This is a genomic window from Streptomyces sp. NPDC036764, assembly GCF_055609385.1.
Genome location: NZ_JBVJPT010000007.1, coordinates 352,244 through 409,914, shown reverse-complemented (window position 1 = coordinate 409,914; position 57,671 = coordinate 352,244). Strand labels below are relative to the sequence as shown.

The 57,671-nt window shown below is 71.1% G+C and carries 42 protein-coding genes and 1 other RNA gene (2 of these 43 running past the window's edge); 24 read left to right on the top strand and 19 right to left on the bottom strand.

Annotation, left to right across the window (positions count from 1 at the left end):
• From mtrB to ACZ69Q_RS26725, 5 genes are all read left to right on the top strand, one after another.
• Window positions 1-1,493: the 3' portion of an MtrAB system histidine kinase MtrB gene (gene mtrB, locus ACZ69Q_RS26745; protein ID WP_471046320.1), read on the top strand. 586 nt of this gene lie to the left of the window's left edge; the window shows 1,493 of its 2,079 coding nt (coding positions 587-2,079); its start codon lies off the left edge, out of view; it ends in the stop codon at window positions 1,491-1,493.
• The gene (locus ACZ69Q_RS26740) at window positions 1,483-3,321 is read left to right on the top strand and encodes an LpqB family beta-propeller domain-containing protein (RefSeq protein WP_471046363.1); all 1,839 of its coding nucleotides are present in this window, start codon (window positions 1,483-1,485) and stop codon (window positions 3,319-3,321) included. The genes mtrB and ACZ69Q_RS26740 overlap by 11 nt, the downstream gene beginning before the upstream one ends.
• A gap of 309 nt (window positions 3,322-3,630) precedes the next feature.
• The gene (locus tag ACZ69Q_RS26735) at window positions 3,631-4,692 is read left to right on the top strand and encodes a ComF family protein (RefSeq protein WP_471046318.1); all 1,062 of its coding nucleotides are present in this window, start codon (window positions 3,631-3,633) and stop codon (window positions 4,690-4,692) included.
• 315 nt (window positions 4,693-5,007) lie between these two features.
• Window positions 5,008-5,700 carry a ribosome hibernation-promoting factor, HPF/YfiA family gene (gene hpf, locus ACZ69Q_RS26730; protein WP_471046316.1) on the top strand — a complete coding sequence of 231 codons (693 nt, stop codon included), beginning with the start codon at window positions 5,008-5,010 and terminating at the stop codon, window positions 5,698-5,700.
• Window positions 5,701-5,901: 201 nt separating this feature from the next.
• Window positions 5,902-6,648 (top strand): response regulator, encoded by a 747-nt coding sequence (locus tag ACZ69Q_RS26725; RefSeq protein WP_062156068.1) that lies wholly within the window; start codon window positions 5,902-5,904, stop codon window positions 6,646-6,648.
• A gap of 43 nt (window positions 6,649-6,691) precedes the next feature.
• Here ACZ69Q_RS26725 and ACZ69Q_RS26720 read toward each other — a convergent pair whose 3' ends face one another.
• Entirely contained in the window at window positions 6,692-7,891 is a 1,200-nt protein-coding gene (locus ACZ69Q_RS26720; protein WP_471046313.1) for a winged helix-turn-helix domain-containing protein, read from the bottom strand.
• A 66-nt stretch (window positions 7,892-7,957) separates the two neighbouring features.
• Window positions 7,958-8,560: a GNAT family N-acetyltransferase gene (locus ACZ69Q_RS26715; RefSeq protein WP_471046311.1), complete on the bottom strand. Its 603-nt coding sequence runs from the start codon at window positions 8,558-8,560 to the stop codon at window positions 7,958-7,960.
• A gap of 271 nt (window positions 8,561-8,831) precedes the next feature.
• On the opposite strand from ACZ69Q_RS26715, the gene secA reads away from it, so the two are divergent.
• Window positions 8,832-11,681, top strand: a complete 2,850-nt coding sequence (secA, locus tag ACZ69Q_RS26710; RefSeq protein ID WP_471046309.1) for a preprotein translocase subunit SecA — start codon at window positions 8,832-8,834, stop codon at window positions 11,679-11,681.
• Window positions 11,682-11,910: 229 nt separating this feature from the next.
• Here the strand turns inward: secA and ACZ69Q_RS26705 are convergent, their stop codons facing one another.
• Complete coding sequence (locus ACZ69Q_RS26705; RefSeq protein WP_471046308.1) at window positions 11,911-12,573, bottom strand: Rv3235 family protein; 663 nt, start codon at window positions 12,571-12,573, stop codon at window positions 11,911-11,913.
• 327 nt (window positions 12,574-12,900) lie between these two features.
• Between ACZ69Q_RS26705 and ACZ69Q_RS26700 the strand changes: the two genes are divergently transcribed.
• Both ACZ69Q_RS26700 and ACZ69Q_RS26695 read left to right on the top strand, forming a co-directional pair.
• Window positions 12,901-13,416 (top strand): DUF6912 family protein, encoded by a 516-nt coding sequence (locus ACZ69Q_RS26700; protein WP_471046306.1) that lies wholly within the window; start codon window positions 12,901-12,903, stop codon window positions 13,414-13,416.
• A gap of 88 nt (window positions 13,417-13,504) precedes the next feature.
• Complete coding sequence (locus ACZ69Q_RS26695) at window positions 13,505-14,170, top strand: HAD family hydrolase (RefSeq protein WP_471046304.1); 666 nt, start codon at window positions 13,505-13,507, stop codon at window positions 14,168-14,170.
• A gap of 192 nt (window positions 14,171-14,362) precedes the next feature.
• On the opposite strand, the gene ACZ69Q_RS26690 is transcribed toward ACZ69Q_RS26695, so the two are convergent.
• Entirely contained in the window at window positions 14,363-14,929 is a 567-nt protein-coding gene (locus tag ACZ69Q_RS26690) for a DJ-1/PfpI family protein (protein WP_030947549.1), read from the bottom strand.
• An 846-nt stretch (window positions 14,930-15,775) separates the two neighbouring features.
• Here ACZ69Q_RS26690 and ACZ69Q_RS26685 point away from each other — a divergent pair.
• Window positions 15,776-20,707, top strand: a complete 4,932-nt coding sequence (locus ACZ69Q_RS26685) for an NAD-glutamate dehydrogenase (RefSeq protein WP_471046302.1) — start codon at window positions 15,776-15,778, stop codon at window positions 20,705-20,707.
• Between the two features lie 103 nt (window positions 20,708-20,810).
• Here ACZ69Q_RS26685 and ACZ69Q_RS26680 read toward each other — a convergent pair whose 3' ends face one another.
• Both ACZ69Q_RS26680 and ACZ69Q_RS26675 read right to left on the bottom strand, forming a co-directional pair.
• A complete protein-coding gene (locus ACZ69Q_RS26680; RefSeq protein WP_471046300.1) occupies window positions 20,811-21,644 on the bottom strand; it encodes an ABC transporter ATP-binding protein in 834 nt (277 codons plus the stop codon).
• Window positions 21,637-22,557 carry an ABC transporter permease gene (locus ACZ69Q_RS26675; protein WP_471046299.1) on the bottom strand — a complete coding sequence of 307 codons (921 nt, stop codon included), beginning with the start codon at window positions 22,555-22,557 and terminating at the stop codon, window positions 21,637-21,639. The genes ACZ69Q_RS26680 and ACZ69Q_RS26675 overlap by 8 nt, the downstream gene beginning before the upstream one ends.
• Before the next feature lie 243 nt (window positions 22,558-22,800).
• On the opposite strand from ACZ69Q_RS26675, the gene ACZ69Q_RS26670 reads away from it, so the two are divergent.
• Together ACZ69Q_RS26670 and ACZ69Q_RS26665 are read left to right on the top strand one after the other, a co-directional pair.
• Complete coding sequence (locus tag ACZ69Q_RS26670) at window positions 22,801-23,439, top strand: TetR/AcrR family transcriptional regulator (protein ID WP_471046297.1); 639 nt, start codon at window positions 22,801-22,803, stop codon at window positions 23,437-23,439.
• A gap of 95 nt (window positions 23,440-23,534) precedes the next feature.
• Entirely contained in the window at window positions 23,535-24,179 is a 645-nt protein-coding gene (locus ACZ69Q_RS26665) for a response regulator transcription factor (RefSeq protein ID WP_471046295.1), read from the top strand.
• 38 nt (window positions 24,180-24,217) lie between these two features.
• Here ACZ69Q_RS26665 and galE read toward each other — a convergent pair whose 3' ends face one another.
• The 4 genes from galE to ACZ69Q_RS26645 form a co-directional block, all read right to left on the bottom strand.
• The gene (gene galE, locus ACZ69Q_RS26660; RefSeq protein ID WP_471046294.1) at window positions 24,218-25,198 is read right to left on the bottom strand and encodes a UDP-glucose 4-epimerase GalE; all 981 of its coding nucleotides are present in this window, start codon (window positions 25,196-25,198) and stop codon (window positions 24,218-24,220) included.
• A 17-nt stretch (window positions 25,199-25,215) separates the two neighbouring features.
• Entirely contained in the window at window positions 25,216-26,883 is a 1,668-nt protein-coding gene (locus ACZ69Q_RS26655; RefSeq protein WP_471046293.1) for a glycosyltransferase family 2 protein, read from the bottom strand.
• A 201-nt stretch (window positions 26,884-27,084) separates the two neighbouring features.
• Window positions 27,085-27,516: a hypothetical protein gene (locus ACZ69Q_RS26650; protein ID WP_471046291.1), complete on the bottom strand. Its 432-nt coding sequence runs from the start codon at window positions 27,514-27,516 to the stop codon at window positions 27,085-27,087.
• A gap of 18 nt (window positions 27,517-27,534) precedes the next feature.
• Complete coding sequence (locus tag ACZ69Q_RS26645) at window positions 27,535-28,008, bottom strand: MarR family winged helix-turn-helix transcriptional regulator (RefSeq protein ID WP_471046289.1); 474 nt, start codon at window positions 28,006-28,008, stop codon at window positions 27,535-27,537.
• A 120-nt stretch (window positions 28,009-28,128) separates the two neighbouring features.
• Here ACZ69Q_RS26645 and ACZ69Q_RS26640 point away from each other — a divergent pair, with 120 nt between their 5' ends.
• Window positions 28,129-28,542 carry an organic hydroperoxide resistance protein gene (locus ACZ69Q_RS26640; protein WP_471046288.1) on the top strand — a complete coding sequence of 138 codons (414 nt, stop codon included), beginning with the start codon at window positions 28,129-28,131 and terminating at the stop codon, window positions 28,540-28,542.
• A 22-nt stretch (window positions 28,543-28,564) separates the two neighbouring features.
• On the opposite strand, the gene ACZ69Q_RS26635 is transcribed toward ACZ69Q_RS26640, so the two are convergent.
• The 8 genes from ACZ69Q_RS26635 to ACZ69Q_RS26600 form a co-directional block, all read right to left on the bottom strand.
• Window positions 28,565-30,157 (bottom strand): hypothetical protein, encoded by a 1,593-nt coding sequence (locus ACZ69Q_RS26635; protein ID WP_471046286.1) that lies wholly within the window; start codon window positions 30,155-30,157, stop codon window positions 28,565-28,567.
• A 62-nt stretch (window positions 30,158-30,219) separates the two neighbouring features.
• Complete coding sequence (locus ACZ69Q_RS26630) at window positions 30,220-32,451, bottom strand: bifunctional glycosyltransferase/CDP-glycerol:glycerophosphate glycerophosphotransferase (protein ID WP_471046284.1); 2,232 nt, start codon at window positions 32,449-32,451, stop codon at window positions 30,220-30,222.
• Window position 32,452: 1 nt separating this feature from the next.
• Window positions 32,453-34,654, bottom strand: coding sequence for a bifunctional glycosyltransferase/CDP-glycerol:glycerophosphate glycerophosphotransferase (locus tag ACZ69Q_RS26625; RefSeq protein WP_471046282.1), 2,202 nt, complete (start codon window positions 34,652-34,654; stop codon window positions 32,453-32,455).
• A gap of 179 nt (window positions 34,655-34,833) precedes the next feature.
• Entirely contained in the window at window positions 34,834-37,101 is a 2,268-nt protein-coding gene (locus ACZ69Q_RS26620; protein ID WP_471046280.1) for a bifunctional glycosyltransferase/CDP-glycerol:glycerophosphate glycerophosphotransferase, read from the bottom strand.
• A gap of 153 nt (window positions 37,102-37,254) precedes the next feature.
• Window positions 37,255-38,112: a carbohydrate ABC transporter permease gene (locus tag ACZ69Q_RS26615; RefSeq protein WP_471046279.1), complete on the bottom strand. Its 858-nt coding sequence runs from the start codon at window positions 38,110-38,112 to the stop codon at window positions 37,255-37,257.
• Window positions 38,109-39,392, bottom strand: a complete 1,284-nt coding sequence (locus ACZ69Q_RS26610) for a carbohydrate ABC transporter permease (protein ID WP_471046362.1) — start codon at window positions 39,390-39,392, stop codon at window positions 38,109-38,111. The genes ACZ69Q_RS26615 and ACZ69Q_RS26610 overlap by 4 nt, the downstream gene beginning before the upstream one ends.
• Window positions 39,393-39,459: 67 nt before the next feature.
• Window positions 39,460-40,839: an ABC transporter substrate-binding protein gene (locus tag ACZ69Q_RS26605; RefSeq protein WP_471046277.1), complete on the bottom strand. Its 1,380-nt coding sequence runs from the start codon at window positions 40,837-40,839 to the stop codon at window positions 39,460-39,462.
• Window positions 40,840-41,024: 185 nt separating this feature from the next.
• On the bottom strand, window positions 41,025-44,576 hold the full coding sequence (locus ACZ69Q_RS26600; RefSeq protein WP_471046275.1) for an FHA domain-containing protein: 3,552 nt from the start codon (window positions 44,574-44,576) through the stop codon (window positions 41,025-41,027).
• A gap of 369 nt (window positions 44,577-44,945) precedes the next feature.
• Here ACZ69Q_RS26600 and ACZ69Q_RS26595 point away from each other — a divergent pair, with 369 nt between their 5' ends.
• The 4 genes from ACZ69Q_RS26595 (at window position 44,946) to ACZ69Q_RS26580 (ending at window position 50,089) form a co-directional block, all read left to right on the top strand.
• Window positions 44,946-46,613, top strand: a complete 1,668-nt coding sequence (locus ACZ69Q_RS26595) for a protein kinase domain-containing protein (protein WP_471046273.1) — start codon at window positions 44,946-44,948, stop codon at window positions 46,611-46,613.
• 118 nt (window positions 46,614-46,731) lie between these two features.
• The gene (locus ACZ69Q_RS26590; RefSeq protein ID WP_471046271.1) at window positions 46,732-47,973 is read left to right on the top strand and encodes a serine/threonine-protein kinase; all 1,242 of its coding nucleotides are present in this window, start codon (window positions 46,732-46,734) and stop codon (window positions 47,971-47,973) included.
• Between the two features lie 94 nt (window positions 47,974-48,067).
• Window positions 48,068-49,174 carry a peptide chain release factor 2 gene (gene prfB, locus ACZ69Q_RS26585; RefSeq protein WP_471046269.1) on the top strand — a complete coding sequence of 369 codons (1,107 nt, stop codon included), beginning with the start codon at window positions 48,068-48,070 and terminating at the stop codon, window positions 49,172-49,174.
• 294 nt (window positions 49,175-49,468) lie between these two features.
• Window positions 49,469-50,089: an LPXTG cell wall anchor domain-containing protein gene (locus ACZ69Q_RS26580; protein WP_471046268.1), complete on the top strand. Its 621-nt coding sequence runs from the start codon at window positions 49,469-49,471 to the stop codon at window positions 50,087-50,089.
• A 108-nt stretch (window positions 50,090-50,197) separates the two neighbouring features.
• Here ACZ69Q_RS26580 and ACZ69Q_RS26575 read toward each other — a convergent pair whose 3' ends face one another.
• On the bottom strand, window positions 50,198-50,389 hold the full coding sequence (locus ACZ69Q_RS26575) for a hypothetical protein (protein WP_471046266.1): 192 nt from the start codon (window positions 50,387-50,389) through the stop codon (window positions 50,198-50,200).
• A 303-nt stretch (window positions 50,390-50,692) separates the two neighbouring features.
• On the opposite strand from ACZ69Q_RS26575, the gene ftsE reads away from it, so the two are divergent.
• The 8 genes from ftsE to dacB all read left to right on the top strand — a co-directional run.
• A complete protein-coding gene (gene ftsE / locus ACZ69Q_RS26570) occupies window positions 50,693-51,382 on the top strand; it encodes a cell division ATP-binding protein FtsE (RefSeq protein ID WP_030952755.1) in 690 nt (229 codons plus the stop codon).
• 37 nt (window positions 51,383-51,419) lie between these two features.
• Window positions 51,420-52,337 carry a permease-like cell division protein FtsX gene (gene ftsX / locus ACZ69Q_RS26565; protein ID WP_471046265.1) on the top strand — a complete coding sequence of 306 codons (918 nt, stop codon included), beginning with the start codon at window positions 51,420-51,422 and terminating at the stop codon, window positions 52,335-52,337.
• A gap of 68 nt (window positions 52,338-52,405) precedes the next feature.
• On the top strand, window positions 52,406-53,572 hold the full coding sequence (locus ACZ69Q_RS26560) for a S41 family peptidase (RefSeq protein WP_471046263.1): 1,167 nt from the start codon (window positions 52,406-52,408) through the stop codon (window positions 53,570-53,572).
• A gap of 59 nt (window positions 53,573-53,631) precedes the next feature.
• A complete protein-coding gene (gene smpB, locus ACZ69Q_RS26555; RefSeq protein ID WP_471046360.1) occupies window positions 53,632-54,174 on the top strand; it encodes an SsrA-binding protein SmpB in 543 nt (180 codons plus the stop codon).
• A gap of 89 nt (window positions 54,175-54,263) precedes the next feature.
• Window positions 54,264-54,632, top strand: a transfer-messenger RNA (tmRNA) gene (ssrA, locus tag ACZ69Q_RS26550).
• 173 nt (window positions 54,633-54,805) lie between these two features.
• Complete coding sequence (locus ACZ69Q_RS26545) at window positions 54,806-55,831, top strand: DUF4232 domain-containing protein (RefSeq protein WP_471046261.1); 1,026 nt, start codon at window positions 54,806-54,808, stop codon at window positions 55,829-55,831.
• 149 nt (window positions 55,832-55,980) lie between these two features.
• The gene (locus tag ACZ69Q_RS26540; protein WP_471046259.1) at window positions 55,981-56,964 is read left to right on the top strand and encodes an extracellular catalytic domain type 1 short-chain-length polyhydroxyalkanoate depolymerase; all 984 of its coding nucleotides are present in this window, start codon (window positions 55,981-55,983) and stop codon (window positions 56,962-56,964) included.
• Between the two features lie 61 nt (window positions 56,965-57,025).
• Window positions 57,026-57,671, top strand: partial view of a D-alanyl-D-alanine carboxypeptidase/D-alanyl-D-alanine endopeptidase gene (gene dacB / locus ACZ69Q_RS26535; protein ID WP_471046258.1) — the 5' end (the start) only. It continues 947 nt past the right edge of the window; only the first 646 of its 1,593 coding nucleotides appear in the window; its start codon is at window positions 57,026-57,028; its stop codon lies beyond the right edge, outside the window.

The window sequence follows — 57,671 nt, the reverse complement described above, 5'->3', positions numbered from 1 at the left end:
TGCCCGAGGACCTGCGCGAGCGGATCGACAGCAGCACGGGGCCGTTCCAGAGCTACACCCGCATCATCTACAACCCCACCGCCGACAAGGAGTCCCAGCCGGCCCTGGTCATCGGCAAGCAGGTCAACGACCCGAACGGCGACCCGTACCAGCTCTACTACCTCTTCCCGCTCACGCAGGAGGAGAAGTCGCTGAGCCTGGTCAAGGGGACGCTGGCCACCGCCGGGCTCTTCGTGGTCGTACTCCTCGGGGCCATCGCCTGGCTCGTGGTGCGCCAGGTCGTCACGCCCGTGCGGATGGCGGCCGGGATCGCCGAGCGGCTGTCGGCCGGGCGGCTCCAGGAACGGATGAAGGTCACCGGCGAGGACGACATCGCGCGGCTCGGCGAGGCCTTCAACAAGATGGCGCAGAACCTTCAGCTCAAGATCCAGCAGCTCGAGGACCTGTCGCGGATGCAGCGGCGGTTCGTGTCCGACGTGTCGCACGAGCTGCGGACGCCGCTGACGACCGTACGTATGGCGGCAGACGTCATCCATGAGGCGCGGGAGGATTTCGACCCGGTGACCTCGCGGTCGGCGGAGCTGCTGGCCGACCAGTTGGACCGGTTCGAGTCGCTGCTCGCCGATCTGCTGGAGATCAGCCGCTTCGACGCGGGCGCGGCGGCGCTGGAGGCCGAGCCGATCGACCTCAGGGAGGTCGTGCGGCGCGTGGTCAGCGGGGCCGAGCCGCTCGCCGAGCGCAAGGGCACGCACATACGCGTCGTCGGTGACCAGCAGCCCGTCGTCGCCGAGGCCGATGCCCGGCGGGTCGAGCGCGTGCTGCGCAACCTCGTCGTCAACGCCGTCGAGCACGGCGAGGGCAGGGACGTCGTCGTCAAGCTCGCTTCGGCGGGTGGGGCGGTCGCGGTCGCGGTGCGCGACTACGGCGTCGGACTCAAGCCCGGCGAGGCGACCCGCGTCTTCAGCCGCTTCTGGCGGGCCGACCCGGCACGCGCGCGTACGACGGGCGGTACGGGTCTGGGGCTGTCCATCGCGCTGGAGGACGCGCGGCTGCACGGCGGCTGGCTCCAGGCGTGGGGCGAGCCGGGGGGCGGTTCGCAGTTCCGGCTGACGCTGCCGCGGACCGCGGACGAGCCGCTACGGGGCTCGCCGATACCCCTGGAGCCCAAGGACTCGCGGCGCAACCGCGGACTCAATGACGCCGGTCTGCCGCGCGGCGGCAGTGAGAAGGCCGCCACGGTGCCGGCTCAGCACAAGGGCGACCAGGCGGCCGCGATGCCGTCGAGGGACCCGATCGCCCCTCGCCTTGGATCCTCCGCGGCCCCCAAGGCCGATCCGACGGCACTGCCCGGCAACGGCGCACGAGTGGTCCCCCGGCCGGCGGCGGGTGCACGGCGCCAGGACGACGAGCCCGAGACACAACAACCGCCGAGCGAGGAAGGCGGGCACACCGAGGAGTCGAGCAAGCATGGGGAGGCATCTCGTGGGCGCTGACCGCGAGGGGGGCGCCCGGCGCAGGCCGGGGCGCGCGGCGGCCTACGTCGCCTGTGGTGCCGTTCTGCTGGCCGGGTGTGCCTCGATGCCCGACAGCGGCGATCTGCGGGGCGTGGAGTCCACGCCCCGACAGGAGGCGCAGGTGCGGGTCTTCGCGATGCCGCCGCACGAGGACGCCTCGTCGTCGGAGATCGTGTCGGGCTTCCTGGAGGCGCTGACCAGCGACGATCCGGACTACGAGATCGCGCGCAAGTACCTGACGAAGGAGGCGTCGGACAACTGGCGGCCCCTGCTGTCCACGATGGTGCTCGCCGACGGGCCGGCTGCCGACATGGATCGCGTGGGCGGCCGGGAGGAGACCGACAACCTCTCGTACCGGCTGAGCGGCGCCAAGGTCGCCACGGTCGACGCTCAGCAGTCGTACGCACCCGCCAGTGGGGGCTACAGCGAGGCGATGCACCTCACGCGGGACAAGAAGACCAAGCAGTGGCGTATCGACGTGCCGCCGCGCGGTGTCGTCATGGGCAAGTCGGACTTCCAGCGCAACTACATGTCCGTCGACAAGTACTACTTCGCCACGAACACCACGCTCGGGACCTCCCCGCACACGGCGGCCGTCGCCGACCCGGTCTATGTGCGCCGCAACGTCGACCCCATGACACAGACCGTGCGCTCCCTTCTCAAGGGGCCCACGAGCTGGCTCAATCCGGTGGTCAGATCGAGCTTTCCCACCGGTACGGCGCTGAAGAACGTCACGACGCTGACGACCGATGATCAGAACCGGTTGACCGTGCCGTTGAACGACAAGGCCGCACGTGTCGGGCTGACCAAGTGCAACGAGATGGCGGCCCAACTGCTGTTCACCCTCCAGAACCTCACGCCCACCGTGGACGAGGTCGTGCTGCGGGCGGGCGGCCGGCAGTTGTGCACGCTGACCGAGGACGGCGCGGAGGCTGTCGCCGTGCGCGGGTCGGTGGAGCGCGCCGACTATCTGTACTTCCTCGACGACAAGCACCGGCTGGTACGGCTGGCCGCGGCCACCAACGACACGAAGCCCGACCCCGTACCGGGAGCCCTGGGCGAGGGTGACACGCAGCTCAAGTCGGTGGGGGTGTCGCGGGACGAGGACATGGCGGCCGGTGTCGGTCTCGACGGCAAGAACCTCTACGTCGGGGCACTGGTGTCGGGCGGCCCGCTCGGCGGGCCCGAGCTGACCAGTGCCGGCAAGACGGCGGACGAGCGGCTTTCGGCGCCGAGCTGGGACGCCCAGGGCGATCTGTGGGTGGCCGACCGCGATCCCGACAACTCCCGGCTGCTCCTGCTGAAGGAGGGCGTGGGCGACCCGGTGGCCGTGAACATGCCGACGGGGCTGGAGGGGCGTATCGAGTCCGTACGAGTGGCCGCCGACGGAGTCCGGATCGCGCTCGTGGTGAAGCAGGGCGAGAAGTCGTCGCTGCTGATCGGGCGGATCGAGCGGAGCGAGGACGGCAAGGCGGGCGACCGGCCGGCCGTCTCGGTGCGCGAACTGCGGTCCGCCACGCCCGCGTTGGAGGAGGTCTCGGCCATGTCGTGGGCCGGTGACAGCCGGCTCGTCGTGGTCGGGCGGGAGAAGGGCGGCGTGCAGACCATGCGGTACGTGCAGGTCGACGGCTCCACTCCGGAGGGGCCGGCACCCGCGGCGCTCAGCGGCGTGAAGGAGATCACCGCGTCCGAGGACGCGCGGCTGCCGCTGGCCGGCTATTCGGAGGACGGGATCGTACGGCTGCCGGCCGGGGCGCAGTGGCAGAAGGTCGTGACGGACGGGACGGCGCCGGTCTATCCGGGGTGAGGATCCGTCCGGGGCCGGCCGTCGGGGCGTGACGGCGGCGCGTATGGCGGCCGCGGGTGTGGCGGCGGCGAGTGTGGCGGGCGCTTTCGGTCGGAGTGGGACTCCGGCCGAAAGCGGCCGTTTTACTTTTGTCCGGCGGGTATTCGGTGGCATTCGGTGCCAGTCCACGGCATTCGGAGGTGCGGGAATCCGGCACTGCTCCGGCACGGAAATGGGTGTGGACGGCATCTGAGTACGGGCCGGGAGTTTTCCACAGGGAGTTATCCACAGGGGTGGTCGGTCGGCTCGGGCGTTGGCACAGTGGTGGGCATGCGGGGGTGGTGGCGGGACCTCACCGATCTGGTGCTGCCGGCCGAGTGCGGAGGCTGTGGGATGCCTCGCACGGTGCTCTGCCCGGAGTGCCGTGCCGTCCTGAGCGGGACCGCACCGAGCCGGGTGCGACCGGTGCCGGAGCCGTCCGGGCTGCCGGTCGTGCACGCGGCGGCCAGGTACGCGGACGAGGTGCGGGCCGTGCTGCTGGCCCACAAGGAACGCGGCGCGCTGGCACTGGCGGCGCCGCTCGGGACGGCCCTGGCCGGGGCTGTGCGTGCGGGGCTGCGGGAGGCCTGTGCGGGTGGCGGCGGTGTGTCCGGGCGGGCCGTGCGGTCCGCCGGCTCCCGGGATCGGGCACAAGAGGCGGGCCGGGTGCCCGGGGCCGCTGGTGGGCCGGTGCTGCTCGTGCCGGTTCCGTCGGCACGGGGTGCCGTGCGGGCACGGGGCCATGATCCGGCGCGGCGGATCGCGCTCGCGGCGGCCGGCGAGCTGCGGCGGGCCGGGACGCCGGCCCGGGTGCTCGCCGTGCTGCGGCAGGGGCGTGCGGTGGTCGATCAGTCGGGGCTCAACTCCCGGCAGCGGCTGGACAATCTCGCGGGTGCACTGACGGTCGCTCCCGGGGGAGGCCGGCTGCTCGTGGGCGGCGGTCCGGTCGTACTCGTCGACGACCTGATGACGACGGGTGCGTCCCTGACGGAGGCGGCGCGGGCCTTGCGAGCGGCGATGGCCGCAGGGGCTGCTGCGGCGGGCCCTCGCGGACCGGGGCGGGGAGATGTGCTCGGCGCGGAAGGACGAAGCGTGTACGGCGGAACGGTGAGGGAGGTGGACGCGTATAGATGGGGGACTGCGGAGCCCGCAGGGTGTGGTGACGGGTCAACCGTTGTGTATCGAGCGGGAAGTCGGGAAAGCACAGGGGAACGGAAGGCCGGATCGACGGAGGGCGCTGTGCGGCGGAGGCGTGGGGTGCCGGGAATCATGGGCACCGGACGGCCCGATGACGTGATCTGCGCGGCCGTGGTCGCTGCGCCTCCGGATTCTTTCGAAATAAACCGGAACTGACTGAGAACTTGCATCGTTGCAGGTAACGAGAGGGTCAATTCACCTGAACGGAGGTACGCCGCAGTAGAGGGTGACGACATCCGTCCGGGCGAGATATGTTCGGTTGTGAGGGAAAGGCGCAGGCCATCCCCGCCATATCCGAATGCCGTGCCGCGGGTTTTGCGCAATCAGCCGCGGCCATGGGGTGGAGATCTTGCCCATGGGGGAGGAGGAGGTGGAAGTCACCGAGTCCGAGGTTCCGGGGTTCCCCGGGGCCTGGTGCAAAAGGGAGATGCTCCGCCGATGGAGCGGGGCGATCCGGGAACGGAGTTCTGCGTGGACATCGTCGTCAAAGGCCGCAAGACCGAGGTGCCCGAGCGGTTCCGCAAGCACGTGGCCGAGAAGCTGAAGCTGGAGAAGATCCAGAGGCTCGATGCCAAGGTGATCAGCCTCGACGTCGAGGTGTCCAAGGAGCCCAACCCGCGACAGGCCGACCGCAGCGATCGAGTGGAGATCACGCTCCGCTCCCGTGGTCCGGTGATCCGGGCGGAGGCAGCGGCCAGCGACCCGTACGCGGCACTCGATCTGGCGGCGGAGAAGCTGGATGCCCGGCTGCGCAAGCAGCACGACAAGCGTTTCTCGCGCCGAGGTGCACGCCGACTCACGGCGGCCGAGGTCCCCGACCACGTTCCGGGCGCGGCGACGCTCAACGGCAACGGCCACACCTTCCAGGAAGAAGAGCCGGACGGAGTTCCCACCAAGAAGATCGGCTCGCTGGAGGTCAAGGGCGAAGGGCCCCTCGTCGTACGCGAGAAGACACACGTCGCCTCCCCGATGACCCTCGACCAGGCTCTCTACGAGATGGAGCTGGTCGGACACGACTTCTACCTCTTCGTCGACTCCGAGACGAAGGAACCGAGTGTCGTCTACCGGCGGCACGCCTATGACTACGGGGTCATCCACCTCAACACGGATCCGATGGTCACCCAGGCGCAATCTCCCGCGGCTGGTGGCACGCTGGGCGGCTGACCCACCCGGCTGACGGCTGAGCCGGTGCCCCTGGAGCGCGTGTGCGCCCCCAGGGGCACCGGTGTGCGACCACTTCGCGCCCCGCTCGTCACCGGAGTGTCGGCCGGGCATGAAATCATGGCCGCACCGGCCCAACCGGTGGGCCGCTGCCTTGGGTTGGCGATGGCAAATGACCAGCCGCAGCCTTCAGGGGGAGGAACGATGGCGGACAGCTTCGGACCGATGCGGGACGAGGATGCCGACGGTGACGTCGTCGGCATGGGCCCTGACGCGGGCTCTCCACGCAAGGAGCCGATCAGAGTCCTCGTCGTGGACGACCACGCCCTGTTCCGCCGTGGACTGGAGATCGTGCTCGCGGCCGAGGAGGACATCCAGGTGGTCGGGGAGGCGGGAGATGGCGCGGAGGCCGTCGACAAGGCCGCCGACCTGCTGCCGGACATCGTTCTGATGGACGTGCGGATGCCCAAGCGGGGCGGGATCGAGGCCTGCACCTCCATCAAGGAGGTGGCCCCCAGCGCGAAGATCATCATGCTGACGATCAGCGATGAGGAGGCCGACCTCTACGACGCGATCAAGGCGGGCGCGACGGGCTATCTCCTCAAGGAGATCTCCACCGACGAGGTGGCCACGGCCATCCGCGCGGTGGCCGACGGGCAGTCGCAGATCAGCCCGTCCATGGCGTCGAAGCTGCTCACCGAGTTCAAGTCGATGATCCAGCGGACGGACGAGCGCCGGCTCGTGCCCGCGCCGCGGCTGACGGACCGCGAACTGGAGGTCCTCAAGCTCGTCGCCACGGGCATGAACAACCGCGATATCGCGAAGGAGTTGTTCATCTCCGAGAACACCGTGAAGAACCACGTGCGCAACATCCTGGAGAAGCTCCAGCTTCACTCCAGGATGGAGGCCGTGGTCTACGCGATGCGGGAGAAGATCCTCGAGATCCGCTGAGTCCGGACCGGGGGCCCGCAGCGGTTCCTGAGGACCCTGAGGGTCACCCCGTCAAGCGGGCGAGTTCTCTGGCGAGCGGCTCGCGCAGCTCCGGGGCGTCGACCCGTTCCACCCGTACGTCCGTGCAGTCCACCCAGCTCGCCGCCTCGACCAGGGCCTGCGCCACCGCCGGGACCGCCTTCGGGCCGTCCACGGTGGCCTGCTTGGCGACCAGGGTGCGGCCCTCGCGGGCCGGGTCCACGCGGCCGACGAGGTGACCGCCGGCCAGGACCGGCATCGCGAAGTAGCCGTAGACCCGCTTCTGCTTCGGTACGTACGCCTCCAGGCGGTGTGTGAAGCCGAAGATCCGCTCCGTGCGCGCCCGTTCCCAGATCAGGGAGTCGAACGGGGAAAGCAGCGTCGTACGGTGGCGGCCGCGCGCGGGTGTCTCCAGGGCCGCCGGGTCGGCCCAGGCCGGCTTGCCCCAGCCCTCGACCGTGACCGGGACCAGACCGGAGTCGGCGATCACCGAGTCGACCTGCTCGCCCTTGAGACGGTGGTAGTCGGCGATGTCCGCGCGCGTGCCGACGCCGAGGGACTGGCCGGCCAGGCGGACCAGACGGCGCAGGCACTCGGTGTCGTCCAGTTCGTCGTGCAGCAGCGTCTGCGGGATGGCGCGCTCGGCGAGGTCGTAGACGCGCTTCCAGCCGCGGCGCTCGACGCAGACCACCTCGCCGTACATCAGGGCGCGCTCGACGGCGACCTTCGCGCCCGACCAGTCCCACCACTCGCTCGTGCGCTTCGCGCCGCCCAGTTCGGTCGCCGTGAGGGGGCCCTCGGCACGGAGCTGCTTGATCACCTGGTCGTAGGCGCCGTCGGGGAGGTCGTGGCTCCAGTGCGGCCGGTTGCGGTAGGCGCGGCGGCGGAACGCGAAGTGGGGCCACTCCTCGACGGGGAGGATGCACGCCGCGTGGGACCAGTACTCGAAGGCGTGCGGTCGTGCCGGAGGCGTGCCGGTGGACGCAGTGGTCCAGTACGCCTTCTCGACCGTCTTGCGGCTCACCGCGCCCAGGCGGGCGTACGGGATGAGCTCGTGGGAGCGGGCGAGGACGGAGATGGTGTCGAGTTGAACCGCGCCGAGGTGACGGAGGATGCCTCGGACGCCTGACCTGCGGTCGAGAGCGCCGAGGAAGCCCTGTGCGCGCAGCGCGATGCGGCGGGCCTCGTCGGCCGTCAGGTCGGTGGTGGGGCGCAGGGTGGTCATGGTCCGCACCCTAGAGCTCGGGACTGACAACGTGGGTTGAGCTGGGGATTCGGTCGCCGGGGTCCGTCAGTGACTGCCGAACGGGTGCTGGGCGGGCTGGTCCCTCGGCGGCAGATACGGTGCCGTCGACGGCAGCGCCAGGTCCGACGGGAGCAGGGAGCCCACCCAGCAGTCCCGGCGTACGCCCTGGTGGACGATGGCGGAGCGCAGGGTGCCCTCCAGGGTGAACCCGGCCCGTTCGGCCACCGCGCGGGAGGGCCCGTTGCCGACCTCCGCGCGCCATTCCACGCGGTCGATCGAAAGCCGGACGAAAGCCCAGCGGGCCGCGGTGAGTACGGCCTCGGTGACATAGCCGTTCCTGCGGTGTTGCTTCGTGCCCCAGAAGCCGATCTCGGCCTCGCTCATGGAACGCATCGTGAGGCCGAGCATGCCGACCAGGTCCTCCCCTTCGGGGAGGAAGAGCCCCCAGGTGAACATCGAACCGTTCTTCCAGCCCTCCGGGACCAGTTCGTCCGTGAAGCCGGCGGCGTGCTCGCGCAGGTAAGGGGAGGGGATCGTGGTCCAGCGCTGGATGTCGGGATCCTGGGCGGCCTCGTACACCGCGTCGGTGTCCTTCGGGCCTACCGTGCGCATCAGGAGACGGTCGGTGGTGAGCGTGACGGGTTCCATCGGCCGATTCTCCTCGCGGGTTCATCGCAAGCGCCAATGTTTATGCGGTGAGTGAGCACGCGGTCGCGTTTCGCACAATTCATGGGTGGAACGCGGCACCATCCGCGACCCCCGTCCGTTGTCCCCTTTGACGGAGATTTGAAGCAGCGGACGCTCCTCGCCCTCGGCAGGCTCCCGGCGCGGCAGGGTCCTCGCATACGATGGCCGTTGCTCAGTCAAGTCAAATGGAAACCGACCGTCCCAGGCCCGACCGGCAAGGAGACCAACCCCCGTGTCCGTCCTCTCGAAGATCATGCGTGCAGGCGAAGGCAAGATCCTGCGCAAGCTGCACCGCATCGCGGACCAGGTCAAGTCCATCGAAGAGGACTTCGTCGCGCTCTCCGACGCCGAGCTGCGGGCCCTCACCGATGAGTACAAGCAGCGCTACGCCGATGGTGAGACCCTCGACGACCTGCTGCCCGAGGCCTTCGCCACGGTCCGTGAAGCCGCCAAGCGCGTCCTCGGCCAGCGGCACTACGACGTTCAGATCATGGGCGGCGCTGCCCTTCACCTCGGCTATGTGGCCGAGATGAAGACCGGTGAGGGCAAGACGCTCGTCGGCACGCTGCCCGCGTACCTGAACGCGCTGTCCGGCAAGGGCGTCCACCTGATCACGGTGAACGACTACCTGGCCGAGCGCGACTCCGAGATGATGGGCCGCGTCCACAAGTTCCTCGGCCTGAACGTCGGCTGCATCCTCGCGAACATGACGCCGGCCCAGCGCCGCGAGCAGTACGCGTGCGACATCACGTACGGCACGAACAACGAGTTCGGCTTCGACTACCTGCGCGACAACATGGCGTGGTCCCAGGACGAACTCGTCCAGCGCGGCCACAACTTCGCGATCGTCGACGAGGTCGACTCCATCCTCGTCGACGAGGCCCGTACGCCGCTGATCATCTCCGGTCCCGCCGACCAGGCCACCAAGTGGTACGGCGACTTCGCCAAGCTGGTCACGCGCCTGAAGAAGGGCGAGGCGGGCAACCCGCTCAAGGGTCTTGAGGAGACCGGCGACTACGACGTCGACGAGAAGAAGCGCACGGTCGCAATCCACGAGGCCGGTGTCGCCAAGGTCGAGGACTGGCTGGGCATCGACAACCTCTACGAGTCGGTGAACACGCCTCTGGTGGGCTACCTGAACAACGCCATCAAGGCGAAGGAGCTCTTCAAGAAGGACAAGGACTACGTCGTCATCGACGGCGAGGTCATGATCGTCGACGAGCACACCGGCCGTATCCTCGCCGGACGCCGCTACAACGAGGGCATGCACCAGGCGATCGAGGCGAAGGAAGGGGTGGACATCAAGGACGAGAACCAGACGCTCGCCACGATCACCCTGCAGAACTTCTTCCGCCTCTACAAGCGTCACGACCACGACGGCAAGGAGGTCCCCGGCCTCTCCGGCATGACCGGTACGGCGATGACCGAGGCCGCGGAGTTCCACCAGATCTACAAGCTCGGCGTGGTCCCGATCCCGACGAACAAGCCGATGATCCGCAATGACCAGTCGGACCTGATCTACCGCACCGAGGTCGCGAAGTTCGAGGCGGTCGTCGACGACATCGTCGAGAAGCACGAGAAGGGCCAGCCGATCCTCGTCGGTACGACGTCGGTCGAGAAGTCCGAGTACCTGTCGCAGCAGCTCTCCAAGCGCGGCGTCCAGCACGAGGTGCTCAACGCCAAGCAGCACGACCGTGAGGCGATCATCGTCGCCCAGGCCGGCCGCAAGGGCGCCGTCACCGTCGCCACCAACATGGCCGGCCGTGGTACCGACATCAAGCTCGGCGGCAACCCCGAGGACCTCGCCGAGGCGGAGCTGCGTCAGCAGGGCCTCGACCCCGAGGAGCACATCGAGGAGTGGGCCCAGTACCTGCCGGCCGCCCTGGAGCGGGCCGAGCAGGCGGTCAAGGCCGAGAAGGAAGAGGTCGAGGAGCTCGGCGGCCTGTACGTGCTCGGTACCGAACGGCACGAGTCGCGGCGTATCGACAACCAGCTTCGCGGTCGTTCCGGCCGTCAGGGCGACCCGGGCGAGTCCCGCTTCTACCTCTCCCTCGGTGACGACCTGATGCGCCTGTTCAAGGCCCAGATGGTCGAGCGCGTGATGTCGATGGCGAACGTCCCGGACGACGTGCCGATCGAGAACAAGATGGTCACGCGCGCGATCGCGTCCGCCCAGTCGCAGGTCGAGCAGCAGAACTTCGAGACCCGTAAGAACGTCCTGAAGTACGACGAGGTCCTCAACCGCCAGCGCGAGGTCATCTACGGCGAGCGGCGCCGCGTCCTGGAGGGCGAGGACCTGCACGAGCAGGTCCAGCACTTCATGAACGACACGATCGACGCGTACATCGGCGCGGAGACCGCCGAGGGCTTCGCCGAGGAGTGGGACCTGGACCGGCTGTGGGGTGCCTTCAAGCAGCTCTACCCGGTGGCGGTCACCGTCGACGAGCTGGAGGAGGCGGCGGGCGACCGGGCCGGTCTGACCGCCGAGTTCATCGCGGAGTCCATCAAGGACGACATCCACGCGCAGTACGAGCAGCGCGAGGGGCAGCTCGGCTCCGAGATCATGCGGGAGCTGGAGCGCCGGGTCGTGCTGTCGGTCCTGGACCGCAAGTGGCGCGAGCACCTCTACGAGATGGACTACCTCCAGGAGGGCATCGGCCTGCGCGCGATGGCGCAGAAGGACCCGCTGGTCGAGTACCAGCGCGAGGGCTTCGACATGTTCACCGCGATGATGGAGGGCATCAAGGAGGAGTCCGTCGGCTACCTGTTCAACCTGGAGGTCCAGGTCGAGCAGCAGGTCGAGGAGGTCCCCGTCGAGGACACCAAGCCGGTGGCCGACCTGGAGAAGAAGGACGCGGTGCCGGCGCAGGCGGGCGCCCGTCCCGAGATCCGCGCCAAGGGGCTTGAGGCTCCGCGCCGTCCGGACCGGCTGCACTACACCGCGCCCAAGGTGGACGGCGAGGGCGACATCATCGAGGGCGACTTCGACAACGGCGACGAGCCGGTGCGCTCCGAGGCCGACGGCCTCACGCGTGCGGAGCGTCGCAAGCAGGCGCGCAGCGGGCGTCGCCGCAAGAAGTGACGCCGGCGGGCGCCTGTGACGTGGCACCGCCGTTGACAAGACGGTGACGGTGCTTGCGTAGCGGCGCCCGTACAGCGGCTGAGAGGGCCGGGTCTCCTTCGGGGGCCCGGCCCTTCGCTTGTGCGCGGCCTATGGCGGTTGTGGGCGGCTGTGGGTGGCCTGGGCGGCTTTGGGCGGTCTGGGGCGGCTGTGGGCGGCCCCGGCGGCTGTGGCGGGTCCTGGACGGCTGTCAGGCGTCGTCGGCGTGTGGCATGCGTGGGCCGCCCAGTTCCACCGCCGTGCAGCGCCAGCGGAGGTCTCCGCCCTGTTCGAGGCGGAATGCCATGGCGCGTAGCTGGTCGCCGGCGCCGATGCGGGCGAAGGCCTCGATGGCGCCCGGTCGGGGCTCGAAGTAGCCGATGTCGCGGACGACGGGGCGGGTGCCGCGGGTGCGCAGGGGGCCGCGTTCCGCCAGCCAGGCGAGTTCGTCGTAGGCGCGGCCCGCGGTGTGGCGGAGCATCGAGTGGACCGGGCGCTGGCCGCTCAGGACCAGGAGCAGGCGGTCGGCGAAGACGTCGGTGGGGCGGGGCTGAGGGACGGCGGTGACGGGCCCCGCCGGGGCGGTGTGGGCTGCGGGGAGGCTGTCGGCTGCCGGGAGCCCGTTCGCTGCCGTGAGGCGGGAGGTGACCGGCGTGGGGGTCGCAGCGGCCGGTGGGCGGGTGTCCGCGGGCCTGGTGCGGGCGCGCGAGGCGGTCGTGCCGGGGGAACCGGGCGGGCGGCCTCCGGGGGATGCCGTACGGGGCAGGCCACCGCTCGGGGTGCGGGGCGGGGAGCCGGCCGGGCGGCGGGTGTCGCGGCGGGTCGGTGGGCGGGTGCCGAGGCGGTGCTGCGTCCTGGTCATGACCTTGTGCATGGGGTCCCCGTTCGGCGGGCCCGGAAGATACCGGGCAGTAACTTCGTGGATGGTGATCTTGTACGGGGCCGAGGGAGCCTGCGGCAAGGAAGCGAGGGCTCGCGCCGGGCGGCCGGAATCTTCACTTATCCGGGTGATGGGCGGGCGCGGAAGGCAGCGGTGGCAAGGGAGCTCAGGGTGAGTTCACGGACCGCGGTGGACGCCCCGGAGGGTGATGGCGGGGACTCGAAAGGGGACACCCGCACGTATCCTGAAGGCCCTCCGGGAGGCGCGGGACCGCCCTCTCCGGGTGCCTGCGGAGCCCTACGAACACGAAAGCGGTCAGTCATGCGCGTCTACGTCCCTCTGACCCTCCCCGGTCTCGCCGAGGCCTACAAGACGGGAGAGCTGGGGGCCGGACAGCTCGTCGCCTACGCCGTCACGCCCGCGTTGCGCGAGTGGTATCTCTCCGACGACATCGAGGAGTTGGAGTACGCGGCGCTGAACCGGGCCGCGCTCGCCTCGCTGCGGCTGCTCGCGGCGGACGCGGGGGCCGTGCGGCGCCGGGTCGTGGTCGCCGTCGACGTGCCCGACGGGGCGGCCGTCGCCGACCCGGACCGTGGGCTGGACCCCTCGGCGCTGGGCGAGGTACGCATCGCCCGGGGTGTGGCGCTGGCCAAGGCGGCAGCCGTGCATGTCGACGCGGACGACGCCGAGACGGACGTGGCGGCGGCGGCCGAGGCGCTCGAGGCGGCGGACGGCGGGGACGACGACGCGCAGTTCGTCGTGGACGGGGCCGAGGACCATGAGCTGCTGTGGTTCGCCACCCAGGAGATTCCGAATCTGGTGGGGCTCGCGGACTGAGCCAGGCCCCGACCCGGCCCTGACCCGGTGCCGCCCCGACGACCTGCTGCTCTCATGATTGTCAGTGGTGGCGGGTACGGTTTTTGGCATGGGGATGCAAGTAGGGGCGCACATCGTCTGGGACTGGAACGGGACGCTGTTCCACGACAATGACGCGATCATCGGGGCGACGAACGCGGCGTTCGGCGAGCTCGGGCTGGAGCCGATCACGATGGAGCAGTACCGGACGCTGTACTGCGTGCCGGTGCCGAAGTTCTACGAGCGGTTGCTGGGGCGGCTGCCGACCGACGCCGAGTGGGAGGTCATGGACGAGACCTTCCACCGGTACTACACGGAGCACCGGGTGGGATGCGGGCTCACCGAGGGCGTGGGGGACCTGCTCGTGCGGTGGCGGTCCGCTGGGCGCAGCCAGTCGATCCTCAGCATGTACGGGCACGACGAGCTCGTTCCGCTGGTGCGCGGGTTCGGGATCGAGGAGCACTTCATACGGGTGGACGGGCGGACCGGGCCGTCCGGGGGCAGCAAGGCCGAGCACATGGTGCGGCACATCAAGGCGCTCGCGAGCGTGGACCCCGCCCGCACGGTGGTGATCGGGGACGCCGCCGACGACGGGGTGGCGGCGCTGCACGTGGGGGCGCGGGCCGTGCTCTACACCGGCGGGTCGCACAGCCGGGCGAGCCTCGAGGCGGTCGGCGTACCGGTGGTGGACACGCTGGGGGAGGCCGTCGCGGAGGCGGAACGTCTGGCCGCGTGACCCTGGCCGCATGATCCAGGTCGCGTGACCCTGGCTGCGTGAACCCGACCGCGTGAACCCGACCGCGTGAACCCGACCGCGTGAACCAAGCCGCGTGAACCAGACCTGATGCACCCGGCCGCATGAGCAGCGAGCGGCGCGGCGCCCCAAGCGGTCACTCGGTGCGCCGCGCCATGTGGTGCACGGGTGCCTTCAGGTCACCGGTGCCTTCGCACGCAGGACGGTCAGGAACTCTCGCATCCAGCCGGAGTGGTCCGGCCAGGCGCGGGACGACACCAGGGTGCCGTCGACGACCGCCTCGGCGTCCTGGAAGGTGGCGCCGGCGGCCTGCATGTCCAGTTCCAGGGCGGGGTACGCCGTGACGCGGCGGCCGCGGAGGCTGTCGATCGCGGCGGTGAGCAGGGGGCCGTGGCAGATCTGGGCGACGGGCTTGTCGGAATCGAAGAACGACTTGAGGATCTTGCGGAGTTCGGGGTCGTTGCGCAGGTACTCGGGGGCTCGGCCGCCGGGGATGACGACGGCCACGTAGTCGCCGGGGTCGACCTCGGAGAAGGCGAGGTCGGCGGGCCAGGTGTAGCCGGGTTTCTCGGTGTAGGTGTCGAAGCCCGGCTCGAAGTCGTGGACGACGAACTGCAGCTTCTTGCGGGTGGGGGCCGCGATATGGACGTCGTAGCCCTCCTCGCGGAGGCGCTGGTAGGGGTACAGAACCTCCAAGGACTCCGCGGCGTCGCCGGTGACGATGAGGATCTTCGCTGTCATGTCGGGTGCGCTCCTCTTCTCGGCCGTCGTGCTGCTCGGCCGTCCTGCCGCTCGGCCGTGGCCTGCTTCTCCGCCGTGGTCTGCGGCTCCGTCGGGCCGGCCTCCTGGGCAACGTGCCTCGGCACCGGGGGATTGCCAAGGGCTCGCGCGGCGCGGGTTGCCGGCCCGCCCGTACGCACCGCCGCTCCCGCCCGTGCCGTCACACCCGTACCGCCCCAGCCGTACGACTGCCCGCCGCCCCGGGTGAGCGGGCTGCGACCCGACCGTCTTCGGGCGGCGCCTGTTTTCGGACACGGGTGGCGTCCGGTTGGCGGGATTCCGGCCCGGTTCCGGGCCCCGGTCGCCGCCCCGGCCCTACACCTCAGGCTCCCCCTTGCTGTCCGACCCCGCCAGTTACGCCCACCCCGCACCGTTTGCCCCTGTGCAGAACGTCAAAGTTCTCCCCCTGGTTTTGTACACATACGGCTCATGACGGAGGCCCTGTAAGGAGCGATAGCCTTAGTGGCGTGATCAGCGCGATAGCTCGCGGGGGCATTGTTGCCCCTGCCCTGCGCCCGGTGAGCACGGACGACATCCGTGACCGGGCGGCAGTCGCTGGTCCTCGCGGGCGGGCGGGAGCCGAGAGAGCTCCCGGTAGGCCATGTGCACCCCGGGTCAGGGCGTCGCGGAGAGCAGCGTCACACCCCCGGGGCAGCTCAAGATTGGCTCATATACCCCCGCTCATCTCACCTCGCGGCATAGCGTCGAAGCAGACCGGACACCCCGCGTCGCGGCGTTACACCGGAGGGGAAGAGACCGTACTTCCTTCAACGTCACGCAACGGCGCGCGACAGGAGCCAGAGGACAATGCAGACCAAGCTGGACGAAGCCAAGGCCGAGCTGCTCGAGAGGGCCGCCCGGGTAGCTGAGAACAGCCCGGTCGGGGAGTACCTACCGACTGGGACCACGGACGAGAGCAGCCCCGGCACCCCGGACCACGACACCGTTCTCTCGTTCATCCAGCGCTACTACCTGCACACCGCCCCCGAGGACCTCACCGACCGCGACCCGGTCGACATCTTCGGAGCCGCCTTCTCGCACTACCGGCTGGCCGAGAACCGCCCCCAGGGCACGGCCAACGTGCGGGTGCACACGCCCACCGTCGAAGAGAACGGCTGGATGTGCAGCCATTCCGTCGTCGAGGTCGTCACCGACGACATGCCCTTCCTCGTCGACTCCGTCACCAACGAGCTGACGCGGCAGGGGCGGGGGATCCATGTGGTCATCCACCCCCAGGTCTTCGTCCGCCGAGACGTCACCGGCAAGCTCATCGAGGTGCTCACCGCGGCGCCCACCGGCGAACTGCCGCACGACACCCACACCGAGTCCTGGATCCACGTAGAGATCGACCGTGAGTCCGACCGCGGGGATCTGAAGCAGATCACCGCGGACCTGCTGCGCGTCCTGTCCGACGTCCGTGAGGCCGTCGAGGACTGGAGCAAGATGCGGGACCTGGCCCTGCGGATGGCCGACGAGCTGCCCCGGGAGCCCCATTCCGACCTGCGTGATCAGGAGTTCGAGGAGGCCCGCGAGCTGCTGCGCTGGCTGGCCGACGACCACTTCACCTTCCTCGGCTTCCGCGAGTACGAGCTGCGCGAGGACGACTCGCTGGCCGCCGTGCCGGGCACCGGCCTCGGCATCCTGCGCTCCGACCCGCAGCACTCCGAGACCGACAGCCACCCGGTCAGCCCGTCCTTCGAGCGGCTGCCCGCCGACGCCCGCGCCAAGGCCCGCGAGCACAAGCTCCTCATCCTCACCAAGGCCAACAGCCGGGCGACCGTGCACCGGCCGTCGTACCTCGACTACGTCGGGGTGAAGAAGTTCGACGCGAACGGCGAGGTCATCGGCGAGCGCCGCTTCCTGGGTCTGTTCTCCTCGGCCGCCTACACCGAGTCCGTCCGCCGAGTGCCGGTCGTCCGGCGCAAGGTCGACGACGTGCTGCGGGTCGCCGGGTTCTCGCCCAACAGCCACGACGGCCGCGACCTGCTCCAGATCCTGGAGACGTACCCGCGCGACGAGCTCTTCCAGACCCCGGTCCCCGAGCTCCAGCGCATCGCGACGTCCGTCCTGTACCTCCAGGAGCGCCGCCGGCTGCGGCTGTACCTGCGCCAGGACGAGTACGGCCGCTACTACTCGGCCCTCGTCTACCTGCCCCGCGACCGCTACACCACCGGCGTGCGCCTGCGGATCATCGACATCCTGAAGGAGGAGCTCGACGGCACCAGCGTCGACTTCACCGCCTGGAACACCGAGTCGATCCTGTCCCGGCTGCACTTCGTCGTCCGTGTCCCGCAGGGCACCGAGCTGCCGCAGCTCTCCGACGCCGACAAGGAGCGCATCGAGGCCCGCCTGGTCGAGGCCGCGCGTTCCTGGGCCGACGGCTTCGCCGACGCGCTCAACGCAGAACTGGGCGAGGAGCGCGCCGCCGAGCTGACGCGCCGCTACGCCAACGCCTTCCCCGAGGGCTACAAGGCCGACCACTCGCCGCGCGCGGCGGTCTCCGACCTCGTGCACATCGAGCAGCTCACCGAGGAGAACAACTTCTCGCTGAGCCTGTACGAGCCGGTCGGCGCCGCCCCCGAGGAGCGCCGCTTCAAGATCTACCGCAAGGGCGCGGCCGTCTCCCTGTCCGCCGTCCTGCCCGTCCTCAGCCGGCTCGGCGTCGAGGTCGTCGACGAGCGGCCCTACGAACTGCGCTGCTCCGACCGCAGTGTCGCCTGGATCTACGACTTCGGCCTGCGCATGGCCCCGACGGCCGGCGGCGAGTACCTCGGCGACGACGCGCGCGAGCGGTTCTCGGAGGCGTTCGCCGCGACCTGGACCGGCAAGGCGGAGAACGACGGCTTCAACGCCCTCGTGCTGGGCGCCGGGCTCACCTGGCGGCAGGCGATGGTGCTGCGGGCGTACGCGAAGTACCTGCGCCAGGCCGGTTCCACCTTCAGCCAGGACTACATGGAGGACACCCTCCGCAACAACGTCCACACCACCCGGCTGCTCGTCTCCCTGTTCGAGGCGCGGATGTCGCCGGACCGCCAGCGCGCGGGCCACGAGATCGTCGACGCGCTGCTCGAAGAGGTCGACGCGGCGCTCGACCAGGTGGCGAGCCTCGACGAGGACCGGATCCTGCGGTCCTTCCTCACCGTCATCAAGGCGACGCTGCGGACGAACTTCTTCCAGGAGGCGGCCGGCGGTCACCCGCACGACTACGTCTCCATGAAGTTCGACCCGCAGGCCATCCCCGACCTCCCCGCGCCGCGCCCGGCATTCGAGATCTGGGTCTACTCGCCGCGCGTCGAAGGCGTGCACCTGCGCTTCGGCAAGGTCGCGCGAGGCGGCCTGCGCTGGTCCGACCGGCGTGAGGACTTCCGTACCGAGATCCTCGGCCTGGTCAAGGCGCAGATGGTGAAGAACACCGTCATCGTGCCGGTCGGCGCCAAGGGCGGCTTCGTCGCCAAGCAGCTCCCGGACCCGTCCGTGGACCGGGACGCGTGGCTGGCCGAGGGCGTGGCGAGCTACAAGACGTTCATCTCGGCGCTGCTCGACATCACCGACAACATGGTGGCCGGCGACGTCGTGCCGCCCGCCGACGTCGTACGGCACGACGAGGACGACACCTACCTCGTCGTCGCCGCCGACAAGGGCACCGCGACCTTCTCCGACATCGCCAACGGGGTCGCCGAGCAGTACAACTTCTGGCTCGGTGACGCCTTCGCCTCCGGCGGCTCGGCCGGCTACGACCACAAGGGCATGGGCATCACCGCCCGCGGCGCCTGGGAGTCCGTCAAGCGGCACTTCCGTGAGCTGGGCGTGGACACGCAGAGCGAGGACTTCACGGTCGTCGGCATCGGCGACATGTCCGGTGACGTGTTCGGCAACGGCATGCTGCTCAGCGAGCACATCCGGCTGGTCGCCGCCTTCGACCACCGGCACATCTTCATCGACCCGAACCCGGACGCGGCCACCTCCTACGCCGAGCGCCGCCGCGTCTTCGAGCTGCCCCGCTCCAGTTGGGAGGACTACGACACCGAGCTGATCTCGGCCGGTGGCGGCGTCTTCCCGCGCAGCGCCAAGGCCATCCCGGTCAACGCGCACATCCGCGAGGCGCTGGGCATCGAGGGCAAGGTCGCCAAGATGACCCCGGCCGAGCTGATGAAGGCCATCCTCCAGTCGCCGGTGGACCTGCTGTGGAACGGCGGCATCGGTACGTACGTCAAGGCGAGCACCGAGACTCACGCCGACGTCGGCGACAAGGCCAACGACGCGATCCGTGTCGACGGCGCCGACCTGCGGGTCAAGGCCGTCGGCGAGGGCGGCAACCTGGGTCTGACCCAGCTCGGCCGGATCGAGTTCGCGCGGCAGGGCGGCAAGATCAACACCGATGCCATCGACAACAGCGCGGGCGTGGACACCTCCGACCACGAGGTGAACATCAAGATCCTGCTCAACGGTCTGGTCGCCGAGGGCGACATGACCGTCAAGCAGCGCAACAAGCTGCTCGCCGAGATGACCGACGAGGTCGGCCGTCTGGTCCTGCGCAACAACTACGCGCAGAACACGGCGATCGCCAACGCGCTGGCCCAGTCCAGCGCCATGCTCCACGCCCAGCAGCGCTTCATGAAGCACCTGGTCAGGGAGGGGCGCCTGGACCGGGCGCTGGAGTTCCTGCCCACCGACCGCCAGATCCGCGAACGCCTGAACGCCGACCACGGCCTGACCGGCCCGGAGACGGCCGTTCTGATGGCGTACACGAAGATCACGGTCGCCGAGGAGCTGCTGCACACCACGCTGCCGGACGACCCGTACCTGAGCACCCTGCTGCACGCGTACTTCCCGACCGAGCTGCGCGAGCAGTTCCCCGAGTACCTCGTCAGCCACCCGCTGCGCCGTGAGATCACCACGACCGTGCTGGTCAACGACACGGTCAACACGGGCGGTACGACGTATCTGCACCGGCTGCGCGAGGAGACCGGCGCCTCGCTGGAGGAGATCGTCCGGGCGCAGACCGTGGCCCGCGCGATCTTCCGCTCGGCGGAGGTGTGGGACGCGGTCGAGGCGCTCGACAACAAGGTCGAGGCCGCCGTCCAGACCCGGATCCGGCTGCACTCGCGCCGCCTCGTCGAGCGCGGTACGCGCTGGCTGCTCAACAACCGGCCGCAGCCGCTCCAGCTCGCCGACACGGTCGACTTCTTCGGCGAGCGCGTCGAGCAGGTGTGGTCGCAGTTGCCGAAGCTGCTGCGCGGCGAGGATCTGGAGTGGTACCAGCAGATCCACGACGAGCTGACCGGCGCCGGGGTCCCCGTCGAACTCGCCACGCGGGTCGCCGGGTTCTCCTCCGCCTTCCCGACGCTCGACATCGTCTCGGTGGCCGACCGCATGGGCAAGGACCCGATGGACGTCGCCGAGGTCTACTACGACCTCGCCGACCGGCTGAACATCACCCAGCTCATGGACCGCATCATCGAGCTGCCGCGTGCGGACCGCTGGCAGTCCATGGCCCGCGCCTCCATCCGTGAGGACCTCTACGCCGCCCACGCGGCCCTGACCTCGGACGTCCTGGCCGCCGGCAACGGCACCGCGACGCCCGAGCAGCGCTTCACGACGTGGGAGAAGAAGAACGGCGCAATCCTCGGCCGGGCCCGCACGACCCTGGAGGAGATCCGCGGGTCGGACGAGTTCGACCTGGCGAACCTGTCGGTGGCGATGCGCACGATGAGGACGCTGCTGCGGACGCACACGTGAGCCGTATGCGTGTGTGAGGCGTAGTCACGTCGGAGCGCCCCGGGCTGTCACAGCCCGGGGCGCTCACGATTGCGGCATCCACGGGATGCCCCTGAGTCGCGCCTTACGAGGGAACAGGGGCGGGCGCCGGCTTGGGCTTCGGCTTGGCCGCCTTGTCGCCCGTGAACGCCTCGTACTCCTTCAGCACCTCGTCCGTCGGCCCGTCCATGCGCAGCTCGCCGCGCTCCAGCCACAGGACACGGTCACAGGTGTCGCGGATCGACTTGTTGTTGTGGCTGACCAGGAACACCGTGCCCGCGTGCTTGCGCAGCTCGCGGATCCGGGCCTCCGAGCGCTTCTGGAAGGAGCGGTCGCCCGTCGCCAGCGCCTCGTCGATCAGCAGCACGTCATGGTCCTTGGCGGCGGCGATGGAGAAGCGCAGCCGGGCCGCCATGCCGGAGGAGTACGTGCGCATGGGCAGGGTGATGAAGTCGCCCTTCTCGTTGATGCCGGAGAAGTCGACGATCTCCGTGTAGCGCTGCTTGACCTGCTCACGGGACATGCCCATCGCGAGGCCGCCGAGGTAGACGTTGCGCTCGCCGGTGAGGTCGTTCATCAGGGCCGCGTTCACGCCGAGCAGGGAGGGCTGGCCGTCGGTGTAGATGTGGCCGTTCTCCACCGGGAGCAGGCCCGCGACCGCCTTGAGCAGCGTCGACTTGCCGGAGCCGTTGGTGCCGATGAGCCCGATGGCCTCACCCCGGTACGCCACGAAGGAGACGTTCTTGACCGCGTGCACCTTGCGCACGCCCGCTGCCTTCTCGGCCTGCCCCCGGCGCAGGATGCGGTTGAGGGCGGCGGTGGCGGAACCGCGGCCGGCGCCCGTGCCGTTGACGCGGTAGACGATGTCGACGCCGTCGGCGATGACGGTGGGGATGTTGTCGGTGGTGTTCTCAGCCACGGCCGTACGTCTCCTCAGCCTTCCAGAAGTAGATGAAGCCGCCGACGCCTGCCAGCAGGGCCCAGCCCGTCGCGATGGCCCACACGTGCGGCGGGAGCTGGTTCGCGTGGAAGCTGTCGATCAGCGCGAAGCGCATCAGGTCGATGTAGACGGCGCCGGGGTTGCACTGAAGGGCCGTGGTCACCCAGGACGGCAGGTCTTTGTGCTTGCTCATCATCGTGGTGATGCTGAACATCACGCCCGACGCGTACATCCAGGTCCGCAGTACGAACGGCATGAGCTGGGCGATGTCCGGCGTTTTCGCGCCCATCCTGGCCATGACCATCGCGACGCCGGCGTTGAAGGTGAACTGGAGCACGAGCGCCGGGAACGCCAGCACCCAGGAGGCGGTGACCGGGATGCCGAAGCAGAGCAGGATCACGACCAGGGCCGCCATGGAGAACAGCAACTGCTGGAGCTGCTGGAGCGCGAAGGAGATCGGCAGCGCGGCCCGCGGGAAGTGCAGGGCCCGCACCAGGCCCAGGTTCCCCGAGATCGCGCGGGTGCCCGCCATGATCGAGCTCTGTGTGAACGTCCAGATGAACACGCCCGTCACCAGGAACGGGATGTAGTCCGGCACGCCCTTCTTGGTGTTGAGCAGCAGGCCGAAGATGAAGTAGTACACCGCCGCGTTCAGCAACGGCGTCATCACCTGCCAGACCTGGCCGAGCTTCGCCTGGCTGTACTGGGAGGTGAGCTTGGCGGTGGCGAAGGCGCTGATGAAGTGGCGGCGCGCCCACAGTTGGCGGACGTACTCGGGCAGGGAGGGGCGGGCACCGCTGACCGCGAGACCGTGCCGGGCGGCGAGGGCCGCGAGGTCGGTCGGGGCCGGGGCGGGCGTCGTCGGGGGCGGTGTGTCGAGGACCTGGCTCACATCCGCTGCTTTCGCTCGGGGGGAGGGGTGCGGCGACGTTCTCTTACGTGACTCTTCACGTCTTCTTACGTCGGGACGGGACCGTATCGTCGCAACGTGAGCGTAGGGCGATCGGGCGTCGGAACGCAACCGTTTCGTCGTGGCGTGAGCGAGGTAACGGCAACGTGGGGACGGGACCGTATCGTCGTGGCGTCAGTGAGATGCCGGCGACGTAGGGACGGGACCGTATCGTCGTAACGCCCTATGCTGGTCCGCATGACGAGCAACGCCGACCAGCCGCAGACGCCTGCGCGCCGCCGGGCCCCGGCCGGGGCGGCCGTGCTCCGGGAGGACGTGACCGAGGCCATCCGGGCGGCCGTCTTCGAGGAACTGGCGGCCGTCGGCTACGCGCGCATGTCGATCGAGGGCATCGCGCGCCGGGCGGGCGTCGGCAAGACCGCGGTGTACCGGCGCTGGCCGTCCAAGCTGCACCTGGTCCTTGACGTGGTGTCGGCGGTGGCCGTGATGGGGCTGCCCGTCCCGGACACCGGCTCCCTCCAGGGCGATCTGCGGCTGCTGTACGAGGTGACCGCGCGCGCCCTGCGGCACCCCCTGGCCTCGCAGATCCTCCCGGACCTCCAGGCCGAGGCGGCCCGCAGCCCCGAGATCGCCGAGGCCGTGCAGAAGGCGCTGCGGGACGGGCAGGCGAGCGTGGCCAGCGGCATCGTGATGGCCGCGGAGAAGCGCGGCGAGGTGCGTCCGGGCATCGACGAGGAGCTGGCCCTCGACCTGATCTCGGGCCCGCTGTACTGGCGTTCCGTGGTGATCCGCAGCCCCAAGGTGCCCAAGGGCTATCTGGACGCTCTCTCCCGTGCCACCGCACACGCCCTCAAGGCGCTGTGAGTAGGCTGCGCGCAGCGCCCGCCCGTCGAGCGAGGCGGTGTCACCGCGCACGGTGACCGGTGCGGAGCCTTGTCCGGAGTAGAGGCGGAACTGCCGTGAGAGTCGTGATCGCCGAGGACAACGCCCTGCTGCGCGAGGGCCTCGTCCTGCTGCTGACGTCGGCCGGGCACGAGGTCGTCGCCGTCGCCGGCACCGGCCCCGAGATCCTGCCCGCCCTGCTGGAACAGCGTCCCGACGCGGCCGTCCTCGATGTGCGGATGCCGCCGGACTTCCGCGACGAGGGGCTGCGCGCCGCACTCGCAGCACGCGAGGAACTGCCCGGACTGCCGGTCCTGGTGCTCTCCCAGTACGTCGAGGAGCAGTACGCCGCCGAGCTCCTCGCCGGCGGCGCGAGCGGCCTCGGCTATCTGCTCAAGGACCGGGTCGGCCGGGTCGACGACTTCCTCGACGCCCTGGAGCGGGTCGCGGCCGGCGGCACGGCCCTGGACCCCGAGGTCGTCACCGAGCTCCTGACGCGCCGCGCCGGCTCGCCGCTGGACTCCCTCACCCCGCGCGAACGCGAGGTGCTGGCCCTCATGGCCGAGGGGCACGACAACGCGACCATCGCCAAAACGCTCGTCGTCACCGAACGCGCCGTCCACAAACACATCGGCAACGTCTTCCTCAAACTCGGCCTGCCGCAGAGTGACAGCGGACATCGCCGGGTGCTGGCGGTGCTGACGTATCTGAACAACTCGTAGCCGCCCGCCGGGGCGGCTCGCGCACCGGCGAGGTCGGGTCAGTCGCGTGCCGCGTCCGGATGCTGCCGTACCCACCCCGCCCACGCCGACGCGATCATGTCCTGGACGTCGTGCTTGGCCTTCCAGTCCAGTTCGGTGGCGATGCGGTCGGCGGAGGCGACGACGCGGGCCGGGTCGCCGGGGCGGCGCGGGGTGACGGTCGGCGGACGGTCGTAGCCGGTGACGGCGTTGATCCGGTCGATCATCTCGCGCACCGAAACGCCCTCGCCCCGGCCGATGTTGAGGGTGAGGGCGTGGCCCGGCGAGCCCTGGAGGGCGCGGGCGGCGGCCACATGGGCCTCCGCCAGGTCGACGACGTGGATGTAGTCGCGGATGCAGGTGCCGTCGGGGGTCGGGTAGTCGTCGCCGAAGATGCGCGGGGGCGCGTTCTCCGTCAGCTTCTCGAAGACCATGGGGACGAGGTTGAAGACGCCGGTGTCGGCGAGTTCGGGGGTGGCCGCGCCGGCCACGTTGAAGTAGCGCAGCGAGGCCGTGGACAGGCCGGTCGCGCGGCCGGTCGCCCGTACCAGCCACTCGCCCGCCAGCTTGGTCTCGCCGTACGGCGACATCGGCGCGCACGGCGTCTCCTCCGTCACCAGCTCGACGTCCGGCATGCCGTACACCGCCGCCGAGGAGGAGAAGACGAAGGACCGCACGTCGGCCGCGGTCACCGCCTCCAGGAGGATCCGCAGGCCCTCGACGTTCTCCCGGTAGTAGTGCAGCGGCAGCTCGACCGACTCGCCGACCTGCTTCTTCGCCGCGAGATGGACGACACCGGTGATGCGGTGGGCCGCGATGGCGCGGGCGACGCGCTCACGGTCCAGGGTCGAGCCGACGACCAGCGGGACGCTGTCGGGCACGCGGTCGGCGATGCCGGTGGACAGGTCGTCGTAGACCACGGCGCGCTCGCCCGCCTCGGTCATCGCCCGTACGACGTGCGCTCCGATGTAACCGGCGCCGCCGGTGATCAGCCAGGACATGTGCGGCCGTCCCCTCGTCAATGGGCCTGTGGTCGTGAGTGACAGTGAAGCAGGCGGCGGAGTCTGTCACGGACAACTGACATGACTCCCCGTAAACCGGGGGCCACGCGTAGCGCGAGCGCCCCGGAGTCTGTCGTGTACGGCTGCACGATGACGACGGCGTGCCGGGCGCCCACCACGGCGCACCGGCGCGCCAGTTCGGCGTCCGCGCGCACCTGTGCCGTGACCTCGCGGTACGCGCCGCCCCGGAAGCGCACCCGCAGCCGCAGCTCCCACGCGCGCGCCCCGTCGGCGGGCCTGCGGCCGACCGCGAACGCGGCCCACCGGAAGGTCACCTCCGCCGACCAGAAGACGCCCGTGCTCCCGTCACCGTCGGCCGCGAGCCGCACCGTCGTACCCCGCCCCGCCGTCCGCCCCGTCGCCCGGCACCGCCACTCCACCTCCAGCGCCTCCGGCCCCGCCTGCGCCACCCGGCCGTACAGCTCGTGCAGACGCAGCCGCACAAGGGCGTCACGCGCGCGTGGCCGCAGTTCGGCGTCGACGGCGAGGGGGAGGAAGCGGACGGGGCGGGTCAGCAGGGCTTCGAGGGTGATCTGGGGGAGGCCGGCCGACCAGACGGGCGTGCCGTCGGGGGCGTGGGCGTAGGGAGGGGGCAGGCGGGCCGGGCGGGAGGCCAGGTCCCGGATGCGGGGCAGGTCACGGGGCTCGGGGGAGGCCAGGACGACACGGCCGACGAGGCAGCCGGGCGCGGCGGGGTCGTGCTCCCAGTCGGATGCGTCGTACTCGGCGAGATAGGCCCGCGTGAGCGTCCACCACGCGCGCTGGTGGTGCGCGTCGTGCGACTCCAGCTCGCGTGCGTATGTCCGTAGCTCACGGTCGAGGAACTTCGCCCGCGCCTCCCGCGCGAGCTCTTTGCACCCGGCGCCCAGCAGGATCTCGTACGCCGCCCGGCTCGCCTCCGTGCGCGCCCGCCAGTCGGCCATGCCGGTCCGGTCCACGGAGGTGGGCGGCCGGTCGGCGCAGCGGCGTACGTGCCGGACGTACACCCGGTTCGGGACGAGGGCGATGCGCGGGCCGGCGGCGAGTACGCGCGCGCTGAAGACGAAGTCCGCGTAGCGGAACCGGCCCTCGGGAAAGCGGATGCCCCTCTCGCGAAGGAAGTCGGTGCGGTAGAGCTTGTTGACGCAGAGCGTGTCGTGGACCAGGCGCGGGCGCTGCGCCGGGCGCTCGTACACGGCGTGCGTGGCGTAGAGGGCGGCCTCCCAGGGTGTCTCGCGCCCCTCGGGCAGCTCCCGCCGCACGCACAGCCCGCCCGCCACCTCCGTGTCCGTCGCCGCCCTCAGCAGCGCGTCGACCGCGCCCGGCGTCAGGATGCCGTCGCTGTCCAGGAACATCACGTACGGCGAGGTCACCCGGTCAAGGCCGGTGTTGCGCGGGCTGCCGCAGCCGCCGCTGTTGACCCGGCGCCGGACCACCCGCACCCGCGGTTCGGTCGCGGCGAGGCGCGTGAGCAGTTCCGCGCTGTCGTCGGTCGAGCAGTCGTCGACGGCGACGACCTCACGGACGACCGGACCCTGGGCTAGCGCCGAGCGGACGGCGGCCGTCACGTGCGCGGCGTCGTTGTAGCCGACGACCACGACGCCGACCCGCGGTACGGGCGCGGTGTGCGGGGCGTGAGGGTCCATGGGGCCGCGTTCCGGAGTCGTAGGAATGGTGGGTTACCGCACGCTGACAGGGACTTGTGGCCCGAGCCGGAAGACGGCGGCGTCCGGGCTCCGGTTCACTGGCGGGCGACGGCGGTTCGGGGCGGAAGTGGTGCGTCACCGGGATCGTAGGCCGGGTGTATGCCGTACTCGCGGAGATATGCCGTCAATGACAAATAATCGTCAGTTAATAGAACAAAATCGGTCCTGTGGAACGCGGAACAGGAGCCGGAAAGGAGCGGCTGCCCGCGTGGCGCGGTCCCCGTCGTCGCCGTGTGCGGGCCCGTCGCCGTCATGCTCGGCCTCGGGCTGTGGGGCCTCGACCGGGACGGCATGTGGCGGGACGAGGGGGTGACGTACCAGGTCGCGCGTCGGTCGCTGCCGGAGATCTGGCGGCTGGTGCAGGGCGTGGACGCCGTGCACGGTGGTGTGCGCGCATGCGGTGACGCTCGCGGCGACGCGGGCGCCGAAGCGGGCGCGGGCCGCCTGGGGAGCCGCCGTGACGGGCGTGGGCGTCGCGCTGCTGCCGCTGACGGCGATGTCGCGGGCACAGGCCGGACAGGTGCAGTGGCTGCCGGTGCCGGGTGGGGGAGTGCGGAGCGGTCGTTGGCGCACCGATGGCGGCCACGCCGGTCAGGCGTCGCGCCCCTGCTCCTCCAGCGCCGCCGCGTCCAGCGCCTCGGTGAGCTGGTCCAGTTGTTCCCGCAGCGCGCCGATGGCGTCCTTGTCGAAGCCCGTCGCCGTGGCGATCCGGCGCGGCACCTGCAGCGCCCGCTCGCGCAGCGCGACGCCCTCCTCGGTGAGCCGCACCTCCACCGAGCGCTCGTCGCGGGCGCTGCGCTCCCGGCGCACCAGGCCGGCCGCCTCCAGACGCTTGAGCAGCGGCGAGAGCGTGCCGGAGTCCAGGCGCAGATGCTCGCCCAGCTTCTTCACGGGCAGGTCGCCGTGCTCCCACAGCACCAGCATCACCAGGTACTGCGGATAGGTGAGTCCCAGGTCCTTCAGGACCACGCGGTAGACGCCGCCGAAGGCGCGTGAGGCGGCGTGCAGGGAGAAGCAGATCTGCTGGTCGAGGCGGAGCCAGTCCGCCGTGGGCGTGGTCGTCATGCCTCCAGGGTAGCCCCTGCCCGTCATTTAGTTGTGTGCAATTGAATTGTGTGCTCTACTTGTGGTCGTCCGGGGCCGCCAACGGAGCCGCCGGACCACGAATCGAGAGGGATGGTTCCCATGGACGCGCTCTACACCGCTGTCGCCACCGCCACCCACGGCCGTGACGGTCGCGCCGTCTCCAACGACGGCAGGATCGACCTGAAGCTGGCCCCGCCGGTGGAGCTTGGCGGCAACGGGGAGGGCACCAACCCGGAGCAGCTCTTCGCCGCCGGTTACGCCGCGTGCTTCGGCAGCGCCCTCGGTCTCGTCGGCCGCCAGGCCAAGGTCGACGTCACCGACGCCGCCGTCACCGCCGAGGTCGGCATAGGCAAGCAGGGCGAGGGCTTCGGTCTGAAGGTGACGCTGCGCGTGGAACTGCCCGACACCCTGGACGAGGCGACCGGCCGCAAGCTGGTCGAGCAGGCCCACCAGGTCTGCCCCTACTCCAACGCCACCCGCGGCAACATCGACGTCGACCTCGTCATCGAGTAGGAACCCCGAAGCCCGGCGCCCGTCAGGACCCGATCCGCGCCAGTACCTCCCCCGTCTCCCGGCTCCACGCCACCACCACCGCCTCCTCGGGCACCCGCTTCCACCGCGTCAGCAACAGCCAGCGCGCGTGATAGCGCCGGGCGACGGTCGTGCGCTCGGCGCGGGTCGACGCGGGGGAGAGGTAGGCGCGGACATCGGCGAGCCGGCGCTCCCGGTCCCGCTCGTCCAGGGCGGGATCGGGCCAGATCGGCGCGGCCAGGTCCGGCCCGTACCCGGGGATCGAGCGCGGGGCGTGGTGCCCGTCGGAGATCACGACCTCGCCCTTGCCGACGTGCCGCGCCACCCAGGCGTACGACGGCCAGCGCGACGGCTGTTCCAGCCCCACCGGGTCCAGTGCCCGCGGCACCACCGCCCCGCCCTGCACGGTCAGGAACCCGACACAGGCCCCGGCCGCCGCGGCCCCGCCCAGCACCCGGCGCGCCCTGCTCCAGGGCCGGGGCGCCGCCAGCTCCACCGCCAGCGCGAACTGCAGCGGCACCAGGGTGAGTCCGAGGATCCTGCCGTAGGTGTAGTGGCCGCCGGCCCAGCCGTACGCCACGAGCAGGCAGTCGAGTGCGAACAGCAGCACCAGCGGATCGCGCCGGGAGTCCCGCCATCGCAGCCACAGCGCCGGCAGCCCGAGCAGCGCCAGCCAGAACTGCCCGAGGAGCTGTTCGTACAGCCGCCGGTGCATCCAGTCCACGCTGCGGTCCCCGGCCAGCGCGAACACATCGAAGTACGGCCAGGACCAGGCGACCAGCAGCGCCACCCCCGCCGTCACCGCCCACCGCACCAGCACGGCGGCCCCCCACCCCCGCTGCCACCCGGCGACGAACGCCACCGCCCCCAGCACGGCGGCGGCCGCGGTGATCGGATGGATCAGCAGGATCAGCGCGTACAGCGTGCCGAGCCCGGCGTACCCGGCGAACCCCGGCAGCCCGCTCGGCCCGACGTAGCGCACCAGCCCCTGCCCACGGGCCCGCGCCCCCGTCCAGGCCCAGGCCCAGAAGGTGAGCCCGATGGCGAACGCCGACGGGTATCCGAGGTTGCCGGTCATCGACATCAGGCTGAGGTACCCGCTCCACCAGGCCCGCTCGGTCCCCCACAGCAGCGTCATCGCGCCCAGTGCGAGCACCGGCGCCCACGGCCGCGGCGTGAGCACCCGCACGAAACGGCCGATGCCCGTCAGCAGCACCGCCAGGTTCAGCACCCCGGCCAGCCGCACCACCTCCCAGCCGCCCAGCCCGGTCAGCCGGGCGAAGGCGCCCTGTGCGAGGGCGTACGGCGAGTAGTACGGGCTGCCAGCGCCCGGCAGGTCCGCCATCGGATGGCGCGGATGGAGCAGATCGGCCTTCAGCCGCTCCACGACCGCCGCGTGCTGGCCCGCGTCGCAGCACAGCGGCACGGCCCAGTACGCCAGCAGCATCACCAGGAAGAACAGGAAGCCGAAGACCTGGTACGGCGTCGGACGCGGGCCGCGACCGCCGCGCAGCGCGGTGACACCGCGCACCCTCCTCCGGACGAGAGTGCCGACGGCCGCCTTTCCGACAGGTGAGGTCGTATCGGTTCGGGGCATTTGTCGTATGTTCCCAATGGGGTCAACGACACTGCCTCACTTCACCTCATCGAGTGATCCTGTCAGTGGGCGTCCAGGAGTGAGGGCGCGGTCGCCGGACCCGGGACCCGTCCCGCCGCCGGCCCCGCCATCACCTCACCCAGCATCAGCGTCCGTACGACCCGCTCGGCGGCCAGTCCGTCGTCGAACTCGCAGAACCGCTCCCGAAATCCCCGCCTGAGCCGCGCCGACTCCGCGTCCTGCCAGGTCCCGGAGGCGAACAGCCACGCCAACTCCCGGTAGGAGCGCGACACATGGCCCGGCGCGTCGGCGGTGATGTCGAAATAGGCGCCCCGGCTCGCTGTGTACGCCCCCCAGTCGTCGGCGTGGATCACGATCGGCCGGTCCAGGTTGGCGTAGTCGAACATCAGGGCGGAGTAGTCGGTGACCAGGACGTCGGCCGCGAGCATGACGTCCTCGACGTGCGGCTCGTCCGTCGCGTCGATCAGCACGCCCCGCCGGTGCAGCTCGGCCAGGCCCATCCCACGCGCGATGCCCGTGGACAGCGACGGGTGCAGCCGTACGACGAGGGTGTGGCCCGGGCCGAGGTCCCGGGCGAACCGGGCCAGGTCGATCCGGTCGACATGGCCGCCACGGCGGTAGTCGCGGCGGGTCGGCGCGTACAGCACGACGGTGTGCCCGGCCGGGACACCGAGCCGCGCGCGGGCCGCCTCAGTGGCCTCCGCGCCCGCGTTCACCAGCACGTCGTTGCGCGGGCTGCCCGTCCGCGCCGACGCGAAGTGACACGGGTAGGCCCGCTCCCACACCAGCTCCGAGTGCCGGTTGGCCACCAGGCTGTGGTCCCAGCGGTCGGCCCGCCACAGCATCTTCGGCACGTCGAAGCCGTGCCGTGCGCCGGGCTTGGTCAGCAGGTCGGCCGCCATGTACTTCAGCGGCGTGCCCTGATGGGTGTGGATGTGCACGCTGCCGGGGCGCTTGGCCAGGGTGCCGGGCCAGTTGACGTTGTTCACCCAGTACGTCGCCCGCGCCATGACCTCGTAGTAGCGCCGCGAGCCCGGCGTCACGAAGTCGATGCCGGGCGCCAGCGTGTCCACCGCGTCCTCCCGCACCACCCACACGCCCTTCATGTGCGGGGCGATCTCGCCGGCCTTCGCGTGGATCGCCGCCGGATCGCCCAGCACACCCCGGTGCGAGAACGCCGAGTACACGGCGAGATGCGGATCGAGGGGCCGCCTCGACCGGGCCGCGTACACGGCGCGCCTGGCCCGCTGCCCGGCCACGCGCGTCACCCGCCGCTTGCCCCTCCCGACGATCCCGCGCAGCTCACGCACCACACGGGCCGCGGCGAACGACTCGTACGACGCCGTGGCCAGCAGCCGCATCTCCTGGCCGCGCGTGCCGCCGGGCGGGACGAAGCCCTCGGGGACGTGCCGGGTGTAGAAGGAGCGGATCGCCCGGTAGAAGTCCGGCCGGTGCCCGAGCCGCACCCGGTCCTCGCGGGCCAGCACGAACAGCATGTGGTCCAGGGCCCGTTCGAACAGCGGCGGGCACGCCCACGCCAGGTCCGGGCGCTGCCGCAGGAACGCGAACAGGGACTCGTACTGCGGGAAGATGTCGAAGTGCCGCCGCCCCGGCGTCCTGGTGATCGCGCCCTGCCGGCGCTGCCGGTACTCGACCCCGATCCGCTCCAGACAGGCGATGCGGTCGGCCAGCACCATCGAGCGGTAGGTGACGGGCGCGTCCTCGTACAGGCCCGGGGCGTAGGCCAGCTCGTGCTCGAGGAAGAAGTCACGCCGGTACGCCTTGTTCCAGGCCACCAGGAACAGGTGCAGATACTCCGGGTTCTCCCGCACGCTGACCGTGCCGGTGCCGGCCGCCGCCAGCAGGTCCGCCGACGTGCTGCGGCCACCGCGGCCCCACCAGTGGGTGCGCACATGGTCGAAGACCACGATGTCCGGGTCGCCGGTCGCCTCCAGCTTCGCGGCGACCGCCTCCAGCAGGCCCGGCGTGTAGTGGTCGTCGCTGTCGAGGAACAGGACGTAGTCGCCGCTCGCCTGCGCCAGACCGGCGTTGCGGGCGCGGCCGAGGCCGACGTTCTCCGCCAGGTGCAGCACACGCACGCGTGCGTCGCGCTCGGCGTAGCCGTCCAGGATGGCCGGGCAGCCGTCGGGGGAGCGGTCGTCGACCGCGATCACCTCGAAGTCGGAGTACGACTGCCCGAGCACCGAGTCCAGGCACTCCCGCAGGAAGCCCTGCACCTTGAAGACGGGCACGATGATGCTGAAGCGGGGCACGTCAGCTCCTCACGAGGGTCGTCGCGGCGGGGGCGGGGATGCGCTCGGCGAGCGGGACCACCGGCGGCAGCGCCTCGGGCGGCTCCCCCAGCAGCACCCGGCGTACGACACGCTCGGCGGCGTGCCCGTCGTCGAACTGGCAGAAGCGCTCACGGAACGCGGCACGCAGGGCACCGGCCTCCTCGTCCGCGTACGAGCCGTCGCGCAGCACGGCCGCCAGCTCGCCCGGCGTCCGCGCCACCCGGCCCGGCGGCGACTCCATCAGGTCGAAGTAGACGCCCCGAAGCTCCCGGTAGACGTCCCAGTCGTCGGCGTACACGACGATCGGCCGGTCCAGGTTGGCGTAGTCGAACATGATCGACGAGTAGTCGGTGATCAGCGCGTCGGCGGCCAGGCACACGTCCTCGGCGGAGCGGTGCCCGGTGACGTCGATGACCGGGCCGGTGCCGCGCGCGGCGCCCTGGTCGTAGAAGTAGTGGGCGCGCAGCAGCACCACGTACTCGTCGCCGATCTCCTCGCACAGGGCCCGTAGGTCGAGGCCCGGCTCGAAGCCGGTGGCGTGGTCGCGGTGCGTGGGCGCGTAGAGCAGCGCCTTCTTGTCCTCCGGGATGCCCAGTTCGCGGCGCACGCGCGCGACGTCGTCGGCGGTCGCCGTGCAGTAGACGTCGTTGCGCGGATAGCCGTACTCCAGGGTCTCGTGCGAGGCGGGGAAGGCCCGCTCCCACATCTCGGTGGAGTGCCGGTTGGAGCTCAGGTTGAAGTCCCAGCGGTCCACGCGGGCCAGCAGCCTGGCGAAGCTGCCGGTGGCCGCGGCCACCACCGGGTACGTCGCCTGGTCGGCGCCCATCTTCTTCAGCGGGGTGCCGTGCTGGGTCGACAGATGGACACTGCCCTTGCGCTTGACCACGGCGTCCGCGAAGTTGGCGTTGTTGATCAGGTACTTGGCGCGGGCCAGCACGTCCCAGTACTCGCGGCTGCCGATCACCGCGTGCTCCACGCCCTGCGGCACGGTGTGCGCATGGTCCGCCTCGACCAGGAACACCGAGCGGATGTGCGGGGCGAGTTCGCGCGCCTTGGCGTGGATCGCCGCCGGGTTGCAGACGTAGCCGCGGCCCCAGTACGCGCAGTACACGGCGAGGTTCGCGTCCAGCCGGGTCCGCAGTCGGTGCCGGTAGCGCAGCCGGGTGCGCAGCCCGCGTGGACGCGGCACCGCCGAAGCCGCCCTCGCCAGCGCCCGGTTGGCCCCGCGCAGCGCCCGGAACGCCACGTACGCCCCGCTCGCCAGCAGCCGGTGCTGCACCCCGAGACTGCCGCCCGGCGTCCGGTACCCGGCGGGCCGGTACCGCCGGTACAGCCCGCTCGCCCGCTGGAAGAATGCCCGGCGCCGGCGCGGCAGCCGACGCGGATGGGCGGCCGTCTTCAACACGGCCGCGAAGAGCTGCTCGAACAGCGGCCCGAACCGCTCCTCGGACAGCCCCAGCTCGGCGGCCCGCGCGAGCACCAGCTCGACCTGTGCGAGCAGCTCAAGGTGATACCCGCCCGGCAGGCCCAGCCGGTTGCCCTGCCGGCGCAGCAGATGCCGTACGACGACCTGCCGCAGCACCGCCACGCGCTCGGCGGCCAGCACCACCAGACCGCCGAAGCCGATGTCGGTGAAGCGGCCCTCGGGGAAGGTGAGCTGCCGTTCGGTGAGGAAGGCACGGCGGTAGGCCGCGCTCCAAGCCGGCAGCTCCACGCCGGTGAGGTGCGGCGCACGCTCGGGCGGGAAGACCCCGTCCGGTGTGCGGGCGAGCACGGAAGCTGCCGGGTTGGTCGGCTCGCCCGTCCACCACGGGGTGCGCTCGTGCTCGAAGTACAGGACGTCCACGTCACCGGTCTCGCCCAGCCGGGCGTCCAGCGCCGTCAGCGCGCCCGGCACCAGCATGTCGTCGCCGTCCAGGAACAGCAGCCAGTCACCGGTCGCGGCCCGCAGCCCGGCATCGCGCGCCCCGGCCAGCCCGGCCGCCGGCGGCGAGTGCACGGGCGCCACCCGGCAGTCCCGCTCGGCGTACCGGGCCGCCACGCCCTGCGCCGGTGCGTCGGGGCCGTCCGAGACCGGGATCAGCTCGAAGTCGCCGAAGGACTGGCCCAGGGTCGAGTCCAGCGCCTGGGAGAGCCGGCCAGCGACCCCGTGGGACGGAACGATGATGCTGAAGCGGGGCATACTGCTCTTCCTGTCGGTGTGCGATGTTCCGGCGGCCTGGTGAGTGAGGAGGCCGGAGCCGGCCTCAGCCGGCGCCGAGGCGGCCGGGCCGCCCGGCGGGACGCCAGTTGGGCGGCCGGCTCGGTGTGGGCCGTGACGGGCTGGAGGGCATGCGAACTCCTCTTCAGTGAGAACGCCGTTCAGCGGCTCTCGGTGACGGCCACCGGCCTCGCGGGTTGCGGCACGGTCGCCACCGGGGTGTGCGTGAGCGACGCGGCCGGCGACGGCACGGGATGGCGCTTGTCGAGCGGCACCACCGCGGGCCGGTCCGGCTCGCCCAGCGCCACATGGCGGACGACCCGCTCGGCGGCGCGTCCGTCGTCGTAGGGGCAGAAGCGCTCGCGGAACGCCGCCCTGAGCTGGGCGGAGCGCGAGCCGCGCCAGTGGCCGGTGGCGAAGATGTCGATCAGCTCGTCCTCGCCGCGCGAGATCGCGCCCGGCGGGAAGGAGCACAGGTCGAAGTAGGTACCGCGGGCCGCCTCGTACGCCTCCCGGTCGTCGGCGTGGATCACGATCGGCCGGTCCAGGTTGGCGTAGTCGAACATGATCGACGAGTAGTCCGTGACCAGCGCGTCCGAGGCCAGGCACAGCTCCTCGACGCTCGGGTGGCCGGTGACGTCGATGACGCGGGCGGACGGGTTCTCGACGAGCGGGCCGCCGTGGCGGTGGTGGGCGCGGGCCAGGATGACGTAGCGCGGGCCCAGGCGGAGCGCGACGCGGTGCAGGTCGAGGGAGACGGTCTGGGTGCGGCGGTAGTCGCGGTGCGTGGGGGCGTAGAGGATCACCACCGCGCCCTCGGGGATGCCGAGCTGCTCGCGGATGCGGGTCACGTCCGCGGAAGTGGCCTGCTGGAAGACGTCGTTGCGCGGGCTGCCGTATTCGAGGGTGGTGTATGTGCCCGGGTGGACGCGCTCCCAGACCAGGGTGGAGTGGCGGTTGCCCGACAGGACGTAGTCCCACTTGTCGACGTCGTCGAGGAGCTCGTCGACGTCCGTCTCGCCGCCGGCCGCCGCCGGGCGTTCGCGCAGGTCCAGGCCCATGTGCTTGAGCGGGGTGCCCCGCTGGGTCTGCACCATGACCTGCCCGGCGCGCTTGACCAGGCCGCGGTCGAAGCCGGCGTTGTGCACGAGGTACTTGGAGCGGGCGAGGGCCGTCCAGTAGGCGGCCGTGCCGGGGCGCAGCACGCGGGTGCCGGACGGAACGGAACCCTGCTGCCCGGCGTCGGCGATCCAGGCCGTGCGGATGTGCGGGGCGTGCGCGCGGAACGCCTGCTCCAGGGCGCCCGGATGGCAGCCGTGCCCACGGACGCCGTCCGCGGCGAAGACGGCCAGGTCGGCACGCACCGGCAGGAGGCGCTGGACGCGGTAGTGCAGGCGCAGGGCGCCGGAGCGCAGGCGCTTCAGCAACCGGCCGGTGACCTTGGCGGTGCGGCGCAGCAGCGACGCCGTGAGCTGCAGGGCGCGGTAGGTGCGGTGCAGGCCCAGGCGGACGAGCGTGCAGTGGACGCGGGTGCGCGCCGTGACGGGGACTCCCGGGGCGTGGTAACGCCGGTAGTAGGTACGCGCCCTGCGCAGGAACGCGGCCCGGCTGCGGCGCGGGAGGCGGTCGCGGCGGGCGAACACCACGACCAGGTGGTCCACCATCCGCCGGAACAACAGCGGCCGCCAGCAGGCGAGTTCGGGGCGGTCGGCCACGTACGCGAAGACCCGGTCGTACTGCTCGAAGATGTCGAAGTGCCGCGGGCTGACCGTGCCGAGGATGCCGCCCCGGCGCCGCTGCCGGTAGTGCACGCACACCCGGTCCAGGGTCGCGATCGACTCCGCCGTCATCAGGACCGGGTAGGTCCAGGGCGTGTCCTCGTAGTAGCCGGGCGGGAAGGCGAAGCCCTCCGCCTCGACGAACTCCCGCCGGTACGCCTTGTTCCAGGCGACCATCAGCAGCCGCAGCAGGCCCGGGCGGTCCGCCAGCCGGAAGGGTGCCGGGCCCTCTTCGCAGAGCCGGCCGGCGGCCTGGTTGCGGACCGTCTCGCCGGTCCAGTAGGTGCGCGCGTAGTCGTACACCAGGACGTCCGGCTCACCGGTCTCCTTCAGCCGGTCGGCGATGGTGAGCAGGCTGTCGGGGGTGAGGCTGTCGTCGCTGTCCAGGAAGATCAGGTAGTCGCCCCTCGCCTCGGCCATACCGGCGTTGCGGGCGGCCCCGAGGCCCTGGTTCTGCTTCAGGTGCACCGGGCGTACGCGCGGGTCGCGGTCCGCGAACTCGTCGATGATCGCGCCGCAGGCGTCCGGCGAGCAGTCGTCGACGGCGATCAGTTCCAGATCGGGGTACGACTGTGTGAGCACCGATTCCAGGCACTCGTGCAGGTACGCCTGCACCTTGTACACGGGGACAATGACACTGAACCTGGGCAAGGGACATCCATCGATCGGTGCGGGCGTTCGGCCCGGGAACGGCCAATGGAGTGACTTGGTTACGGGTCCTACGGCATACGGGGGACCGCTCGGTGAACGCCGGAGGGCGGGCCGGTACCCCGGCCCGCCTCCTCAAGGGTGTTGCCCGCGCCGCTACTTGACCGCGCCCGCCATCACGCCGGACACGAACTGCCGCTGGAACGCGAAGAACACGACCAGCGGGATCACCATGGAGATGAACGCGCCGGGCGCCAGGACGTCGACGTTGTTGCCGAACTGCCGTACCTGGGTCTGCAACGCGACCGTGATCGGCTGGCTGTCGGCGTCCGTGAAGATCAGCGCGACCAGCATGTCGTTCCACACCCACAGGAACTGGAAGATGCCGAGCGCGGCGATCGCCGGACCGCCGAGCGGCATCACGACGCGGAAGAACAGCCGCAGTTCACCGGCGCCGTCCAGCCGGGCCGCCTCCAGCAGCTCCCGCGGGATCTCCGCGAAGAAGTTCCGCAGCAGGAACACCGCGAACGGCAGTCCGAAGCCGACGTGGAAGAGGATCACGCCGATCAGGGAGCCGAAGATGCCGATGTTGCCGAAGAGTTCGGCGATCGGGATCAGCGCCACCTGCACCGGCACCACCAACAGGCCGACCACGCCGAGGAACCACCAGTCGCGGCCCGGGAACTCCATCCACGCGAACGCGTATCCCGCGAGCGCGCCGATGATGACGACGAGGACCGTCGCCGGGACCGTGATCAGCACGGTGTTGAGGATCGAGTCGGTGATGTCGCTGTTGCCCAGCAGCTTGTCGTAGCTCTCGAAGGTGAGTTGCGAGGGCTTGCTGAAGACCTGCCACCAGCCGCTCGCCGTCATCTCCTCCGGCGGCCGCAGCGAGGAGATCAGCAGCCCGATCGTCGGGACCAGCCAGAACAGGCCGACGAGGATCAGGACTACCCGCACCAGCCCGCCGCTGACGAAGGAGGCCAGCCGGGAGCCCAGGGACTCCTCACTCATCGCCGCACCTCCCGTCGCAACCTACGGATGTTGAACCACATCACCGGGATCACCAGCAGCAGCAGGAACACCGAGATCGCGCTCGCGATGCCCGGCTGGTCCTCGGAGAAGCCCTTGCGGTACAGCTCCAGCGCGAGGACGTTCGCGTCGTCCTGGGAGGAGCCCGGGGCGATGATGAAGACCAGGTCGAAGACCTTCAGCACGTTGATCATCAGGGTGACGGTGACGACCGCGAGGACGGGCGCCAGCAGCGGCACCGTGATCTTGCGGAACACCTGCCACTCGTTGGCTCCGTCGACCCGGGCCGCCTCCAGCAGATCGCGCGGGATGCCCGCGAGCCCGGCCGCGATCAGCACCATCGCGAAACCGGCCCACATCCAGATGTACGACCCGATGATGGAAGGTGTGACGAGGGACGGGCCGAGCCAGTCCAGGCCGTTGTACGGCTCCTTGAAGTTGTCCGCAGGGAGCTTGAGCCGGGCCCCGTCGGCCGCGGCCGGCAGCGTGAACGTGCCGTCGCCGGCCGCCTTCGTGGAGGCCACGACCTTGCCGTCCTTGACGGCCTCGATCTTCATCCCGGCATAGCCCAGCTCGGCCGCGTCGACTCCGCCGAGCGTGCCGACGCCCTTGCCGCGGGTGAAGTCCTGCCAGGTGGTGCCGGTGACCTTCCCCGGCTCCGCCTCGGCCTGAACGGCCTTGCCCGCGTCGTCCGGCATCCCGTCGGGGGCGACGCCGACCAGGGGCAGGGTGACCGGGGTGCCGGCGCTGACGGTGGCCTTGGTGATGAAACCGCCGCCCGGCGCCGCTTCGAGGGGCGACTCGCGGCCCGGGTGGGCCTTCGGGAACGCGGACGCCTGCGCGAAGGTGTCGTGGACGCCCACCCACACCGCGTTCGCGACGCCCTTGTCCGGGTCCTGGTCGTAGACGAGCCGGAAGATGATGCCGGCGGCCAGCATCGAGATCGCCATCGGCATGAAGACGACCAGCTTGAACGCCGTGCCCCAGCGCACCCGTTCGGTCAGCACCGCGAAGATCAGACCGAGCGCGGTCGCGACGGTCGGGGCGAACACCACCCAGACGACGTTGTTCTTCAGGGCGGTGCGGATGCCGTCGTCCGTGAACAGGGCCTCGTAGTTGTCGAATCCGGCGAAGCCGCCGCCGGACTGGTCGTAGAAGCTGCGGATCACCGAGTACCCGATCGGGTACACCACGAGCGCGCCGAGCAGCACCAGGGCGGGCAGCAGGAAGAGCGCCGCAACCGTCCTGCGGGTGCCGGTCACGCTCTTGCGCGACTTGGGTGCGGCAGGGGGCGCGGTGCCCCCGGCCGCTTCCGCGGAAGCCATGGCGTCAGTTTCCGTACGCCGCGGCCGCGTCGGCCTCCAGCTTCTGCTGGGTGCCAGCGATGTCCGAGGGCTTCTTCAGGAAGTCCTGGAGCGCCTTCCACTCGCCCTTGCCCGGGGTGCCGCCGAAGGCCTGCGGGGCCTGGTCCGACATGTCGAAGCGGAAGTCGTCACCGGAGTCGATGAGCGCCTTGGCGATCTTCTGCTGCACCGGGTTCGGATACGCCGAGTTCTCCACGTTCTTGTTCGGCGAGAGATAGCCGCCGAGCTTCGCCTGGATGGTCGCCGCGTCCGGAGAGGCGAGGAAGGTGGCCAGGGCCTGCGCCGCCTCGGAGTCCTGGAGGATGACGGCCGCGTCGCCGCCGGAGACGACCGGCGCGGTGTCACCGACGGTCGGGAACGGGAAGACCTTGGCGTCCGTGCCGACCGCCGCCTTCGCCTGCGTGATGTTGACCTGCGCGAAGTCGCCCTCGTAGACCATGGCGGCCTTCGGCTGGTCGCCACCGGTGAAGACCTGGGTGACGGAGGCCGGGAAGTCCGTCTGGAGCGCGCCGCTTGCGCCGCCCGCCACATAGTCCTTCTTGCCCCACACCTGGGCGAGCGTGGTGAGCGCGTCCTTCACGGACGCGTCGGTCCACTTGATCTCGTGCTTGGCCAACTGGTCGTACTTCTCGGGACCCGCCTGGGAGAGGTAGATGTTCTCGAACCAGTCGGTGAGGGTCCAGCCCTCCGCGCCGCCCACGGAGAACGGTGTGACACCGGAGTCGTAGACGGTCTGCGCGGTGGTGAGCAGTTCGTCCCACGTCTTGGGCTCGGCGGCGCCCGCGTTCTCGAAGACCTTGGCGTTGTACCAGATCAGGGACTTGTTGGCGGCCTTGTAGTAGACGCCGTACTGCTTGTTGTCGACCTTGCCGATCTCCTGCCAGCCCGGCGAGTAGTTCTGCTGCAACTCCTTGACCGCGTCGGCGCCGAGCGGCTTGGCCCACTTCTTGTCCACGGCCTGCTTTATGGCGCCGGGCTGCGGAAGCATCGCGATGTCCGGCGGCTGGCCGCCCGCGACCTTCGAGCCGAGGAAGTTGATGATCGGGTCCTGCGCGGGCACGAAGGTGACCTTGGCGCCGGTGCGCTTCTCGAACTCCGCGAGGACCTTCTTGAAGTTCTCCTGCTCGGCACCGGTCCATACGGCGGCGACCTCGAGGGATTCGCCGTTCAGCTTGGGAAGGGTGACGGTGCTTGCGGACTCCTCGCCGGAGCCGCCCTGTTCGTTGCCGTTGTCCTTGTCGCTGCCACCGCACGCGGTGAGGGAGAGTGCGAGGGCGCCCGCGAAGACGGCTGCCGCGGCCCTGGCGGCCCTGTGTGTCCGGTTCTTGCTGCTCGTGCTGCGCATCACTGCCCCGTTCTTCGTGCCTCGTCGAACGTTCGAGCGCTGTCCCGTGCGATCTGGTCTACGCCCTGCCATGGGGGGCGGCAAGACTGCGTCCGCTGTCAAGTGGGCGATCGTGACCGCCTCGTGACCAGGCACCCTGCTGCCCGTCCTCGGACGCGGGACGGGCCGAAACGCGCCGGGTGGCGTTACAGGAGTGACGGCACCTCGGTCGCCGAGACCTCCCGCGCCGCCCGCTCCACCGCACTGGCCAGCAACGCCAGATCCGTAGGACCGTTCCCCAGCTCCCGCACCTGACGCCGGGCCGGCGGATCACCCATCCGGTGCCACTCCAACGGCACCACCGTCGGCCGCAGCGTCGCCGTCCGCGGAATGCGTCCGGTGACCCGGCCGCCCTGGAACGGCATCACCCGTCCGTCCGCCCAGGCCAACCGACCGCGCCCCGGCGCCGGTTCGTCAGGCCCCGCGGCCACCGCGTCCAGCGTCACCCGCAGGGTCGCCCGACGGGCCGGCTCCGACTCCGCCGTACGCCCGCCGACCGCCGTGGCGGCCACCAGATGCACGCCGAGCCGCTCGCCCTCGCGGGCCACGGCCTCCAGCGCGCGTATCACCGAGCCGGCCGCCGGTCTGCCCGGCGAGCCCAACGCGGGAGAGACCAGGGCGTCCAGGTCGTCCACGACCACCACGAGCCGGGGCAGCGGCGGCACCGCCTCGGCCTGCCGGCGCCCCGCTCCCGGCCGCAGCCGCATCGTGGAACTGGGCGGGCTGTCCAGGTCCCCGGTGTGGTCACCTGCACCGCTGCCGGCTCCCGCCGCCGCGCGCTGCGTGACCATCCGGCCCGACAGCGCGCGCCCCGTGTGCCACTCGGCGAAGTCGGACCGCCCGAGCAGTTCGGCCCGCCGCTTCAGCTCGGCGCTCAGCGACTGGGCGAACTCCCGCATCCGGACGGGGTCGTTGGCGGTCAGGTGGGTGGTGACATGCGGTATGTCGGTGCACGCCCGCAGCCCGTCGCCGTGCCCGCCACCCGCGCCGACGCTGTCCCGGCCGTCGATCAGCACGACGCCCAGCCGGTCCGGCCGCTCGGCCGCCGCGAGCGACGCGACGACGGCCCGCAACAGCTCCGTACGCCCGCTGCCGGGCGGTCCCTCGATCAGCAGATGCGGCCCGTCCGCGCCGAGGTCCGCGCCGACCGGGCCGCGCGGCCCGGCCCCGAGCACGGCACACGCGCGGCCGCCGAGGGCCTGGGGGTCGTCGGCCGCGTCGGCCCACCGCGCCATCAGCGACGCGGGCGTGGCGCGCGCCAGCCCCAACTCGTCGAGCAGCCGCGCCGCCTGGGGCAACGGCACGGACACGCGCGCGTGCCGCTCCCCGAAGCCGCCCTCCGTGCGCAACGGCGCCAGTGCCCGCGCGAACCGCTCCGCCCAGGGCAGCGATACGGCGTCCACCGCGGCGACGGTGCCGTGCCCGACGGGACCGCGGGCGGCGCCGGACGGGTCGTGCTGCTGGGTGGTGCCGTCCCGGTCCGTGCCGTCGTTCACCTGCTCGCGGTCGACGGCGCCCTGTGCGCCGGCCCCGCCCCGCGCCACCCGCATCAGCCGCAGCGCCGTCGCCACATCACCACTGAGCAGCGCGACCGCACCGCACTCCCGGAACGCCGGCGACACCGTGCACGCCGCCTCGTACGTCTCCGTCACCGGCGACGCGGGCGACGCCGAAGCCGTCTCCGCGAGGCACACGACGTGTATCCCGGCCCGCGGCCCCTCCAGCGCCAGCCGTGCCACCGCCTCGCGCACATCGGCGCCGCCGGGATCGCCGTCCACGACGACCACGGTGTACGGCCCCGCGAACCCGTCCGTCACATCGGCCGGGTCGTCCTCCCGTGCCCACGAGGGCCGGCGTGCGCCACGCCGGCCGGGGACCTGGCCGTCCGCCACGGCCGCGTCGCTCCGGCGGGCGGCCGTGACCGCGGTGCCGCCCCGCGTCGCCGTCTGCGCCGTCATGTCCTCCAGCCGCCGCAGCAGCTCCTCCGTACGGGCCGTCGCCTGTTCGCGGTCGTAGGCCAGCAGCAGACGGCAGTCCTGGCCGTGCCCGGGGCGGACATGCGGGAGCCAGCCCAGCCATGCCCACTCGGCGGTGCGCTCCTCCAGGGGGCGGGCGCGGTCCACGCTGAGCAGGACCACTTCCAGGGCGCCGGGCGCGTGCAGTGCGGCGAGCTGGGCGAGCACCGCGCGGGCCAGCCCGGCGAGCCGCTCGCGCGGACCGGCCAGGCCCAGTGCCCCGACCTCCCGCAGATCGGCGGTCACCGGCACCGCGGGCAGCAGCCCCGAGCCGTCGGGTGCCGTCCGGTCGGCCGTGCCGAGCCGCACCGTGAGCGCCTCCGCGTGATCGGGTGAGCGCTCCCACAGCCGGGGACCGGGGCCCAGGGCCGTCAGCAGCAGCGATGCCGGGTCCGGCCAGGTCTCCGGCTGCCGGGGGCCGTCGGCAGCCGCGGGCCGCCCGGGCTCCTCCACCGGCTCGTCATCGTCGTACGCCCCGTCCCGCGCCGCCCCGTGCTCCGCTCGCCCGCCGGCCAGCCGCCGCGCCCACGCCGTGAGCCCGCCCCGCCTGCGCACGCCCTGCGGAACGTCGGTGCCGCGCAGCGGGGTGCCTTTACGGGTGCTGCCGGCCGCCGCGCCCTCGGCGAGCGCGGCCGTAGCAGCCGAATCGGAGGCGAGGCCGGGGTCACCGGCGGCTTCGCCGCCGAATGCGCCCGGACCGAAGCCCGCGCCGTGGGTGTCACCGCCGCGCGGTCCCGGGACCGTCCTGCCGGCTCCGCCGTGCCGTTCGATCCGCGGTGCGCCGCCCTGGACCGGGACGATGGGCGGTTCGACGGGATCGTGTTCCTGCGCGGCCGGATCGCCGCCGTCCGCCACGCGTGCGTGGCGCACAGCCGGGTCGGCGGGCAGCGGCGGCCGGGCGCCCGCATGGCCGTCGCCCCCGCCGGGGACGCGCACATGCCCCTCCCCGTCCGGCTCCGTCCGCACCCGCGCGCCCGGACCGCCGGCCGGGGTCAGCCGCAGGGCCGACTCGCCGATCCGCAGCAGGGCGCCCGGTGCGAACCGCACCGGGCGGGTGGTCAGACGGGCGCCGTCCAGCGTGGTGCCGTTCGTGGAGCCGAGGTCGGCGACCGAGACCCGGCCGTCGGCGGCGACCGTGACCGCGCAGTGCAGCCGGGAGACGTCCGGGTCGTCGAGCGGGACGTCGGCGTCCGCGGAGCGGCCGATGCGGATCTCGCCGCCGTGCAGCAGATGGACGCCGCCCGCGTCCGGGCCCGCCACGACATGGAGCTGGGTCGGGGCGTCGTCCAGCTCGGGGTGGGGTTCGGGGGCCGCCGGGGCGCCCAGGGACAGCACCGCGCCGTCCGTCAGCGGGGGCTCGCCGAGGGTACTGCGCCGGTCGTCGAGCCGCTCCGCGCCCGCGTACAGCACGACCGGACCGCCGCCGCGCTCGGTCTCCGCGCCACCGTCGAATCCGCCCGCGCGGGAGGTGCCCCCACCGCGGGAGGTGCCCGTGTCGCCGGCCACCGACGAGGCGAGCGCCGATGCCACCGCGGCCAGGGCGGTGCCGGCCGGTGCCGTGACCAGTACGTCGCAGCTCGCGGCGCGGCCGCGCGCCGATGGGGGTCCCCCCTGCTCGGACGAAGCCGAGAGCCTGGCAGAAGGCGGGGCCAGCGGGTCTACGACGGTCAGCCGGATCTGCATCGGCGTCAGCGGTCCCTTCTACGCGGGCGCGGACCAGGGCCCGTCTGATGGATCTCCCCACCCCACACGAGCACATCGGCCAGTACTCCACGCATCCTCGCACCTGCCACTGACAACGCGCCCCCCGCCCGAAGGCAAGTGATCTTGATTGGTCGGCTCTGCCCGCAAAAGTGCCTGACAGTTGACCTGTGGGCGATCGCTTGAGATCAGTCACGTCTGCTTGCGGCAACCACGAGACTGAGCCGAGCGTCTTTCCTTCGAACATGTACGGGATGCCGTACGTAAGACGCACAGAATGACGACAGGCCGGTGCCCGGGGGCACGGCACTACAGTGGGTCGGAACGTAGGCAAGCAGCAGGGAGCGCGACGTGCGGCCGGTAGGCAGCAAGTACATCCTCGAGGAGCCGCTGGGTCGCGGCGCCACGGGGACCGTCTGGCGAGCCCGCCAGCGGGAGACCGCGGGTGCCGAGGCGGCCGTGCCGGGGCAGCCCGGCGAGACGGTCGCGATCAAGGTGCTCAAGGAGGAGCTCGCCAGTGACGCGGACATCGTCATGCGGTTCCTGCGCGAGCGGTCCGTCCTGCTCAGGCTGACCCACCCCAACATCGTCCGGGTCCGTGACCTGGTCGTCGAGGGCGAGCTGCTGGCCCTGGTCATGGACCTCGTCGAGGGCCCCGACCTGCACCGCTACCTGCGCGAGAACGGCCCCTTCACCCCGGTCGCAGCGTCCCTGCTCACGGCCCAGATCGCCGACGCGCTGGCCGCGAGCCACGCCGACGGCGTCGTCCACCGCGACCTGAAGCCCGCCAACGTCCTGCTCCGGCAGGACGGCGGTCAGATGCACCCGCTGCTGACCGACTTCGGCATCGCCCGCCTCGCCGACTCCCCGGGTCTGACCCGCACCCATGAATTCGTCGGCACGCCCGCGTACGTCGCGCCCGAGTCCGCCGAGGGCCGCCCGCAGACCTCCGCCGTCGACATCTACGGCGCCGGCATCCTCATGTACGAGCTGGTCACCGGGCGCCCGCCGTTCGGCGGCGGCTCCGCCCTGGAGGTCCTGCACCAGCACCTGAGCGCCGAGCCGCGCCGCCCGTCCACGGTCCCCGACCCGCTGTGGACCGTCATAGAACGCTGCCTGCGCAAGAACCCCGACGAACGGCCCAGCGCCGAGAACCTCGCCCGCGGCCTGCGCGTCGTCGCCGAGGGCATCGGCGTGCACGCGAACTCCGCGCAGATCGCCGCCGCCGAGGGCGTCGCCGCGCTGCTCGCCCCGGACCCGGCCCCTGCCACCGTGCCCGGCTCGGCCGACCCCACGCAGGTGCTGCCGCACGGCGCCGGCTCGTTCGACCCGAACGCCGCGACCAACGTCCTGCCGCACACCGGCGCCCCCGGCGCGGCCGACCCCACGGCCGTCCTGCCGCACACAGGCGGCCCCGGTGCCGCCGACCCCACGGCCGTCATGCCGCCGATGCCGCAGGGCGGACCCGGCCCCGAGGACCCGCACCCCTGGCAGAACCAGCTCCGCGCCGCCCGGGACCGCAACGAACAGACGCAGGTCCAGTACCTCGACCCCAACCAGGACCCGCTGCGCCGCCGCCCCCAGCGCCAGGTGGCCCGCCCGCAGCAGCAGCCCCCGCAGCGCCCGCCGCAGCGCGGGCAGCAGGGCGGTTACGGCCATCCTCAGCAGCACCAGCCGCAGCCGTACGCCCCGCCGCGTCAGCCGCAGCAGCAGCCCCAGCGGTACGCCCCGCCGCCGCCTCCGCCGGAGTCGCAGCGTCCGCCGCGCGAGCCTCGTCAGCCGCGCCAGCGCAGCGCCAACCCGATGCGGATCCCCGGCCTGGGCTGCCTCAAGGGCTGCCTGTTCACGATCGTCATCCTGTTCGTCGCGGGCTGGCTGGTCTGGGAGCTGAGCCCGTTGCAGGAGTGGATCGGCACCGGCAAGAGCTACTGGGCCCAGCTCTCCGACTGGTTCAACACGGTGACCGGCTGGATCGGCGAGCTGGGCGGCAGCTCGGGCGGAGGCTCGGGCACCAACTGACCGGCGTCGGCCAGTTTGGTTATAAGTCGACATCTGGCGGGTGATTTCCGCCTCGGGAGTGAAGGTTGGCTCTTCGGACGCGTAGTTTTAGCGACAACACGCGTCGGTAGGAGCAGTCTTGGCACGGAAGATCGGCAGCCGGTACACCGCCAACCAGATCCTGGGGCGGGGCAGCGCCGGCACGGTGTGGCTGGGCGAGGGCCCCGAGGGGCCCGTCGCCATCAAGCTGCTGCGCGAGGATCTCGCGTCCGACCAGGAACTCGTCGGACGCTTCGTGCAGGAGCGCACTGCGCTGCTCGGACTGGAGCATCCGAACGTCGTCTCCGTACGCGACCTGGTCGTCGACGGCAACGACCTCGCGCTCGTCATGGACCTGGTCCGCGGCACCGACCTGCGCACCCGCCTCGACCGGGACCGCCGCCTCGCGCCGGAGGCCGCGGTGGCGATCGTCGCGGACATCGCGGACGGGCTGGCCGCGGCGCACGCGGCCGGCGTCGTGCACCGGGACGTCAAACCGGAGAACGTCCTGCTGGACATGCAGGGCCCGCTCGGACCGGGCGGCTCCCACCCGGCCCTGCTGACCGACTTCGGTGTGGCGAAACTCATCGACTCGCCCCGCCGTACCCGCGCGACGAAGATCATCGGCACCCCGGACTACCTGGCTCCGGAGATCGTCGAGGGCCTGCCGCCCCGCGCCGCCGTCGACATCTACGCACTCGCCACGGTCCTTTACGAGCTGCTGGCGGGCTTCACGCCGTTCGGCGGCGGCCACCCGGGCGCGGTGCTGCGCCGCCATGTCACGGAGACGGTGGCGCCGCTGCCCGGCATCCCCGACGAGCTGTGGCAGCTCATCGTGCAGTGCCTGGCGAAGGCGCCGGCCTCCCGGCTGCGGGCCTCGGAACTGGGCACGCGGCTGCGGGAGCTGCTGCCGCTGGTCGTCGGGATGCCCCCGCTGGACGTGGACGAGCCCGACGCGGAGCCGGCGGAGGACGAGGCTCCGGCCGCCGAGGAGGCCGCCCCGCAGGGCGAGCGGGTCCGGCGGCGCGGCGCGGTGCCGCTCGTGCCGGGCGCGAAGCCGGCCGACTCCAACCGGGACACGCATACGTCGATGAGGGTGCCGGCGCCCGACGAGCTGGCCGGCGGCGCCCGCGGCACGGCCCGGGTGCCGAGGGCGACGGGCGCCCCGCGTCCTGGCTCGGCCCGCCACCGGGCGGTGGCACGGCGACGCCGGGTGGCCCTGGGGGCGGCGGCGGTGGCGCTGGTGGCCGCGGCGGGTGTGGGTGCGTGGCTGGCGACGTCGGACGACGACGCCGGGGCGACCCCGCAGGACACGAACAACTCGGCTCCGGCGAATCCGTGACCTGCTCCGGGGCGCACCGCCCGGTTGCCCCGGATGTTCCGGCCGCCGACGGCACCCGGACCTCGCCGCTTGGCGGAGCCGTTACGCTGGAGGCGTGGCAGTCGTCGATGTATCCGAAGAGCTCAAGTCCCTCTCCTCGACCATGGAGTCGATCGAGGCCGTTCTGGACCTCGACAAGCTGAGGGCAGACATCGCCGTGCTCGAGGAGCAGGCGGCCGCGCCGTCCCTGTGGGACAACCCGGACGAGGCGCAGAAGATCACCAGCAAGCTGAGCCACCTGCAGGCCGAGGTCAGGAAGGCCGAGGCGCTGCGGGGGCGGATCGACGATCTCGCCGTGCTCTTCGAGATGGCCGAGGAGGAGGACGACCCGGACACCCGTGCCGAGGCCGAGTCCGAGCTCACGTCCGTCCGCAAGGCACTGGACGAGATGGAGGTCCGCACGCTGCTCAGCGGTGAGTACGACTCCCGTGAGGCGCTCGTCAACATCCGCGCCGAGGCGGGCGGTGTCGACGCCGCCGACTTCGCCGAGAAGCTCCAGCGGATGTACCTGCGCTGGGCGGAGCAGAAGGGCTACAAGACCGAGGTCTACGAGACGTCGTACGCCGAAGAGGCCGGCATCAAGTCGACCACCTTCGCCGTGCAGGTGCCGTACGCCTACGGCACCCTCTCGGTCGAGCAGGGCACCCACCGGCTCGTGCGCATCTCGCCCTTCGACAACCAGGGCCGGCGCCAGACCTCCTTCGCGGGCGTCGAGATCCTTCCCGTGGTCGAGCAGACCGACCACATCGAGATCGACGAGTCCGAGCTCCGCGTGGACGTGTACCGGTCCTCGGGCCCCGGCGGCCAGGGCGTGAACACCACCGACTCCGCGGTGCGGCTCACCCACCTCCCCACCGGCATCGTCGTCTCCTGCCAGAACGAGCGGTCTCAGATCCAGAACAAGGCCACCGCGATGAACGTGCTCCAGGCCAAGCTCCTCGAGCGGCAGCGCCAGGAGGAGCGGGCCAAGATGGACGCGCTCAAGGGCGACGGCGGCAGCTCTTGGGGAAACCAGATGCGGTCGTACGTGCTGCACCCGTACCAGATGGTCAAGGATCTGCGCACGGAGTTCGAGGTCGGTAACCCCGAGGCCGTTTTCAACGGTGAGATCGACGGTTTCCTCGAAGCCGGAATTCGCTGGCGCAAGCAGCAGGAGAAGTAAGTTTGTCGACAAGGCAACTGCCGCCGTCCCGGCGGTAGTTGCCTTTTCTGTTCCTGCATGTCTGGGTTTTACATCACACTCACAGCTTCCAACCCCTGGCAAAGAGCCCGTACTTGGACATCGCGCGCGCAACGGCCTTGACGATCCCTTGAAAAATGGGAAGGGTAAAGCGTGGCATGCGTATCTCTGGGGCGCATGTGAACCGGGGGGCTCTTGTTCTGCTACCCCCGTCGATCACAGCCGGCCCCTGAGCGCTGCCTCACTGACGATTCGGCTACTGGGGGTAGCAACCACATGACCAACAAGACGCGGATCCGTATAGCGCGCCTCGCGGCCGGCGCCGTGATCGCGGCCGGTGCCTCGCTGACCGCTGCGGGTGCCGCTTCTGCCGCGGAGGCGGAGGACTGCATCCTCGGCCTCTGCATCGGCGACGACGAGCCGACCGACCCGCCCACCGACGAGCCGACGGACATCCCGACGGACATCCCGACGGACATTCCGACGGATGTCCCGACCGACGTCCCCACGGACCCGACGGACCCGACGGTCGAGCCGACCGAGCCGCAGGAGCCCACCGAGGACCCGACCACCGACCCGACCGACCCGGGTAACGGGAACGGCAATGGGAACGGCAACGGCAACGGCAACGGGAACGGGAACAACGGCGGGGGCAACAACACCGACCCCGACGGTGGCGCCTCCACCCAGGAGGAGGGTTCCTCCTCCCTGACCGAGACCGGCACCGACAGCACCGGCGCCAGCACCTCCGCCCAGGGCGGCGGCGACGAGCTCGCCGAGACCGGTGCCGCGCAGACCACGTTCCTGCTGGTCGGCGCCGCCACCATGATCGCCGGTGGCATCGGCTTCCGCGTGCTGCCGCGCCTCGCCGGTGGCCGTGGCGGTGCGGCTGCCTGACGGTAGCCGATCGTCAACACCGTGTGACTGACGTCGCAGGGCCGAGGGGCCCGGAGCGTGCTTCGCTCCGGGCCCCTCGTCATGTCCGCGTACGGTGTGTGCGGTGCCCTATGCGGTCTGGTGCGCCAGCAGGGCCACCGCCGCGATCAGCACTGCCAGCAGGGCGATCAGCGTCATGGGGTTCAGGCCCGCCCACGGGTTCTCCTGCTGAAGCCGCTGGCGATTCGCCCGGCACACAGGGCAGCGACCCTCACTCACGGGCGCGGCACAGTTCGCGCACACCAGCCGGTCGTACGTCATGCGCCACCCTCCTTGCGAGTCCCTCCGGGGGGTTCAACGGGTCAGGCCCCGAGAACGTTCCCTCCCTCCACAATGCCAGGTTCTCCGGCAAAGGGCGCGGGCGCCCTCGGAAGGGTGCTTTCCATTGTCTCGCGGCCGCGGGGCCGTGTGTGGCTGGTCGCGCAGTTCGCCGCACCCCTGAGGGCGTCCCCTCATCCGGCACAAAAGGCACAACCCTTACGCAACCCCTTCTGGCGACTGCGCCCCCGCCCCTGGTTCGCGTATGGTCACGCTCATCTACCCCCGGCGACCCGTGGTGCACCCGTGATCCGATTCGACAACGTCTCCAAGGTCTACCCCAAGCAGACCCGCCCCGCACTCAGGGATGTGTCCCTGGAAGTGGAGAAGGGCGAGTTCGTGTTCCTCGTGGGGTCCTCGGGCTCCGGAAAGTCCACCTTCCTGCGGCTGATCCTCCGCGAGGAGCGGGCCAGCCACGGACAGGTGCACATTCTGGGCAAGGACCTCGCGCGCCTGTCCAACTGGAAGGTGCCCCAGATGCGCCGCCAGCTCGGGACGGTCTTCCAGGACTTCCGGCTCCTGCCGAACAAGACGGTCGGCGAGAACGTCGCCTTCGCACAGGAGGTCATCGGCAAGTCGCGCGGCGAGATCCGCAAGTCCGTGCCGCAGGTGCTCGACCTCGTCGGACTCGGCGGCAAGGAGGACCGGATGCCCGGCGAGCTGTCGGGTGGTGAGCAGCAGCGGGTGGCCATCGCCCGCGCCTTCGTGAACCGGCCCAAGCTGCTCATCTGCGACGAGCCCACCGGCAACCTCGACCCGCAGACCTCCGTCGGCATCATGAAGCTGCTCGACCGGATCAACCGGACCGGCACGACGGTCGTGATGGCCACGCACGATCAGAACATCGTGGACCAGATGCGCAAGCGAGTCATCGAGCTGGAGAAGGGCCGCCTCGTCCGCGACCAGGCACGCGGCGTCTACGGCTACCAGCACTGACCCGACCCGTCCACTTCAAAGGCCTGAAAGAGACGCCATGCGCGCCCAGTTCGTTCTGTCCGAGATCGGTGTCGGTCTCCGCCGCAATCTGACGATGACCTTCGCCGTCATCGTCTCCGTCGCCCTGTCGCTGGCCCTGTTCGGCGGGTCGCTCCTGATGAGCGACCAGGTCAACACGATGAAGGGCTACTGGTACGACAAGGTCAACGTCTCGGTCTTCCTCTGCAACAAGAGCGACGCCGAGTCCGACCCCAACTGTGCCAAGGGCGCGGTCACCGATGACCAGAAGAAGGAGATCCTCGGCGACCTGGACAAGATGTCGGTCGTCGAGAAGGTGACGTACGAGTCGCAGGACCAGGCGTACAAGCACTACAAGGACCAGTTCGGCGACTCGCCGCTGGCCGCCTCGCTGACGCCGGACCAGATGCAGGAGTCGTACCGGATCAAGCTGAAGGACCCGGAGAAGTACGAGGTCATCGCGACCGCGTTCGACGGGCGCGACGGCGTGCAGTCCGTGCAGGACCAGAAGGGCATCCTGGACAACCTCTTCGGGCTCCTCAACGGCATGAACTGGGCCGCGCGGGCGGTGATGGCGCTGATGCTCGTCGTCGCGCTGATGCTGATCGTCAACACCGTGCGCGTCTCCGCCTTCAGCCGGCGGCGGGAGACCGGCATCATGCGGCTGGTCGGCGCCTCCGGCTTCTACATCCAGGCGCCGTTCATCATGGAGGCGGCGGTCGCCGGGCTCATCGGCGGAACCGTCGCCTGTGGCTTCCTGGTGGTCGCGCGGTACTTCATCATCGACCACGGCCTGGCCCTGTCGGAGAAGCTGAACCTGATCAACTTCATCGGCTGGGACGCGGTGTTGACGAAGCTGCCGCTCATTCTCGCGACAAGCCTGCTGATGCCGGCGTTGGCGGCGTTCTTCGCGCTGCGCAAGTATCTGAAGGTGTGACCAACGCCAATGGGGCCGTACGGGCAAGGCGCCGTACGGCCCCTTCGCGTTGTCCTAGACTCACCGGCATGTCAGGTCGTGACCTGTTCTGTCAGCCCCGCCGCTTCGGCCGCGGGGCCGCCCTGACATTGGTCTTCGCGAGCGTGCTCGTCGCCGGTGCCGCGACCGGCTCGCTGCCCGGCCCTGACCGGAAATCCCCGGCCGGTGCGTCCCGTTCGGCCGCGCCCGAAGGCCGGCACGAGGACGTCGCCGAGGCGGCCGCCGAGGCCATGGCCGCCGGCAAGTCCCCCGTGGAGGCCGCCGAACGCGCGGTCAGCCGCAGCGGTGACCGCTGGGGCGCCGTCTACTCCCAGGGGGAGTACGAGGAGTTCGAGCAGGCCCTCGACGGCGCCTACACCGGCGTCGGGCTGTGGGCGCGGCGCGAGCGGGACGGCAGTATCGAGGTGACGAAGGTGCGGGCGGGGTCGCCCGCCGCCACCGCCGGGATCCACGCGGGCGACCGACTGCGCAGCGTCGACGGAGAGAAGGTCGACGGGCGTCCCGTGACCGAGGTCGTCTCCTTACTGAGGGGCGACGCCACGGACGCGCCCGCCGGTACGCCGGTGAAGGTGGGCATGGAACGCGGCACGCGCGCGTGGGATCTCACGCTGCGACGCGCCCGGCTGTCCGTCGATTCGGTCACCAGCCGGGAACTCGCCGGCGGCATCACCGTCATCCGGATCGCGTCCTTCACCAAGGGCGTCGGCGCCGCGGTCCAGGACGCCGTGCGCCGGGTGCCGGCCGCTTCCGGCATCGTCCTCGACCTGCGGGGCAACTCCGGCGGCCTGGTCACCGAGGCCGTCACCGCCGCCTCCGCCTTCCTCGACGGCGGCCTCGTCGCCACCTACGACGTCGACGGCGACCAGCGCGCCCTGCACGCCGAGCCCGGCGGCGACACGGGCAGACCCCTGGTGGCGCTCGTCGACGGCGGCACCATGAGCGCCGCCGAGCTGCTCACCGGGGCCCTCCAGGACCGTGGCCGCGCGGTCGTCGTGGGCACCCGCACCTTCGGCAAGGGCTCGGTCCAGATGCCGAGCCGGCTGCCCGACGGCTCCGTCGCCGAGCTGACCGTCGGCCACTACCGCACTCCGTCCGGACGAGCCGTCGACGGCAGGGGCATCACCCCCGACCTGGAGGTCGACCGGGGTGTCCTGGAACGGGCCGAGACGGTCCTCAGCGGTCTCGGCCAGTCGTAAATAGGCTTTCCGCGCACCCCCTGCGTAGTGCGAAAATGGACGGCACTATGAGCAAGGGAATGTACGTACCCAAGGAGTCCCAGCCCAAGCAGGGCGGCGCTGCCGCGAAGGGCAGGGACGGCGAGAAGGGCGGCAAGCGCAAGATCGTCGCCCAGAACAAGAAGGCCCGGCACGACTACGCGATCATCGACACGTACGAGGCGGGCCTGGTGCTCATGGGCACCGAGGTCAAGTCGCTGCGTGAGGGTCGGACGTCGCTGACCGACGGCTTCGTCCAGATCGACAGGGGTGAGGCGTGGCTGCACAACGCCCACATCCCCGAGTACCACCAGGGAAGCTGGACCAACCACTCCGCGCGCCGCAAGCGCAAGCTTCTCCTGCACCGCGAGGAGATCGACAAGCTGGAGGCGAAGTCCCAGGAGACGGGTCACACGATCGTGCCCCTCGCCCTGTACTTCAAGGACGGCCGGGCCAAGGCCGAGATCGCTCTCGCGCGAGGCAAGAAGGAGTACGACAAGCGCCAGACCCTGCGGGAGAAGCAGGACCGGCGGGAGTCGGACCGGGCGATCGCGGCGGCGAAGCGCAGGCAGCGGGGCGCGTAGCCGCCGGGAATACAGTGGCATCCGCGTGCGCTGGTCACGTACGATGGCATCGCACCCCACGCAGGGTGCACGCATTGAAAACACAACATGGGGATGATCGGTTTCGACAGCGGCTGTTGAAACAGGGGAAGCGTGTCGAGGAAGCGGCAATGATCTCGTTAACCATATGTCGCAAAAAATAATCGCCAACACCAAGCGCGATTCCTTCGCCCTCGCTGCCTAAGTAGCGACTTGCGAAGTGTCAGCCCGGGGCTGTTCCCGACCCGGATCCTGGCATCAGCTAGGGAACTAAACCTTGATCCCGGTCACGGGGTGAAGAGGGAAATCTAACAGTGACTGGGCCCGTCGGCGACTTGTTCGCGTGATCGCCGGGGCCGAGAAAATCACAGCGAACTGCACACGGAGAAGCCCTGATTCTGCACCGTTGGACGCGGGTTCGATTCCCGCCATCTCCACGATCGGGAGGTTTCCGGACCTCCCTAACCCATGTGGGCAAAGGCCCCGTCGCTTTCGAGCGGCGGGGCCTTTGTCATGCGGCCGTATGGGGCCGGAGTGATCTGTGACACTGCTGTGACCGGAGGTGTGGGCTCCGCCACAGCCCGTGGGAGCGGTCCCTTGGTGAGGTGGGCGGATGCCCAGAGCCTTCCGTACCGTTCCCGCGGCCGTCGCCGGACTCCTGCTGCTCGCCGCGTGCGGTTCGCAGAGCGCCTCGCCGGAGGACGCGGGGCCACAGGCCGGCGGTGACGGACGGGTCAGGGCCGAGGCGCTGTGCCCGTCGGACTTCACGCAGTACGGCAGCCCGCCGCCGTCCGCCGACCCGGCCGTCACCCCCTCCGGCACGCCGACCCCGCTGCCCCTGCCGTCGCCCGGCGCCACCGGCGAGGCCGGCGTACGGGTCACCGGGCTGTACGCCTGGGGAGAGGGCAGCGGCTGTGCGGCCGACTACAGCGCGGAGTTCGAGGTCACCAACCAGGGCACGAAGGCGGCCACTTACACGGTGACCGTCGGATTCCTCTCGGCATCCGGGGGCGCGGTCGACAACGTCGACAAGACCGTCGGGTCGGTCGGGCCCGGGCGCACCGTCAAGGCCGCCGTGGCCATGCGGGAGCAGGTCGCACAGGCGCCCGAAGTGACAGGCGTGGACGTGATCGAGGTGCGCAGCGTCCCGGACGGCGAGGCGTCGTCCGCAGCCGGGCCCTGCCCCGCGTCCGGGGCGCGGGTCTACGCGGACGAAGGGGACGCGGCCATGGGGCTGCGCGTCGTCGGACTGCACCTCGTCAACTGCGGCACCCGGCCCTACCGGGTCGACGGCTACCCGAAGTTGGAACTGCTCGACGAGGACCACGACAGCGTCGTCGGCGTACGGATTCTCCAGGGGACCGACGGGATCAGCACCGGCGTGGGTGGCGGCGACAGCCCGCAGCCCGTCGTCCTGCGTCCCGGTGAGGCCGCGCGGGCCACGCTGGCGTGGCGCAACACCACCGGCTTCGGTGACCCGGTGAACGCGCCCTACGCGCGCGTGTGGGCGAAACCCGGCGCGGACCCGGTGACGGTCGTACCGGAACTCGACCTCGGCACGACGGGCAAGCTCGGGGTCGGGCCGTGGGAGCGGGACGAGACGTACCGGGATGCCGCCACCGGCACCCCGCGCCCGTGACCGGGTAACCCCTGGTCCGCGCGGGATCCGAGGGTGCTCGTGCGGCAGTTGCGCAGGCCGAGCGCCGGTTGAACAACCATGGTGGGCCCGCCCGATGTGGTGCTCCACCCCATATCGGCGGGTGGTTCACGCTTCTACGGTCCCTCGGCATGACACCGACCAGAGCCGCAAGCCGTCATGTCCCCCTCCTGGCGACCCTTCTCGTCGCCCTGATAGCCGCCTTCCTCACCCCGGGCCGCGCCTCGGCCGCCTCGCTCCAGGAGGTGACCGGCTTCGGGACCAACCCCGGTGCCCTGCGCATGTTCCGGTACGTCCCCGACGGGCTGCCCGCCGGCCGGCCCGTGGTCGTCGCGCTGCACGGCTGCACACAGAACGCCGCCGGCTATGGCACCGGCAGCGGATGGCTCCAGCTCGCCGACCGCTGGGGCTTCTCCGTCGTCCTGCCGCAGCAGCAGACCGCCAACAACGCCTCGTCCTGCTTCAACTGGTTCCAGACCGGGGACATCGCACGCGGTCAGGGCGAGGCCGCGTCCGTCGCCCAGATGGTCGACCGGCAGCTCGTCGACACCTCCGCTGACGCGTCCCGCGTGTATGTCACGGGGCTGTCGGCCGGGGGCGGGATGACCTCCGTGATGATGGCGGCGTACCCGGAGAAGTTCGCGTCCGGCGGGATCGCGGCCGGGCTGCCGTACGGGTGCGCGCAGGCCGCCGGGTCGCCGTATGTGTGCATGTACGTCGGGGCCACGCAGACACCGAAGCAGTGGGGCGACCGGGTGCGTGCCGCCCGGCCCGGCCACAGCGGGCCCTGGCCCACCCTGATCGCCTTCCAGGGCACGGCCGACTACACCGTGAAGCCCGTCAACATGACCGACCTGATGCGGCAGTGGACCGATGTGCACGGTGCCGATCAGACCGCCGACGTGAGCGACACGGTGGCCGGGTACCCCCACCAGGTCTTCCGGGACGCGGCCGGGCGGGCGGTCGTGGAGACGTACAGCATCACCGGGATGGGGCACGGGCAGCCCGTCGACCCGGGCAGCGGGAGCGAGCAGTGCGGGAGCGCCGGGGCGTATGTCCTGGATGTGAATCTGTGCGGCGCGTACCGGATGGGGCGGGCCTGGGGGCTGGGCTGAGCCGAGGTGCTCTGTCGCCGAGGGCCGTTCTCGGGGATGCTGCTGAGGCATGAGCAGACGCGTGAGCGATTCCGAGAGACGCCTCAACTCCCGTAACAGGCTGTGGACTTGGCCCGTGGCCGTGGCGCTCGTCGCCGCCGTCCTGGGGCCCGGCGCGCAGGCCGGTGCGGACTCCGACCGGACCGGCCTGCCCGAGGCCGTCGACACCGTCCTCGGCGATCCGCGGATGGAGGGCGGCGTGGCGAGCGTCGTGATCGCCGACGCCGGCAGCGGTGAACTCCTCTACCAGCACCTGCCCTCCACCCGGCTCACCCCCGCCTCCAACACCAAGCTCGCCACCTCGGCCGCCGCGATGGAGATCCTCGGACCCGACCACCGGTTCGGCACGGACGTCCTGGCCACCGGGAAGCAGTCCGGCTCCCGGCTCAAGGGCGATCTGTATCTGCGCGGCACCGGTGACCCCACCCTGCTCGCCGGTGACTACGACGCGCTCGCCGAGCGGATCGCGGCGGCCGGGATCACCCGGGTCGAGGGACGCCTCGTCGCCGACGACACCCGGTTCGACGACCAACGGCTGGGCCGTTCCTGGGCCGCCGACGACGAGTCCTCCTATTACTCGGCGCAGATCAGCGCGCTCGGCGTGGCACCGGACACCGACTACGACACCGGCACCGTGATCGTGACGGTCCGGCCGGGGGCGTCGGCCG

Bases quoted from the DNA above. Each gene is read 5' to 3' on its own strand.
- ACZ69Q_RS26735 (WP_471046318.1), top strand. From the start codon at position 3,631: ATGCGGGGGTGGTGGCGGGACCTCACCGATCTGGTGCTGCCGGCCGAG.
- ACZ69Q_RS26725 (WP_062156068.1), top strand. From the start codon at position 5,902: ATGGCGGACAGCTTCGGACCGATGCGGGACGAGGATGCCGACGGTGAC.
- ACZ69Q_RS26720 (WP_471046313.1), bottom strand. From the start codon at position 7,891: ATGACCACCCTGCGCCCCACCACCGACCTGACGGCCGACGAGGCCCGC.
- ACZ69Q_RS26715 (WP_471046311.1), bottom strand. From the start codon at position 8,560: ATGGAACCCGTCACGCTCACCACCGACCGTCTCCTGATGCGCACGGTA.
- ACZ69Q_RS26705 (WP_471046308.1), bottom strand. From the start codon at position 12,573: ATGCACAAGGTCATGACCAGGACGCAGCACCGCCTCGGCACCCGCCCA.
- ACZ69Q_RS26700 (WP_471046306.1), top strand. From the start codon at position 12,901: ATGCGCGTCTACGTCCCTCTGACCCTCCCCGGTCTCGCCGAGGCCTAC.
- ACZ69Q_RS26695 (WP_471046304.1), top strand. From the start codon at position 13,505: ATGGGGATGCAAGTAGGGGCGCACATCGTCTGGGACTGGAACGGGACG.
- ACZ69Q_RS26690 (WP_030947549.1), bottom strand. From the start codon at position 14,929: ATGACAGCGAAGATCCTCATCGTCACCGGCGACGCCGCGGAGTCCTTG.
- ACZ69Q_RS26685 (WP_471046302.1), top strand. From the start codon at position 15,776: ATGCAGACCAAGCTGGACGAAGCCAAGGCCGAGCTGCTCGAGAGGGCC.
- ACZ69Q_RS26670 (WP_471046297.1), top strand. From the start codon at position 22,801: ATGCTGGTCCGCATGACGAGCAACGCCGACCAGCCGCAGACGCCTGCG.
- galE (WP_471046294.1), bottom strand. From the start codon at position 25,198: ATGTCCTGGCTGATCACCGGCGGCGCCGGTTACATCGGAGCGCACGTC.
- ACZ69Q_RS26655 (WP_471046293.1), bottom strand. From the start codon at position 26,883: ATGGACCCTCACGCCCCGCACACCGCGCCCGTACCGCGGGTCGGCGTC.
- ACZ69Q_RS26645 (WP_471046289.1), bottom strand. From the start codon at position 28,008: ATGACGACCACGCCCACGGCGGACTGGCTCCGCCTCGACCAGCAGATC.
- ACZ69Q_RS26640 (WP_471046288.1), top strand. From the start codon at position 28,129: ATGGACGCGCTCTACACCGCTGTCGCCACCGCCACCCACGGCCGTGAC.
- ACZ69Q_RS26635 (WP_471046286.1), bottom strand. From the start codon at position 30,157: ATGCCCCGAACCGATACGACCTCACCTGTCGGAAAGGCGGCCGTCGGC.
- ACZ69Q_RS26625 (WP_471046282.1), bottom strand. From the start codon at position 34,654: ATGCCCCGCTTCAGCATCATCGTTCCGTCCCACGGGGTCGCTGGCCGG.
- ACZ69Q_RS26615 (WP_471046279.1), bottom strand. From the start codon at position 38,112: ATGAGTGAGGAGTCCCTGGGCTCCCGGCTGGCCTCCTTCGTCAGCGGC.
- ACZ69Q_RS26605 (WP_471046277.1), bottom strand. From the start codon at position 40,839: ATGCGCAGCACGAGCAGCAAGAACCGGACACACAGGGCCGCCAGGGCC.
- ACZ69Q_RS26600 (WP_471046275.1), bottom strand. From the start codon at position 44,576: ATGCAGATCCGGCTGACCGTCGTAGACCCGCTGGCCCCGCCTTCTGCC.
- ACZ69Q_RS26580 (WP_471046268.1), top strand. From the start codon at position 49,469: ATGACCAACAAGACGCGGATCCGTATAGCGCGCCTCGCGGCCGGCGCC.
- ACZ69Q_RS26575 (WP_471046266.1), bottom strand. From the start codon at position 50,389: ATGACGTACGACCGGCTGGTGTGCGCGAACTGTGCCGCGCCCGTGAGT.
- ftsX (WP_471046265.1), top strand. From the start codon at position 51,420: ATGCGCGCCCAGTTCGTTCTGTCCGAGATCGGTGTCGGTCTCCGCCGC.
- ACZ69Q_RS26560 (WP_471046263.1), top strand. From the start codon at position 52,406: ATGTCAGGTCGTGACCTGTTCTGTCAGCCCCGCCGCTTCGGCCGCGGG.
- smpB (WP_471046360.1), top strand. From the start codon at position 53,632: ATGTACGTACCCAAGGAGTCCCAGCCCAAGCAGGGCGGCGCTGCCGCG.
- ACZ69Q_RS26545 (WP_471046261.1), top strand. From the start codon at position 54,806: ATGCCCAGAGCCTTCCGTACCGTTCCCGCGGCCGTCGCCGGACTCCTG.
- ACZ69Q_RS26540 (WP_471046259.1), top strand. From the start codon at position 55,981: ATGACACCGACCAGAGCCGCAAGCCGTCATGTCCCCCTCCTGGCGACC.